Annotated in this window: 50 protein-coding genes and 1 pseudogene (1 of these 51 only partly in view); 35 read left to right on the top strand and 16 right to left on the bottom strand. The window is 71.3% G+C overall.

Annotation, left to right across the window (positions count from 1 at the left end):
* Nucleotides 1-2811, bottom strand: the 5' portion of a protein-coding gene (locus tag ACFYZE_RS32965; RefSeq protein ID WP_389002322.1) for a SpoIIE family protein phosphatase. 153 nt of this gene lie to the left of the window's left edge; the window shows 2811 of its 2964 coding nt (coding positions 1-2811); its start codon is at nt 2809-2811; the stop codon falls past the left edge of the window.
* A gap of 332 nt (nt 2812-3143) precedes the next feature.
* Here ACFYZE_RS32965 and ACFYZE_RS32960 point away from each other — a divergent pair, with 332 nt between their 5' ends.
* The 27 genes from ACFYZE_RS32960 to ACFYZE_RS32830 all read left to right on the top strand — a co-directional run bounded on the left by ACFYZE_RS32960 (nt 3144) and on the right by ACFYZE_RS32830 (nt 32179).
* Entirely contained in the window at nt 3144-3593 is a 450-nt protein-coding gene (locus ACFYZE_RS32960; RefSeq protein WP_389002319.1) for an MSMEG_3727 family PQQ-associated protein, read from the top strand.
* Nucleotides 3594-3647: 54 nt separating this feature from the next.
* Nucleotides 3648-5327, top strand: coding sequence for a PQQ-dependent dehydrogenase, methanol/ethanol family (locus ACFYZE_RS32955; RefSeq protein ID WP_389002316.1), 1680 nt, complete (start codon nt 3648-3650; stop codon nt 5325-5327).
* A 79-nt stretch (nt 5328-5406) separates the two neighbouring features.
* Nucleotides 5407-5532: a pyrroloquinoline quinone precursor peptide PqqA gene (gene pqqA, locus ACFYZE_RS32950; protein WP_389002313.1), complete on the top strand. Its 126-nt coding sequence runs from the start codon at nt 5407-5409 to the stop codon at nt 5530-5532.
* 43 nt (nt 5533-5575) lie between these two features.
* Complete coding sequence (gene pqqB / locus ACFYZE_RS32945) at nt 5576-6460, top strand: pyrroloquinoline quinone biosynthesis protein PqqB (protein ID WP_389002310.1); 885 nt, start codon at nt 5576-5578, stop codon at nt 6458-6460.
* Nucleotides 6461-6465: 5 nt separating this feature from the next.
* Entirely contained in the window at nt 6466-7161 is a 696-nt protein-coding gene (pqqC, locus tag ACFYZE_RS32940; protein WP_389002307.1) for a pyrroloquinoline-quinone synthase PqqC, read from the top strand.
* Entirely contained in the window at nt 7127-7423 is a 297-nt protein-coding gene (pqqD, locus tag ACFYZE_RS32935) for a pyrroloquinoline quinone biosynthesis peptide chaperone PqqD (RefSeq protein ID WP_389002304.1), read from the top strand. The genes pqqC and pqqD overlap by 35 nt, the downstream gene beginning before the upstream one ends.
* Nucleotides 7416-8507 carry a pyrroloquinoline quinone biosynthesis protein PqqE gene (gene pqqE / locus ACFYZE_RS32930; RefSeq protein WP_389002301.1) on the top strand — a complete coding sequence of 364 codons (1092 nt, stop codon included), beginning with the start codon at nt 7416-7418 and terminating at the stop codon, nt 8505-8507. The genes pqqD and pqqE overlap by 8 nt, the downstream gene beginning before the upstream one ends.
* A gap of 7 nt (nt 8508-8514) precedes the next feature.
* A complete protein-coding gene (locus ACFYZE_RS32925; RefSeq protein WP_389002298.1) occupies nt 8515-9591 on the top strand; it encodes a sodium:calcium antiporter in 1077 nt (358 codons plus the stop codon).
* A gap of 171 nt (nt 9592-9762) precedes the next feature.
* Nucleotides 9763-10815 carry a lytic murein transglycosylase gene (locus ACFYZE_RS32920; protein WP_389002464.1) on the top strand — a complete coding sequence of 351 codons (1053 nt, stop codon included), beginning with the start codon at nt 9763-9765 and terminating at the stop codon, nt 10813-10815.
* Between the two features lie 53 nt (nt 10816-10868).
* A complete protein-coding gene (locus tag ACFYZE_RS32915; protein WP_389002295.1) occupies nt 10869-11927 on the top strand; it encodes a sigma-70 family RNA polymerase sigma factor in 1059 nt (352 codons plus the stop codon).
* A gap of 133 nt (nt 11928-12060) precedes the next feature.
* Nucleotides 12061-12987 carry an ABC transporter ATP-binding protein gene (locus tag ACFYZE_RS32910; RefSeq protein WP_389002292.1) on the top strand — a complete coding sequence of 309 codons (927 nt, stop codon included), beginning with the start codon at nt 12061-12063 and terminating at the stop codon, nt 12985-12987.
* A complete protein-coding gene (locus tag ACFYZE_RS32905; protein WP_103842450.1) occupies nt 12984-13754 on the top strand; it encodes an ABC transporter permease in 771 nt (256 codons plus the stop codon). The genes ACFYZE_RS32910 and ACFYZE_RS32905 overlap by 4 nt, the downstream gene beginning before the upstream one ends.
* Before the next feature lie 3 nt (nt 13755-13757).
* Complete coding sequence (locus tag ACFYZE_RS32900; protein WP_103842448.1) at nt 13758-14591, top strand: ABC transporter permease; 834 nt, start codon at nt 13758-13760, stop codon at nt 14589-14591.
* Between the two features lie 4 nt (nt 14592-14595).
* Nucleotides 14596-15852, top strand: coding sequence for an MCE family protein (locus ACFYZE_RS32895; RefSeq protein WP_389002287.1), 1257 nt, complete (start codon nt 14596-14598; stop codon nt 15850-15852).
* A complete protein-coding gene (locus ACFYZE_RS32890; RefSeq protein ID WP_389002285.1) occupies nt 15849-16886 on the top strand; it encodes an MCE family protein in 1038 nt (345 codons plus the stop codon). Before ACFYZE_RS32895 ends, ACFYZE_RS32890 begins: the two co-directional genes overlap by 4 nt.
* 254 nt (nt 16887-17140) lie before the next feature.
* A complete protein-coding gene (locus tag ACFYZE_RS32885; RefSeq protein WP_389002461.1) occupies nt 17141-18121 on the top strand; it encodes an MCE family protein in 981 nt (326 codons plus the stop codon).
* Between the two features lie 20 nt (nt 18122-18141).
* Entirely contained in the window at nt 18142-19245 is a 1104-nt protein-coding gene (locus ACFYZE_RS32880) for an MCE family protein (RefSeq protein ID WP_389002458.1), read from the top strand.
* On the top strand, nt 19242-20537 hold the full coding sequence (locus ACFYZE_RS32875; RefSeq protein WP_389002282.1) for an MCE family protein: 1296 nt from the start codon (nt 19242-19244) through the stop codon (nt 20535-20537). Before ACFYZE_RS32880 ends, ACFYZE_RS32875 begins: the two co-directional genes overlap by 4 nt.
* Nucleotides 20534-21808: an MCE family protein gene (locus tag ACFYZE_RS32870; RefSeq protein ID WP_389002279.1), complete on the top strand. Its 1275-nt coding sequence runs from the start codon at nt 20534-20536 to the stop codon at nt 21806-21808. The genes ACFYZE_RS32875 and ACFYZE_RS32870 overlap by 4 nt, the downstream gene beginning before the upstream one ends.
* Nucleotides 21805-22293, top strand: coding sequence for a hypothetical protein (locus ACFYZE_RS32865; protein WP_103842437.1), 489 nt, complete (start codon nt 21805-21807; stop codon nt 22291-22293). The genes ACFYZE_RS32870 and ACFYZE_RS32865 overlap by 4 nt, the downstream gene beginning before the upstream one ends.
* 30 nt (nt 22294-22323) lie before the next feature.
* Entirely contained in the window at nt 22324-23037 is a 714-nt protein-coding gene (locus ACFYZE_RS32860) for a hypothetical protein (protein ID WP_389002275.1), read from the top strand.
* 167 nt (nt 23038-23204) lie between these two features.
* Nucleotides 23205-24044, top strand: coding sequence for a TIM barrel protein (locus tag ACFYZE_RS32855; protein ID WP_389002272.1), 840 nt, complete (start codon nt 23205-23207; stop codon nt 24042-24044).
* A gap of 45 nt (nt 24045-24089) precedes the next feature.
* Complete coding sequence (locus tag ACFYZE_RS32850; RefSeq protein ID WP_389002269.1) at nt 24090-24980, top strand: 2-hydroxy-3-oxopropionate reductase; 891 nt, start codon at nt 24090-24092, stop codon at nt 24978-24980.
* Between the two features lie 580 nt (nt 24981-25560).
* Nucleotides 25561-26568, top strand: a complete 1008-nt coding sequence (locus ACFYZE_RS32845; RefSeq protein ID WP_389002266.1) for an ABC transporter substrate-binding protein — start codon at nt 25561-25563, stop codon at nt 26566-26568.
* A 34-nt stretch (nt 26569-26602) separates the two neighbouring features.
* A complete protein-coding gene (locus ACFYZE_RS32840) occupies nt 26603-27631 on the top strand; it encodes a FecCD family ABC transporter permease (protein ID WP_389002263.1) in 1029 nt (342 codons plus the stop codon).
* Nucleotides 27628-28746, top strand: a complete 1119-nt coding sequence (locus tag ACFYZE_RS32835; RefSeq protein ID WP_389002260.1) for an ABC transporter ATP-binding protein — start codon at nt 27628-27630, stop codon at nt 28744-28746. Before ACFYZE_RS32840 ends, ACFYZE_RS32835 begins: the two co-directional genes overlap by 4 nt.
* Before the next feature lie 628 nt (nt 28747-29374).
* On the top strand, nt 29375-32179 hold the full coding sequence (locus ACFYZE_RS32830; RefSeq protein WP_389002257.1) for a hypothetical protein: 2805 nt from the start codon (nt 29375-29377) through the stop codon (nt 32177-32179).
* A gap of 74 nt (nt 32180-32253) precedes the next feature.
* Here ACFYZE_RS32830 and gcl read toward each other — a convergent pair whose 3' ends face one another.
* Entirely contained in the window at nt 32254-33993 is a 1740-nt protein-coding gene (gcl, locus tag ACFYZE_RS32825; RefSeq protein WP_389002254.1) for a glyoxylate carboligase, read from the bottom strand.
* A 213-nt stretch (nt 33994-34206) separates the two neighbouring features.
* Here gcl and ACFYZE_RS32820 point away from each other — a divergent pair, with 213 nt between their 5' ends.
* The gene (locus tag ACFYZE_RS32820) at nt 34207-34920 is read left to right on the top strand and encodes a hypothetical protein (RefSeq protein WP_389002251.1); all 714 of its coding nucleotides are present in this window, start codon (nt 34207-34209) and stop codon (nt 34918-34920) included.
* Between the two features lie 21 nt (nt 34921-34941).
* On the opposite strand, the gene ACFYZE_RS32815 is transcribed toward ACFYZE_RS32820, so the two are convergent.
* Nucleotides 34942-36555 (bottom strand): AMP-binding protein, encoded by a 1614-nt coding sequence (locus ACFYZE_RS32815; RefSeq protein WP_389002248.1) that lies wholly within the window; start codon nt 36553-36555, stop codon nt 34942-34944.
* Complete coding sequence (locus tag ACFYZE_RS32810) at nt 36552-38231, bottom strand: AMP-binding protein (protein WP_389002245.1); 1680 nt, start codon at nt 38229-38231, stop codon at nt 36552-36554. Before ACFYZE_RS32810 ends, ACFYZE_RS32815 begins: the two co-directional genes overlap by 4 nt.
* A 101-nt stretch (nt 38232-38332) precedes the next feature.
* Between ACFYZE_RS32810 and ACFYZE_RS32805 the strand changes: the two genes are divergently transcribed.
* From ACFYZE_RS32805 to ACFYZE_RS32795, 3 genes and pseudogenes are all read left to right on the top strand, one after another.
* Nucleotides 38333-39169 (top strand): response regulator transcription factor, encoded by an 837-nt coding sequence (locus ACFYZE_RS32805; protein WP_389002242.1) that lies wholly within the window; start codon nt 38333-38335, stop codon nt 39167-39169.
* A gap of 91 nt (nt 39170-39260) precedes the next feature.
* Nucleotides 39261-42140, top strand: coding sequence for an ATP-binding protein (locus tag ACFYZE_RS32800; RefSeq protein ID WP_389002239.1), 2880 nt, complete (start codon nt 39261-39263; stop codon nt 42138-42140).
* A 279-nt stretch (nt 42141-42419) separates the two neighbouring features.
* Nucleotides 42420-42521, top strand: a pseudogene (locus ACFYZE_RS32795) (trypsin-like serine protease); the annotation flags it as partial.
* A 318-nt stretch (nt 42522-42839) separates the two neighbouring features.
* On the opposite strand, the gene ACFYZE_RS32790 reads toward ACFYZE_RS32795, so the two are convergent.
* Together ACFYZE_RS32790 and ACFYZE_RS32785 are read right to left on the bottom strand one after the other, a co-directional pair.
* A complete protein-coding gene (locus ACFYZE_RS32790; RefSeq protein WP_389002236.1) occupies nt 42840-43982 on the bottom strand; it encodes a winged helix DNA-binding domain-containing protein in 1143 nt (380 codons plus the stop codon).
* 131 nt (nt 43983-44113) lie between these two features.
* Nucleotides 44114-44401, bottom strand: coding sequence for a hypothetical protein (locus ACFYZE_RS32785; RefSeq protein ID WP_389002233.1), 288 nt, complete (start codon nt 44399-44401; stop codon nt 44114-44116).
* A 256-nt stretch (nt 44402-44657) separates the two neighbouring features.
* Here ACFYZE_RS32785 and ACFYZE_RS32780 point away from each other — a divergent pair, with 256 nt between their 5' ends.
* Nucleotides 44658-45830, top strand: a complete 1173-nt coding sequence (locus tag ACFYZE_RS32780) for a magnesium and cobalt transport protein CorA (protein ID WP_389002230.1) — start codon at nt 44658-44660, stop codon at nt 45828-45830.
* Between the two features lie 32 nt (nt 45831-45862).
* Here ACFYZE_RS32780 and ACFYZE_RS32775 read toward each other — a convergent pair whose 3' ends face one another.
* The 4 genes from ACFYZE_RS32775 to ACFYZE_RS32760 are packed head-to-tail and all read right to left on the bottom strand — an operon-like array spanning nt 45863 to nt 49188.
* A complete protein-coding gene (locus ACFYZE_RS32775) occupies nt 45863-46795 on the bottom strand; it encodes an ABC transporter substrate-binding protein (RefSeq protein WP_389002227.1) in 933 nt (310 codons plus the stop codon).
* An 11-nt stretch (nt 46796-46806) separates the two neighbouring features.
* The gene (locus ACFYZE_RS32770) at nt 46807-47505 is read right to left on the bottom strand and encodes an ABC transporter permease (RefSeq protein ID WP_389002224.1); all 699 of its coding nucleotides are present in this window, start codon (nt 47503-47505) and stop codon (nt 46807-46809) included.
* Nucleotide 47506: 1 nt separating this feature from the next.
* On the bottom strand, nt 47507-48148 hold the full coding sequence (locus ACFYZE_RS32765; protein ID WP_389002221.1) for an ABC transporter permease: 642 nt from the start codon (nt 48146-48148) through the stop codon (nt 47507-47509).
* Nucleotides 48145-49188 carry an ABC transporter ATP-binding protein gene (locus tag ACFYZE_RS32760; RefSeq protein WP_389002218.1) on the bottom strand — a complete coding sequence of 348 codons (1044 nt, stop codon included), beginning with the start codon at nt 49186-49188 and terminating at the stop codon, nt 48145-48147. The genes ACFYZE_RS32765 and ACFYZE_RS32760 overlap by 4 nt, the downstream gene beginning before the upstream one ends.
* Nucleotides 49189-49329: 141 nt before the next feature.
* On the opposite strand from ACFYZE_RS32760, the gene ACFYZE_RS32755 reads away from it, so the two are divergent.
* Both ACFYZE_RS32755 and ACFYZE_RS32750 read left to right on the top strand, forming a co-directional pair.
* Nucleotides 49330-50877 carry an aromatic amino acid ammonia-lyase gene (locus ACFYZE_RS32755; RefSeq protein ID WP_389002215.1) on the top strand — a complete coding sequence of 516 codons (1548 nt, stop codon included), beginning with the start codon at nt 49330-49332 and terminating at the stop codon, nt 50875-50877.
* Nucleotides 50878-50967: 90 nt separating this feature from the next.
* Entirely contained in the window at nt 50968-51669 is a 702-nt protein-coding gene (locus tag ACFYZE_RS32750; protein ID WP_389002212.1) for a class I SAM-dependent methyltransferase, read from the top strand.
* 217 nt (nt 51670-51886) lie between these two features.
* Here the strand turns inward: ACFYZE_RS32750 and ACFYZE_RS32745 are convergent, their stop codons facing one another.
* Both ACFYZE_RS32745 and ACFYZE_RS32740 read right to left on the bottom strand, forming a co-directional pair.
* Nucleotides 51887-52081, bottom strand: coding sequence for a hypothetical protein (locus ACFYZE_RS32745; protein ID WP_389002209.1), 195 nt, complete (start codon nt 52079-52081; stop codon nt 51887-51889).
* Nucleotides 52082-52223: 142 nt separating this feature from the next.
* Entirely contained in the window at nt 52224-53243 is a 1020-nt protein-coding gene (locus tag ACFYZE_RS32740) for an aldo/keto reductase (RefSeq protein ID WP_389002206.1), read from the bottom strand.
* Nucleotides 53244-53396: 153 nt separating this feature from the next.
* Here ACFYZE_RS32740 and ACFYZE_RS32735 point away from each other — a divergent pair, with 153 nt between their 5' ends.
* Nucleotides 53397-54002 (top strand): TetR/AcrR family transcriptional regulator, encoded by a 606-nt coding sequence (locus ACFYZE_RS32735; RefSeq protein ID WP_389002204.1) that lies wholly within the window; start codon nt 53397-53399, stop codon nt 54000-54002.
* A 22-nt stretch (nt 54003-54024) separates the two neighbouring features.
* Here ACFYZE_RS32735 and ACFYZE_RS32730 read toward each other — a convergent pair whose 3' ends face one another.
* The 4 genes from ACFYZE_RS32730 to ACFYZE_RS32715 all read right to left on the bottom strand — a co-directional run.
* Nucleotides 54025-54429: a hypothetical protein gene (locus ACFYZE_RS32730; RefSeq protein WP_389002201.1), complete on the bottom strand. Its 405-nt coding sequence runs from the start codon at nt 54427-54429 to the stop codon at nt 54025-54027.
* Between the two features lie 377 nt (nt 54430-54806).
* Nucleotides 54807-56123, bottom strand: coding sequence for a chaplin (locus tag ACFYZE_RS32725; protein ID WP_389002198.1), 1317 nt, complete (start codon nt 56121-56123; stop codon nt 54807-54809).
* 53 nt (nt 56124-56176) lie between these two features.
* On the bottom strand, nt 56177-56308 hold the full coding sequence (locus ACFYZE_RS32720) for a hypothetical protein (protein WP_389002195.1): 132 nt from the start codon (nt 56306-56308) through the stop codon (nt 56177-56179).
* Nucleotides 56309-56669: 361 nt separating this feature from the next.
* A partial coding sequence (locus ACFYZE_RS32715) for a transposase (RefSeq protein WP_389002455.1) occupies nt 56670-56823 on the bottom strand: 154 nt, incomplete at its 5' end.

The following is a 56823-nucleotide window of genomic DNA, read 5'->3' as shown; positions in this document are numbered from 1 at the left end:
GCTGCTGCCGTCGGAGACCTCGCAGATCAGCGCCCGGTCCCGAAGGAGACGCAGCTGGACGGGGCCGGTGGCGTGCCGGATGGCGTTGGTGACCAGCTCGCTGGCGACCAGCTCGGCGGTGTAGCCGAGTTCGTCCAGGCCCCATGCGGACATCTGGCCGGTGACCGCCTCACGCGCGCGGGAGACGACCGCCGGATCACTGGGGAACTCCCACTCGGCGACCCGCTCCGGGCCGAGCGCGTGCGTCCGGGCCACGAGCAGGGCCACGTCGTCGCTCGGCCGGGACGGGAGCAGGGCGTCGAGGACGGCCTCGCAGGTGTCCTCCGGCGCCCGGCCGGGGCAGGCCAGGACGCTGCGGAGCTTGTCCAGGCCGGTGTCGATGTCCCGGACCCGGTCCTCGATCAGACCGTCGGTGTAGAGCACCAGTTGGCTGCCCTCGGCCAGCTCCAGCTCGACCGTCTCGAACGGGGTCCCGCCGAGCCCGAGCGGCGGGCCCGACGGCAGGTCGACGAAGTCCACGCTGCCGTCGGGGCCGACGACCGCGGGGACCGGGTGGCCGGCCCGGGTGAAGGTGCACCGCCGGGACACCGGGTCGTAGACGGCGTACAGACAGGTGGCTCCGACGATCCCGGCGTCCGGGTAGGTGGGCTCCACGGCCCAGCCCTCGCCGCGGTCCAGGCGTCCGACCAGGTCGTCGAGGTGGGTGAGGAGGTCGTCGGGCGGCAGGTCCAGGGAGCAGAAGTTGTGCACGGCGGTGCGCAGCCGGCCCATGGTGGCCGCGGCGTGCAGTCCGTGCCCGACGACGTCGCCGACCACCAGGGCCACCCGGGCGCCGGACAGCGGGATGACGTCGAACCAGTCGCCGCCGACCCCGGCCTGCGCGGGCAGGTAGCGGTAGGCGACCTCGACGGCGTTCTGCTCGGGCCGGCCCCGGGGCAGCAGGCTGCGCTGCAGGGCGAGGGCGGTGTTGTGCTCGCGCGTGTAGCGGCGGGCGTTGTCGATGGAGATCGCCGCGCGGCCGGCCAGTTCCTGGGCGAGGGAGAGGTCGTCGTCCTCGAAGGGGGTGGGCTTCTCGGAACGGTAGAAGCTCACCACGCCGAGGATCGTGCCGCGGGCCCGCAGGGGCACGGTGATCAGGGAGTGGATGCCCTCGGTCAGTGCACGTCCGAACCGCGCCGGATCCTGGGCGATCCACCCCTCGGCCTCGGACAGGACGGGTTCGAGCACGGACTGCCCGGTCTCCAGGCAGCGGACCTGCGGGGTGGACGGCACGTAGTGGACGAGGTCGCCGATGCCGTACACGGGCAGTTCCTCCCGCACGCTGCCGAGAGCGACCCGGCGCAGCGGGGTGTGACCGCCGAGCGGGCCCGGCTCCTCGCCGAGCAGCACGGTGTCGGGCAGGTCGACGACGGCGAGGTCGGCGAACCGGGGAACGGTCACCTCCGCCAGCTCCTCGGCGGTGCGGGTGACGTCCAGGGTCGTGCCGATGCGCACGCTGGCGTCGTGCAGCAGCTCCAGGCGCTTGCGGGCCAGGACCGCCAGGCGGCCGACGCCGGGCTCACCGACGAGCAGCAGCCAGCCCTCGGCGCCGGTACCGCCGTCGTCCGCGGTCGGCCCAGGCCGGGTGCGGGGCTGGGGGGCGGCGTCGGGCAGCGTGGGCGCGGTGGCCAGAGGCGGCGCCACGGCGCGCAGGACGACCGGAGGGGTTCCGTCCGGTCCGGCGGGGGCGCGGGGCGGTGCCGGTGCGGTGATCGGCGGTGCCTGCGGGGTGAGCAGGGCGGACGCGACGGTCTGCGGCGGCGCGAGCGGTTGCGGTGGTGGGAGCGACGGCGCCGGCGGGGCGAGTTCGACATGGCGCAGGTGCGGGCCCCCGGCGACACGGGCCTCCACGACCACACCGGTCTCACCGGCCGCTCCCCTGACCTGGCGGCGCAGCAACGTGGCGACGCGCCCACCGGACAGGGCCACTTCGTCGAGGGTGCGCTGGGACGAGGCGATCAGTTCCTCGGCCTTCTCCCGCAGCACGGCCAGGTCGATACGGGTGAGGGTGTCGCCGTCGAAGCCGGGCGCGTCGCCCATGTGCTGGGGCTGCCGCGGCAAGGCGGGTGCGTCGCCCGTGTCCCGGAAGGCCCGCTGGTACGCGGAGAGAAGCGCCCGCTCCCGCTCCGTGGCCTGTTCCAGCAGCCGCCCCTCGATGTCGCGGGCGGCCTGCCGCACCAGCCGCAACATGGCGGGGTCGCCGTCCTCGCGCAGGCAGGTGAGGTCGAGGACGGCCTCGATCCGCCCGCTGAGCGGGTCGCGGATGGGCGAGCCCGCACAGGCGAACGGCTGCAGGCAGTCGGCGAAGTGCTCGCGGCCGACGACGTAGATCGGGCTGCGTCCGGCCAGCGCCGTACCGACGCCGTTGGTGCCCGCGGCCCGCTCCGAGGCGTCGAAGCCGGGGGCGAAGTTCACCGAGTCCAGACGCCGGCGCAGCTGCCGGTCACCACCGTGCCGCTGGACCATGTGGGCCCGCGCGTCGCAGAACGCGACCGCCATGCTCACATGGGCCAGTGACGCGGTCAGGCCCTTCAGCACGGGATCTGCCGCGCGCAGCAACCGGTCGTCCAGCGCCGGGTCGGCGGCGTAGGGCACCAGGAGGCGGTGCGGCTGCACGCCTTCGGACCTGCACCGCTTCCAGGAGTCGAGGACCGAGAGCCGGACGTCTGTTTCGACTCGTGCGCCGGCCAGGAAACGTTCATGGGCATCGACGAGACCGCCGATGTCGTCCCAGGCGACGGACACCGCGATCACTTCCCTCACGGAGGGCATGCTTCCAGCCCTTCACCGTAGCCCCATTATGCCGCGAATCACAACATCGAAAACATGGCCGCAAAAGGAGACACCCAAGGGATATGGGCCCCGTGGCCAGGGGGGATCCACCGCCGGAAGTCCGTGATCGCCACTACCGGGGGCCGGCTCCGGACCACCACGAGCAGCGCCGCTCGACCCGGGAATTCGTGTTGCGTATTATGCGCCTTCGAGCGGGAATTCGCAATAATCTCGGGAAATTCCTCGAAATGGGCCCGCAGCGTTTTGCGTGAAGCGCCGACGGCTACCCGAAATATGAGATTTGAATCCGCCGCAAACAGGAGGTCGGGCCGATGACGACCGGAGCCGAGCAGGAACTGCCCGAGCTGTACGGGCAGAACAAGGCGACGCTGGGTCGGCTCCTCGCCCACGGGGGCCTCGGGCGGGCCGAGGAGGGTTCCGACGGCCGTCTGCACGCCCAAGTGCGGATTCCGCCCGACGAGCTGATGTGGGAGCCCTCCATCGTCGTCATGCCCCATGCGGGCGACCTGGAGATCGAACTCCTCAACGACGACACGAACACACACTGCGCGCTCCTGCCGAGCAACGGCGACAGCAAATGGATGTGGCTTCCGGTGTACTCACGGGGGAAGACCGTGCTCAACCTGGACGGCCCGGGTTATTACTGGTTCGGTTCGAACGTCGGCAACGACGAGGGGCGCGGCCTCGTCGGGGTGATCGCCGTGATGGGGGATGTTCCGCAGGATGCCCGGCTCGACCGCCCGGAGCAGCCACGGCCGTAGAAACCGCCCGGGAAAGGGCCGCCCGGTGACCGCCGGGCCGGCAAGGAGGATCCCATGGAGTACATTGACGCGCCGCCTGCCGTCAATTTCGCCGCATTGAGCACCATGGTCGGCACCGCGCCACCCGTGGCACAGGACGTGACCTACGAACGTATTCTCCGGGCGCGCTCGGAGCCGCAGAACTGGCTCACCTACTACGGTGCCTACGACGGGCAGCGGTTCAGTCCGCTGGACCAGATCAACACCGAGACCGTCCAGCGCCTCACTCCCGCCTGGGTGTTCCAGTTCGGCTCGTCCGGCTTCCACGCGGGCCAGTCGACCTACGCCTTCGAGGCCGCTCCGATCGTCGTGGACGGGGTCATGTACCTCTCCGGCTGGGACGGTTGGGTCTGGGCCGTCGACGCCCGGACGGGGCGGCAACTGTGGCAGTACAAGCACGCGATCCCCTTCGACGTCTCCCTCTGCTGCGGCAACGTCAACCGGGGGGTCGCGGTCGCGCACGGCAAGGTCTTCGTCACCACGCTGAACGCCCATGTGATCGCCCTCGACGCCGTCTCGGGCGAGCTCGTCTGGGACACGACGAACGGTGACGTACGGGCGGCCGAGAGCGCCACGGTCGCTCCCCTCGTCGTGAAGGACAAGATCATCGTGGGCAGCTCGGGCGGGGAGTTCGGGGTGCGCGGCCACCTCGACGCCTACTACCTGGAGACCGGGGAGCGTGCCTGGCGCACGTACACGGTGCCCAAGCCCGGCGAGCCGGGATCGGACACCTGGCCGGACGGCCCGGCCTGGGCGCGCGGCGGCGGCAACGCCTGGGTCACCGGGACCTACGACCCGGAGCTGAACCTCGTCTACTGGGGGACCGGCAATCCGGCGCCCGACTTCGACGGGGCCGCGCGTGAGGGCGACAACCTCTACACCGACAGCATCATCGCCCTGGATCCCGACAACGGCGAGATCCGCTGGCACTACCAGTGCACCCCGCACGACGTGTGGGACTACGACAGCAACATGGAGTGCATCCTCCACGACCTGGACGGGCAGAAACTGCTGGCCCACTTCGACAAGAACGGATACCTCTTCACGCTGGACCGCAGGAACGGTGAGCGGGTGCGGATCACGCCCTTCGGCGAACGCATCACCTGGGGCGAGATCGGCGGCGACGGCCGGGTGACACCCAAGGTGACCCCGGAGAAGGAGGGCGAGCCGGTCCACTTCTGGCCGGGTCCGGCCGGGGCCAAGGAGTGGACGCACGCGGCCTACAGCCCGCGCACGGAGATGTTCTACGTGCCGGTCCAGGACGTCGGCTCCGAAGTCACCCTGCGCCACAGGGAGTTCAAGGAGAGCATCCCCTACTGGGGCGCGAGCGTCACGGTGGACGCCGAGGACATGCAGGGGTTCGTGAAGGCCATCTCTGCCGCCACGGGCGAGGAGGTGTGGAGGTGGCGCAACGAGACGCCGATGAGCGCGTCGGCGCTGGCGACGGCTGGAGACCTGGTGTTCGTCGGCAGGCCGTCCGGGGAGTTCACCGCGTTCCACGCGCGCACCGGGGAGCCGCTGTGGGAGTTCCAGACGGGAAGCGGGCACCACAGCAGCCCGACGACCTACAGCGTCGACGGGAGGCAGTTCATCGCCGTGCCGGTCGGCTGGGGCAGCTGGATCGAGGGGATCGTTCCCGCGATGCTCGGCGCATCCCACGGCGACGCGGTGTTCGCCTTCGCACTTCCGCAGTAGCGCGACGGCCCCGCTGCGCCGCCTGCGCCTGCGACCGAAGACCTGAAGGAAGCGCGAGACACAGGAGGAGGTGACAGCCATGGACCGGGAGATCGTCATCGTCCAGGTCTGCCTGGACGAGTGGGAGACCCCCGTGTTCGAGGAGATCAGCGTGTCCGCCGAGGTGACCGCCTACATGGGCGTGTGGGAGCCCGAGGGGGGATGACGGCGGCGCGACGTGCCGGGCACCGGGAGGACGGCGGATCGACGTGTGGGTGCGCGTGCTGGGTTCGGCGGCCGGGGGCGGCTTCCCGCAGTGGAACTGCGCCTGCCCGCCGTGCCGTGCCGTACGGGACGGCTCCCGGCCGTGCCGTGCGCGCACGCAGTCGTCGATCGCCGTGAGCCCCGACGGGCGGGGCTGGTTCCTGTTCAACGCCTCTCCGGACATCCGCGCGCAGATCGAGGCGTTCCCCGCGCTGGGCACCACCAACCCACCGGTGGTCGTGCTCACCGACGCCGAGCTCGACCACACGCTCGGTCTGCTGCTGCTCCGGGAGGCGGACGGCATCGAACTGCACGCCACCAAATCCGTGCACGACACGCTGTACGACGGGAACTCCCTGCTGCGCACCCTCCTCGCCTACTGCCCGGTCACCTGGCACCCGGTCGAGCCGGAGACCGACGTGCGGCTCGCGGGCGGGCTGTCGTACCAGGCGTTCGACGTGCCCACGAGGAAGCGGGCGCGCTTCGGCTCCGACGACGGAGTCGGGCAGGGGCGGGTCGTCGGCTACCGCCTGACCGACGAGCGCAGCGGCCGGGTGCTGGTGTACCTGCCCTGCGTGCAGGAGCTCACCCCGGAGGTGCGCGACCGGCTCGCGGACTGCGCCTGCCTGCTGGTCGACGGCACCTGCTGGGACGACGACGAGGTGATCCGGCTCGGCAGGGGGCGACGGACCGCGCGCCAGATGGGCCACCTGCCCATCGCCGGCCCCGGCGGCAGCCTCCAGCATCTGTCCCCGCTCCCCGTCGAGCGCACGATCTACACCCATCTGAACAACACGAACCCCGTCCTGCTCGAGGACTCGCCCGAGCGGCGCGCCGTCGAGCGACACGGCATGGAGGTCGCCGTGGACGGGCTGGACCTGTGGATCTGAGAGCCATGGCGACGGCGACGGAAACCGACGAATTCGTGGCGGCGCTGCGCGCGCAGTCCCGCCGCTACCACGACCGGCATCCCTTCCACCGGGCGATGAACGAGGGGGCGCTGACCCGCCGGCAGCTCCGGGCGTGGGCGGCCAACCGCTTCTACTACCAGGAGAACCTGCCCCGCAAGGACGCCGCGATCCTCGCCAACTGCCCCCATCGCGAGGTGCGCCGCCGCTGGATCCTGCGCATCGTCGACCAGGACGGCACCGCGGACGGCCAGGGCGGTATCGAGGCCTGGCTGCGCCTGGGCGAGGCGCTGGGGCTGACCCGGGAGGAGATGGGGGACGAGCGGCACGTCGTCCCCGGGGTGCGGTTCGCCGTCGACGCCTACGTCGCCTTCGCCCGTACCCGGCCGTGGACCGAGGCGGTGGCGTCCTCGCTGACCGAGTTGTTCGCGCCGGACCTGATGGCCGAACGGCTCGCCGCGTTCGAACGCCACTATCCGTGGATCGACCGCGCGGGGCTCGCCTACTTCCGGTCCCGCCTGACCCAGGCACCCCGCGACGCCGGGCACGCCCTGGAGGTGGTGACGGCGTACTGCGGGAGCCCCGCGGAGCGGGCGGGTGCCCTGGCCGCCCTGTCCTTCAAGTGCGACGTCCTGTGGAGCATGCTCGATGCCATCGAACGGGCCTCGGCGGACGGTCGGTGACACGGACCGTCCCCGCCTCGCGCCGCACGTCCGGCTGGCCTACGACCCGGCGCGCGGGCGGCATGTGCTGCTCGCCCCGGAGGCGGTCTCCGTCCTGAACGGCACCGGTGCGGCGATCCTGGACCTGTGCGACGGCGAGCGGACCGTCACCCAGATCGTCGCCGAGCTCAGCGGGCGGTACGCCCATGTGGCCGGCGACGAGATCCGGCTGTTCCTGGCCCGGCTCGCCGCCCGGCGATGCGTGGAGGTCGGCGATGGATAGACCGCTCGGGCTGCTGGCCGAACTCACCTACGCGTGCCCGCTGCACTGCCCGTACTGCTCCAACCCGCTGAACCTCGGCGACTTCGGTGACGAGCTGGCAACTGAGGAGTGGCTGCGGGTGGTGACCGAGGCCGCCGGGCTGGGGGTGCTGCAGCTGCACCTGTCCGGTGGTGAGCCGCTGGTGCGCCGCGACCTCGTCGAGATCGTGCGGCACGCCGGTGACCTCGGGCTGTACACCAACCTCATCACCAGTGCGGCCGGCCTGACGCCCCGCCGAGCCGAGCAGCTGCGCGCCGCGGGCCTGGACCATGTGCAGATCAGCTTCCAGGCCGACGAGCCGGTGCTGTCCGACCGCATCGCCGGAACGCCGTCCTTCGCCCGCAAGACGGCGGCGGCCCGGCTGGTGAAGGACCTGGGCTGGCCCCTCACCGTCAACGTGGTGCTCCACCGGCACAACATCGACCGCGTCGACCGCATCCTCGCCCTCGCCGAGGAACTGGCCGCCGACCGCGTCGAGCTGGCCAACACCCAGTACTACGGCTGGGCCTGGCGCAACAAGGAAGCGCTGCTGCCCAGCACGGCACAGCTGGAGCGCGCCGAGCCGGTGGTGCGGGCGGCACGGATGCGCCTCAGGGACCGGATGGAGATCATCTACGTCGTCCCCGACTACCACGGCCGGTACCCGAAGCCCTGCATGGGCGGCTGGGGCCGGCGGCAGCTCACCGTGGTCCCGAACGGGGATGTGCTGCCCTGCCCGCCCGCACACGCGCTGCCGCTGCCCCGCGCAAATGTGCGCGAGCACGCCCTGGCATGGATCTGGGAGAGCTCACCGCTGTTCCAGAGCTTCCGCGGCACGGACTGGATGCCGGAGCCCTGCCGGAGCTGTCCGCGCCGCGAGGTCGACTTCGGCGGGTGCCGCTGCCAGGCGTTCCTCCTCACCGGCGACGCCGCCCGCACCGATCCGGTGTGCCACCTGTCCCCCGACCACGGGATCGTGGCCGCGGCGGTGCGAGCGGCCGACGAGGCGGCCGGGCGGCGGGAGCACGTCCTTGCGCCCCGGCCGCATCCGGGCCGTCCGGTGTGAGTCCGCCGTGGCCTCGATCCTGCTGTTCGTCGCCGGGGCGGCCCTGCTGGTGTTCAGCGCCGAGCAGCTGATCCGGCGGCTCGTCGGGATCGCGAGCGGCTTCCACATCTCCCTGTTCCTGATCTCCGTCGTCTTCACGGGCATCGAGTTCGACGACATCTTTCTCGGCGTCGCGCTCAACCTCGAGGGTCTCGGCGGGGTGGCACTGGGTGTGGTGATCGGGACCGCGCTGTCCATGACGGGAGTGGTGCTGGCCCTCGCGGCGATCCTCACACCCACGCGCGTCACCATTCCGCGCGACTACGTCCTCATCCTCGCCTGCGCGCCCCTCGTGATGGTCGTGTGCGCGCTGACCGCCCCGCTCACCGCTCTGGACGGCGTGGCGCTCCTGGGGCTGTTCGCCCTGTTCCTCGCCTATGTGGCGGTACGGGAGTCCCGGGACGACACGCCGGTGTTCCGGGACGCGGAACTGTACGAGGCGTACACCCTCGCCCGGGGCTCCGGGGACGCCGCACCGGTCCGCCGGGAGGCGGACGCCTGCGCGATCACGGCGGAACGGACCCGTGCGGGCGCACCGCCGGGTGGCGGGTTGCTCGCCCAGGTGCGCCAACGGTCCGGCTGGACGGGGCTCGGCCTCGCGGTGCTCGCCCTGGCCGGCCTGGTCACCGGCTCCGCGATCACGGGCATCGGCACCAAGGGCGTCCTGCAGACGTACGGGCTTCAGGGAACCGTGTTCGGCGCGACCATCGTGACGGTGGTGCTGACGGTCGAGGACATCTTCCTGACCGTGGAACCGGCTCGGAAGGGCGCACCGGAGATCGGGGTCGGCAACGTCATCGGCAGCGTCGTCTTCTCGGTCACGGGCAAGCTCGGCATCGTGCTGCTGGCGGGCAGCGTGGTCATCGACCGTAGCGTCCTGAGCTGGCACCTGCCCGCGCTGCTCGTGGTGAACGGGCTCGGGGCGTATGTCATCTCCACCGGGCGGCTCAGGCGCCGGCACGGTTTCGCGCTGCTCGCCCTGTACGTCGTGTACTGGGTCGTGAGTTTCACCGGGTTCGGAATGGTTCCTGCCGATACGTCCTGACGGTGCCGGGTGTCGGCCCCGCCTCCCGCGACGGACGCGCCTCCCTGCCGCGTAGAGCAGAGGAAGGGATCCGTACAGGGAGGGGAGTGCTCCGTGGCAGGGCGAGTGTTCAGGCATGCGTTCGGGGGTGCGTTCAGGGGAGTCAGGGGGACGGCGGTCGCGGCGGCGGCCATGGCGGCGCTCACCGCTTCGCAGGCGCCGGGCGCGATGGCGGCACGGGCCTCCGAACCCGCCCGGCCGGACGCCCCCGCCGAGCACGGGCCGAGCGTGTCCGGCGACACCCCGTACCGCACCGAGCTGCCACCGCTGCGTACGGGGAAGCCGGACCAGGGCGGGCGGTCGCAGGGCGGGCGGTCGGCGGCGGACGGCGCAGGAGCGTTGCCCGCGACGGTGTTCGCCGCGTACGAACACGCCGAGGCGGAGCTGGCGCGCACCGCGCCCGGGTGCCATCTGCGCTGGCAGCTGCTGGCCGCGATCGGTCAGGTGGAGTCCGGGCAGGCGTGGGGCGGCCGGGTACGGGCGGACGGTACGACGGTGACACCGATCCTCGGACCGCGGCTGACCGGGGGTCCCTACGCCGTCGTACGGGACACCGACGGCGGCGCCTACGACGGGGACCCGGCGTACGACCGCGCGGTCGGGCCGATGCAGTTCATCCCCTCCACCTGGGCCCGCTGGGGCGCGGACGGCAACGGTGACGGGAGGGACGACCCGAACAACGTCTTCGACGCGGCGCTCGCCGCGGGCCGCTACCTGTGCGCGGGCGGCCGGGACCTGTCGGATCCCGCGCAACTGGACCGGGCGATCCTGGGCTACAACGCCTCGCAGGAGTATCTGCGGACGGTCCGGGCCTGGTACGCGTACTTCCTGCAAGGGCACCGCGTGGTGCCGGACCTGCCCGGCGGCACCACGGCGCCGCGCGGACCGAAGCCGTCCCGGCAGGGCGGCACGGCGCACCCCTCACCGGCGCCGTCGGGCCACCGCCCGGGCGCGGCACCGTCCCCGGCCCCCTCGGCCACGGTCCTGGAGCCCTCCCCCGCCCCGTCCCCGTCCCGTACGGCCGGGGTGCCGCAGCAGACGGACGCGCCGCCGTCGCTGCCCGTGCCGACCCCGAGCATCGGGCTGCCCGGCACCGGGGTGCTGCCCAGCGGTGGCCCGCTGACCAGCAACAGTGCGGACACGATGGGCTCCGCCCCCTCCCCAACCGCGGATACTGGGCGGTAATGTCGCCACCCGCCGGGTGCACAGGACCGGCGGGTGAGCGCGAAGGGGCCCTCATGGCGACGGACATGCCTGCTGAGACAGGGGAGGCCAGGGACGCGGAGACACAGGCGGCCCAGGACCGCTGGAAGCGCATGTGGAGCCACCGGGAGCACCTGCTCAAGGTGGCCCGGCGCCGGTCGATGAGCCCGGAGGACGCCGAGGACGCGGTGCACGAGGCGATGCTGCGTGCGGCGGAGCGCCCGGATCTCGACGACGAGCGCCTCGCCGCCTGGCTGACCACGGTGACCATGCGGCTGTGCGTGGACCGGTACCGGCAGGTCAACCGGGAGGCCGAGGTGCGCACCAGCCCCACGCTCCTCACGCCCGGCCCGGTGCCCGTCGACGAGGCGGTGTGCGACCGGGCCGAGGCCCGGTGGCTCGCCGTGCGCAGCGGGGAGTTGCCGGCGCGCCAGGCGGAGGCCCTGCGGCTGAAGTCCGAGGACCTGGACGTGGGTCAGGTCGCCGTGCGGATGGGCCTGAGCTACCGGACCGTCGAGTCGCTGCTGGCCCGGGCCCGGCGGACGCTGCGCGCCTCGCTGGCCGGGACGCTCGGCGCCGTGCTGTTCCTGCTCGGGCGTGGGCGGCCGCGCGGGGCCGGCAAGGCGCAGACGGTGGCCGTCACCTCGACGGCGGCGACGCTGGTGGTGGCGGGGTTCGTCCTGCCGCAGACGCTGGGCGGAGGCGGGGGCGCCACTCAGGCGCCGGTTCCGCGTCCGGCGGTGACGCACACCCAGGCGCTCGACACGAACGGCACCGACAGCACCGGGAGGGTTCACCCGCCGCAGACGCGCACCGCCTCGCACGCGACGCGGACGCCGGCCGGCCGCAAGACGGCCCGCACACCGGGCATAGGCTCACCGCTGCCCCTGTCCGTGCCGTCCCTGCCGGAGGTCTCGTCGGCCCCGCTTCCGACGTTGTCGGCGCCCGGGGTCCCCGGCGTGCCCACGGTGCCGAAGCTGCCGGTCCCGTCCGCCGTCCCCTCGCTTCCGTCGGTACCGACGGGAACTCCCTCCCTGCCGTCCGCCTCGCTGCCCGTGCCCACCCCGAGCACGCCTTCCGTGAAGGTGCCGTAGGGCCCGTCGGCAACGCCGCCGCAGGTGCTGCCGACGTGTACGGAAAAATTTCCGCTTCCTCGCGACGGACCCCCCGGCCCTCCCCGTAGAGCAGATGTCGGAGCTGCTCACGCGGGCGAAGGGTGGAGCACGGATGGGTGTCGAGATCTGTGTGGAGGGGCTGACCAAGTCCTTCGGACACCAGGTCATCTGGCAGGACGTCTCCTTGACGCTGCCCGCCGGGGAGGTCTCCGTGATGCTCGGCCCCTCCGGGACGGGCAAGTCCGTGTTCCTCAAGACACTCGTCGGGCTGCTCAGACCCGAGCGCGGTTCGGTGAAGGTCGCCGGCCGGGACATCACCAGGCTGCGCGAGCACGAGCTGTACGAGGTGCGGAAGCTGTTCGGCGTGCTGTTCCAGGACGGCGCGCTGTTCGGCTCGATGAACCTGTACGACAACATCGCCTTCCCACTGCGTGAGCACACCCGCAAGTCGGAGTCCGAGATCCGGCGGATCGTGCTGGAGAAGATGGACATGGTCGGCCTGCTCGGCGCCGAGGGAAAGCTGCCCGGTGAGATCTCCGGCGGTATGCGCAAGCGGGCGGGGCTCGCCCGGGCGCTGGTGCTCGACCCGGAGATCGTCCTCTTCGACGAGCCGGACTCGGGCCTCGACCCGGTGCGCGTGGCCTACCTCAACCAGCTCATCGTCGATCTCAACGCACAGACCGGCGCCACCTTCCTGATCGTCACCCACGACATCGCCTCGGCCCGCCAGGTCCCCGACAACATCGGGCTGCTGTTCCGCCGCGAACTGGTGATGTTCGGGCCCCGGGAACAGCTGCTGACGAGCGACGAGCCGGTGGTGCGCCAGTTCCTGAACGGCCGGATGCAGGGGCCCATCGGCATGGCGGAGGAGAAGGACGCCGCCCAGGTCGAGCAGGAGCTGGCGCGTCTGGACGACAGCGCGCCCCAGGAGCTGACGCCCCGGCTGCTGCCGGGCCCGGGCATCACCCGCCCGCCCCGCTGGGAGGCCATCGCCAGGCGCGAGGCCGCATCGCACCGGAAGGAGGCCGCCGGCGCATGAGCCTGTCCCCCACCGCGCCGCTGCGCCACTCGGGCAACCTGTTCGCGCTGGCACTGGACGTCGTACGGACGCTGCCCCGACGGCCGTTCCAGGCGCGGGAGTTCATCCAGCAGGCGTGGTTCGTCGCGAGCGTCACCATCCTGCCCACGGCACTCGTCTCCATCCCCTTCGGGGCGGTCATCGCGCTGCAGATCGGCAGCCTGACACGGCAGCTGGGCGCGCAGTCCTTCTCCGGTGCCGCCTCCGTGCTGGCGGTGCTGCGCGAGGCCTCGCCGATCGTCACCGCGCTGCTGATCGCGGGCGCGGGCGGCACCGCGATCTGCGCGGACCTCGGGGCGCGCAAGATCCGTGAGGAGATCGACGCGATGCAGGTGCTCGGCATCGACCCGATCCACCGGCTCGTCGTCCCCCGCGTACTGGCGTCCATGGTGGTGGCCGTCCTGCTCAACGGGCTGGTGTCGGTCGTCGGCGTGGCCGGCGGTTATTTCTTCAACGTCGTCCTCCAGAACGGCACGCCGGGCGCGTACCTGGCGTCCTTCACCACCCTCGCCCAGCTCTCCGACCTGTGGGCGGCCGAGGTGAAGGCGCTGGTGTTCGGGGCGATCGCCGCGATCGTCGCCTCCTACAAGGGGCTCAACGCGAAAGGCGGCCCGAAGGGCGTCGGGGACGCCGTCAACCAGTCGGTGGTGATCACCTTCATGTTGCTGTTCGTGACGAACTTCGTGATGACCGCCGTGTACTTCCAGATCGTCCCGCAGAGGGGTTGAGCGATGCGGCCTCCACGACCCCTGCGGCTCCTCGAGCGGCCGCTGCGCTCCCTGGAAGACCTGGGCGCCCAACTCTCCTTCTACGGCCGTTCACTGGCGTGGACGGGCCGTACCCTGCGCCGCTACAAGAAGGAGATCCTGCGGCTGCTCGCCGAGGTCAGCTTCGGCCGGGGCGCGCTCGCCGTCGTCGGCGGCACTGTGGGCGTGATCGCCTTCATGTCGTTCTTCACCGGCACCGAGGTCGGCCTGCAGGGCTATGCCGCCCTCAACCAGCTCGGCACCTCCAACTTCGTGGCGTTCCTGTCGGCGTACTTCAACACCCGGGAGATCGCCCCGCTGGTGGCCGGGCTCGCCCTGTCCGCGACGGTCGGCGCCGGCTTCACGGCGCAGCTCGGCGCGATGCGGATCAGCGAGGAGACCGACGCACTGGAGGTGATGGGCGTCCCCTCGCTGCCGTTCCTGGTGACGACCCGGATGATCGCCGGGTTCGTCGCCGTGATCCCGCTGTACGTGATCGGGCTGCTGTCGTCGTACCTGGCCGCCCGCACCATCACGACCGGCTACTACGGGCAGTCGACGGGCACGTACGACCACTACTTCCACCAGTACCTGCCGCCCGTCGACGTGCTGTGGTCCTTCGGCAAGGTGATCGTGTTCGCGGTTCTGATCATCCTGGTGCACTGCTACTACGGCTACCACGCGAGCGGCGGCCCGGCGGGAGTCGGTGTCGCGGTGGGCCGGGCGGTCCGCACTTCCATCGTGGCGATCAACGTCCTGGACTTCTTCCTCAGCCTCGCGATCTGGGGCGCCAACACGACCGTACGGATCGCGGGGTGAACCGGTGCGAGCACTGAGACTGAGGTTGTACGGCATCGCGTTCATCGCCGTGCTGGCGCTGCTGCTGTCGCTCGCGGTGGCGGTCTACCAGCAGGCGTTCACCTCCGTGGTGCGCGTGACGCTCCAGGCCGACGGCCTCGGCAACCAGTTGGAGCCGCGCGCCGACGTCAAGCTGCGCGGGCTGCTGGTGGGCGAGGTGCGCGCGGTGCACGCGGACGGCACGAAGGCGACGCTCGACCTCGCCCTCAAGCCGCAGTACGTCACGTTCATCCCGTCGGACGTGCATGCCCGGCTGCTGCCGAAGACTCTGTTCGGTGAGAAGTACGTCGACCTCGTGCCGCCCGCCGGCTCTGCGCAGTCGTCGGCTCGGCCCATCCGCGCCGGCGACGTCATCACCCAGGACCGCACGAAGGCCGGTATCGAGCTGCAGCGGCTGATGAACGACCTGCTGCCGCTGCTGCGCACGGTCCAGCCCGGTGAACTCAACGCCACGCTCTCGGCGTTCGCCACCGCGCTGGAGGGCCGCGGCGACCGGATCGGCGACAACCTGACCCGGGTGGAGGCGTATCTGCGCCGCCTGAACCCGCATCTGCCGTCCCTGCGGGAGGACATCTCGCGCTTCGCCGACGTCGCCCAGGTGTACGGGGACGCGGCACCCGACCTGATGGCGATCCTGCGCAACACCGTCACCACCAGCCGCACCCTGGTCGAGAAGAAGGACGAGCTGGCCGCCGCGCTCCGCACCACCGCGACCGTCGCGGACACCGGGCGGGACTTCTTCGACCAGAACGGCGACCGGCTGATCACCCTCGGCCGGGTGTCCCGGCCCACGCTGGAGCTGTTCGCCCGCTACTCCCCCGAGTACCCGTGCCTGTTGCAGGGCCTGGTCCATCAGGAGCAGGTGTCCGAGGACGCGTTCCGGGGCGGCGAGATGCGGATCACCCTCGAGGTCGTGCGTCCGCAGGGCGCGTACAGGCCCGGTGAGGAGCCGCGCTACGCGGACCGGTCGGGGCCCGACTGCCGGGGACTGCCCCATCCGGCGGTGCCCGGGCCGAAACCCAAGCTCAACGACGGTACGTCGTCCGGTGGTTCGGGCGGCGGTCTTCCCGGAGGTGTCGACGTGTCCGCCACCCGGGCCGAACAGCGGGCCGTCGGCTCGCTCGTGGCTCCCGTCATGGGCGTGCCCGCCGACCAGGTGCCGCCCGTCGCGACCCTGCTGTTCGGGCCGCTGGCCCGTGGAACGGCGGTGAGCGTCGCATGAGGACCGCAGGCGCCCGGCAGACCGCGGCACCGCTGATCAAGTTCGGTCTGTTCGCGCTGGTGACGATCGCGGCGACGGCCCTGCTCGCGGCCACCATCGTCAATGTCTCCTTCACCCCCAAGGACACCTACCACGCGGTGTTCAGCGACGTCACGGGCCTGGAGAACGGCGACGACATCCGGGTGGCCGGGGTGCGGGTCGGCCAGGTCGAGGGCATCCGGATCAAGGACCGGACGCTGGCGGAGGTCACCTTCAGCGTGGAGGCGGACCGGCCGCTGCTCACCAGCACCCACGCGGTCCTCCGCTACCGGAACCTGGTCGGGCAGCGGTACGTCGCGCTGACCGAGGGCGCGGGCGACGGCACCCGGCTGCGGCCCGGCGGCACCATCCCGCTGTCCCGGACCCAGCCGGCGCTGGACCTGAACGCGCTGCTGAACGGCTTCAAGCCACTGTTCGCCGCGCTCAGCCCCGGCGACGTCAACCAGCTCGCCACCGAGATCATCCAGACCCTGCAGGGCGAGGGCTCCACCGTCAACAGCCTGCTCGCGCACACGGCGTCGCTCACCACGACACTCGCCGACCGGGACCAGCTGATCGGCTCGGTGATCGACAACCTCAACACCGTGCTGGAGGCGCTCGACCGGCGCGGCGCGCGCTTCTCCGAGCTGATCACCCAGCTACGGCGGGTGATCTCCGGGCTGTCCGCCGACCGCAAGCCCATCGGGGACTCCCTGGTGAGCATCGGCGACCTGACCGAGGCCACCTCGGGGCTGCTCCGTGACGCGCGACCGCCGCTGAAGGACGACATCGCCGGGCTGAACCGGCTCACCGGAACGCTGAACAGGAACGAGAAGACCGTGGAGGGTGTGCTGCAGCGGCTGCCGAACAAGCTGAACGCGCTGACGGGGACGGCGTCGTACGGCTCGTGGTTCAACTTCTACCTGTGCGACTTCGACGGCCGGATCGTGCTGCCGAGGACGAAGCAGGTCATCAGCCCCGACTTCCATGTGGCGCAGGCGAGGTGCGGCGCATGAGGACTCCCGTCACGCCCCGCAGGACCCGGCGTCCCGAGCCCCTTGTGAAGGTGCACGTCCTGCCCCCGAAGCTGCCGACGGTCCGCCTGCCCCGCAGGCCGAGCCGTCCGGAGCCTCTCGTGAAGGTGCGGGTTCTCCCGCCGAAACTGCCGACGGTCCGCCCTCTGCCACGCCGGACCCGGGGCCCGGAGCCCCTGGTGAAGGTGCACGTCCTGCCGCCGAAGCTGCCCGCGATCCGGCTGCGCCGGCCACGGCTGAAGCCGTTCCGCGAGCGCAATCCGGTCGTGGTCGGTGCCGTGGGCCTCCTGACTCTGGCCCTGCTGACCGTCGCCGCGTTCAACGCCGACAGCCTGCCGCTGATCGGCGACGGCGAGACGTACGACGCGGCCTTCTCCGAGGCGGGCGGACTCAAGCCGGGCGACGAGGTGCGGATCGCCGGGGTCAAGGTCGGCAAGGTCGAGGGCGTCGACCTCGACGGCGACCACGTGAAGGTGACGTTCAAGGTCAAGGGCGACCCGGCGATGGGCACCGCGACGAGCGCGGCGATCCGGGTGAAGACGATCCTCGGCGCGAAGTACCTGGCGCTGTACCCGAAGGGGCCCGGCCGGCTGAAGCCGGGCGGCCAGATCCCGATCGGGCGGACGGTGTCGGCGTACGACGTGGTGCAGGCGTTCAGCGATCTGACCACCACGACGGAGAAGGTGGACACCCAGCGGCTGGCGAAGGCCATGGACACCATCTCCACCACCTTCCAGGACTCGCCCGCCGAGGTGAAGGCCTCCATCCAGGGGCTGTCCCGGATCTCCCGGACGATCGCCTCGCGCGACCAGGCCCTGGGTGACCTGCTCAAGCACGCGAACGGGGTCACCGGGGTGCTGGCCGAGCACACGAAGGACTTCTCCGCCCTGGTGAAGGACGGCGACAAGCTCTTTCAGGAGATCAGCAAGCGGCGCGAGGCGATCCACACGCTGCTCAAGACTTCGGCTGCGCTGGGCATCGAGCTGTCGGGCCTGGTGGACGACAACCAGAAGGAGATCGGACCGGCGCTGCAGAACCTCAACACGTTCGTCCGGATGCTGGAGCGCAACCAGGCGAGCCTGGACCGCAGCGTCAGCCTGCTCGCGCCGTACGTCCGGCTGTTCACCAACACCCTCGGCAACGGCCGCTGGTTCGACTCCTACGTCCAGAACCTGGTCGCCGCCCCGGTGGTGCCGCGCACGGGAGGCTCCCAGTGAACAAACGTCTCCGGCAGGCCCTGGCCCTGCTCACCGTGCTCGCGGTGGTCGCCGTCGTCGCCGTCGTGCTGTGGCCGCACCCGCGTACGGTCCGCGTCACCGCGTACTTCCCCCGCACCGTCGGCATCTATCCCGGTTCCGACGTCCGCGTCCTCGGCGTCCGCATCGGCCAGGTCCGGAAGATCACGCCTCAGGGCGACCGGGTGCGGGTGGACCTGGAGTACGACGCGGGACGGAAGGTCCCCGCGGGCGCCCAGGCCGCGATCATCAACTCGTCGGTGGTCAGCGATCGTTATGTGCAGCTGCTGCCGGTGTACCGCAGGGGCCCGGTGCTGCAGGACGGCGCCGTCATCCCCGAGTCGCGCACGGCCGTGCCCGTCGAGCTGGACCGGATCTTCGACAGCCTGCACACCACGGCCGACGCGCTCGGCCCGAAGGGCGCCAACAAGGACGGCTCGCTGTCGCGGCTGCTCGGGGTGAGCGCGGACAACCTCAAGGGCCAGGGGACGAACCTCAACCAGTCCGTCGAGGACCTCTCCCAGGCGGTCACCACGTTGTCCGACGGCCGGGGCGACCTGTTCGGCACCGTGCGCAACCTCCAGGTGTTCACGGCGGCGCTGGCGGCCGACGACCAGAGCGTTCGCTCGTTCAACGACAGCCTCGCCGAGGTGGCAGGGCAGCTCGCCGGGGAGCGCACGGACCTGGCGGCCGCGCTCAAGTACCTGGGGACGGCGCTCGCCGACGTCGCCGACTTCGTGAAGCACAACAAGACGGCACTGACCGCGGACGTCGAGGGCCTCAGCAAGGTCACCCAGGTCCTGGTCACGCAACGGGCCGCACTGGAGGAGCTGTTGGACGTCGCCCCGACCGGTCTGTCGAACCTGCAGAACGCCTACAACCCGGCCGCCGGCACCCTCGACACCCGCAACAACGCCCAGGCTCCGCAGGACCCGGCGTCCCTGCTGTGCTCCGTGCTGAAGACCACCGGCGACGCGGGCGGCAAGAACCCCGACTGCGCACAGCTGCGGAAGCTCTTCGACTCGCTCCCCGAGCTTCCTGCCGCCCCCACGGGCACGGGCACGGTCGACCGGACCCTCGGCGGAATCCTCGGGGGCGCGACATGAGCGCGCGGCGCACGGGCCGGTGGGTCGCGTGGACGGCGGCCGGTTCGCTGCTGCTGTCCGGGTGCGGGTTCAACGGCTGGTACGACATCCCGTTGCCCGGCGGCGCCGCCTCAGACGGCCACGCCTACCACGTCACGGTGGAGTTCCGGGACGTCCTCGACCTGGTGCCGCAGTCGGCGGTCAAGGTCGACGACGTCACCGTGGGCGCCGTCGAGAAGGTGGAGCTGGACGGCTGGCACGCGCGGGTGCGGCTGCGGGTGGCCGACTCGGTGAAGCTGCCGGCCAACGCGGTCGCCGACCTCAGGCAGACCAGCATCCTCGGTGAGAAGTACGTCGCGCTGTCCCCGCCGTCCGGTACCGCCTCCGTGGGCCGGCTCCGCGACGGCGACGTGATCCCGCTGTCCCGCAGCGGCCGCAACCCGGAGATCGAGGAGGTGCTGTCCGCGCTGTCCGCGCTCCTCAACGGCGGTGGCGTGGCCCAGCTCAAGACCATCACCGTGGAGCTGAACAAGGCCCTGGACGGTCGCGAGACGAGGGTCCGGTCCCTGCTGAAGCAACTCGACACGTTCCTCGGCGGCCTGGACCGGCAGCGCTCGGAGATCGTCCGGGCGCTCCAGGGCATCGACCGGCTGGCCAAGCGGCTCGGGACGGAGAAGGAGACGATCGCCCAGGCCGTCGACACGATCCCGCCCGCTTTGAAGGTACTGGCCGACCAGCGGCGCGACCTGACGAAGATGCTCACCGCGCTGTCCGAGCTCGGCACGACCGGCACCCGGGTCGTCAACGCCTCGCGGGACGACACCGTCACCAACCTGAGGGAACTGCGGCCGATCCTGCAACAGCTGAACAAGGCGGGCGACGACCTGCCGAACTCCCTCGAGCTGCTGACGACCTACCCGTTCCCGCGCAACGTGGTCGACGCCGTGAAGGGCGACTACGTCAACCTCAAGATCACCGCCGACCTCGACCTGGCGGACCTGTACGGCAACCTCGCCAACGAGCCCGGCAAGGGCGGCAAGAGCGGCGGATCCGGGAAGCAGCCGGTTCCGACGCCCTCCCTTCCCGGCCTCCCCACCGTGCCGGTGCCGGTGCCCACCGCGCTGCCCAGCGCCCCGGGGCTGCCGAAGGTGCCGAAGCCGTCGGTCACCCCCTCCGCCCCCTCGGGCGGCGGCGGTCCGCTGTGCCCGCCGGTGTGCACCGCGAGCTACGGCACGTCCGACGGGACGGACCGCCTGCCGCCGGGCATCGACCTCGCGCTCGCCGAGCTGATGCTGAAGGGGATGCAGCCGTGATAACCCGTATGGTCAAGGCCCAGTTGCTCGCCTTCGCCGCGGTCACCGCCGTCGGGGTGTCGTACGTCGGCGCCGAGTACACCGGCCTGGCGGACGACGTGCTCGGCCGGGGCTACACCGTCACCGCCGACTTCGCCGAGTCGGGCGGCATCTTCACCGGCGCCGAGGTCACCTACCGCGGGGTGCCGGTGGGCCGTGTGGGCGCCCTGCGGCTGGACGGCTCGGGGGTGTCGGTGGCCCTGGACATCGAGGACGGCGCCCCGAGGATCCCGGCCGACACCCTGGCAGTGGTCGCGGACCGCTCGGCGGTGGGCGAGCAGTACGTCGATCTGCAGCCCCGCCGCTCCGGCGGCCCGTATCTGAGGGACGGCAGCCCGATCCCGCGCAGCCGCACCCGGACGCCGCTGCCGGTCACCGACCTCGTCCTCAGTCTGGACCGGCTGGTGAACTCCGTCGGCAAGGACGATCTGCGCACCACCGTCGACGAGTTGGGCAAGGCGTTCGCCGGCACCGGACCGAACCTGAGCCGCCTGGTGGACTCCGGCAACCAGCTCGTCGAGTCGGCGTCCGACTCGCTCCCGCAGACGGTGTCCCTGATCGAGGACTCGCGGAAAGTGCTCAAGACCCAGACCGACAAGGGATCGGCGATCAAGTCGTTCTCCCGCGATCTGGCCGCGCTCACCGCGCAGTTGAAGTCGAGCGACGGGGACCTGCGCCGGGTCGTCGGCAACGCGGCGCCCGCCGCTCAGGAGGTCGACTCCCTGCTGAGGTCGACCCGGCCGACCCTCCCGGTGCTGCTGTCCAACCTGATCAGCGGCGGTCAGGTCACCGTCGCCCGGCTGCCCGGGGTGGAACAGGCCCTCGTCACCCTCCCTGTCGTTGTCGCGGGCAGCTACACCGTCATCCCCGGCGACGGCACCACCCACTTCGGGCTCACCGTGAACGCGAACGACCCGCCCGCGTGCACCCAGGGTTATGGAACCCGGCGGCGCGACCCCTCGGACACCGGAACCCGCGCAGCGAACACCGGCGCCCACTGCACGGCGCCGCGCGGCAGCGCCACCTCGGTGCGCGGCGCGCAGAACGCACCCGGCGCGTCGTCCGGTTCGGGCGGCGCGAACCAGACCGCGTACGTCACCCCGTACGACCCGGAGACCGGCACCGCGACCGGCCCGGACGGGACGCCCGTCGAGATCGGCTCGGCGGGCGGCGAACAGACCGTCTTCGGAAAGGAGTCGTGGCAATGGCTGCTGGTCGGACCGATGTCATGAGATGGGGACGCCCCCGGGTGCTCTCCGCCGGGCTCGTCGCCGCCACCGTGCTGACGACCGTGCTGTCCGTCTGGCTGGGCCTGCGCCTCGCCGACCAGCGCGCGGCCGAGCAGCGCCGGCAGGACATCCTGGCGGCGGCCCGGCAGTCGGCGCTGAACTTCACCTCGCTCGACTACCGGCACTACGACCGCGACAGCGGGAACGTCCTGAAGGGCGCGACCGGCGAGTTCAAGAAGGAGTTCGCCGCGCAGACCGCTGAGTTGACGAAGCTCGTCGCCCAGAACAAGTCGGTGTCCGAGGGGCAGGTCCTCGAGGCGGGCATCGTCCGCTCCGACGCCGACTCGGCCCGGGTCCTGGTGGTCGCCGACAGCAAGGTGACCAACACCGCCGCGCCCCAGGGGCAGGCGCGCACCTACCGGCTCCAGCTCGACCTCGTGCGCGAGCACGGGCGCTGGCTGACCTCCGACGTCGAGTTCGTGGGCTGACCCACGCCACCACAGTTGAGGAGAGTGACCGTGGCGAACCAGACCACCAAGGTCCGCGGCACCGGGACCGCCACCCGACGCACCCTGACGGCTGCCGCACGAGCGGCGGCCAAGCGCTCCGCACGGTCGGAACGCGAGGTGGCCGAGGGCCGCGAGGAGCGGCACTCCTCGCGCACCCTGCTGATCGAACGCCCGGACGGCTGGGACGACCCGCCCGAGCCGAGCGCCGAGGAGGAGCCGGAGCAGCCCACACCGGGGCCCGTACGCGGACGCAGGCTGCTGACCGCGGCGCTGTGCGTCGTGCTCGTGGCGGGCCTGGTCGCGGTCGCCGTCCTCGGATGGCAGTACCGGGAGGGCAGGCGGACGGACCAGGCGCGGGGTCAGGTGCTGACGGCCGCCGAGAAGGCCGCGCCTGCCGTGCTGTCGTACGACTACCGGCACCTGGACCAGGACTTCGCCCGGGCCCGCGGCTATCTGACCGGCGGCTTCCGTGACCAGTACCTGAAGACCACGAAGACGGTGGTCGGTCCGACGGCGGCGAAGTACCACGGCGTGGTGAGGGCGACGGTGGCGGCGGCCTCGGTGGTGTCGGCCGCGCCCGACAAGGCGGTCGTCCTGCTGTTCGTCAACCAGACCACGCAGAGCACCCAGGTGCCGGGATCGCGTCTTGATCTGAACCGGGTGCGCATGACGCTCACCCGTACGTCCACGGGGTGGAAGGTGAGCGCTGTCGACGCCCTCTGACCCACGCCCTCCCTGTGCCCCCGCGCGATCCGCGCGGGGGCACTTTTCGTGCGCGCTCTTGACAGTGTCCACCACAGACAGGCAGGATTCCATTAAGCAGAAAGATTATTCCACTATACGGAATACAAGGTCGGTCGATGAGAGCGAGATCCGGGGAGCGCCGCACGATGGGATTCGCAGACCAGCGCTACACCGTCAACCTGTCGATCCTCTTCACGGAACTCCCGCTCCTGGAGCGCCCCGCGGCCGCAGCGGCGGCCGGCTTCACCGCGGTCGAGCTGTGGTGGCCCTGGGTCGACGCTCCCACGCCCGAGCGGCCGGAATCGGGCACCCTGAAGAAGGCGATCGAGGACGCGGGTGTGCGGCTCACGGGGCTGAACTTCTACGCCGGCCGGTTGCCGGGCCCGGACCGCGGCGCCCTGTCGGTCCCCGGCGAGGAGTCGGAGAAGTTCCGCGCCAACGTCGAGGTGGCGGCCGAGTTCGCCGAGTCGCTGGGCTGCAGGTCGCTCAACGCGCTGTACGGCAACCGCGTCGACGGCGTCGATCCGGCCGAGCAGGACGCGCTGGCGCTGGAGAACCTGGCCCTCGCGGCGCGGGCGGCGGACCGGATCGGCGCGACACTCCTCATCGAGGCCCTGAACAGGCCGGAGTCGCCGCTGTACCCGCTGGTGTCCGCGCCGGCCGCCGTCGAGGTGGTCGACAAGGTCAACCAGGCGACGGGACTGGGCAACGCGCGCTTCCTGATGGACCTCTACCACCTGTCCATGAACGGCGAGGACCTGCCGCAGGTGATCGAGCGGTACACGGACCGGACGGACCACGTCCAGATCGCCGACACCCCGGGCCGCGGCGCGCCGGGCACGGGGACGCTGCCGCTGGAGGACCTGCTCGACCGGCTGCGGAAGGCGGGCTACGAAGGCCACGTCGGACTGGAATACAAGCCGGGCGACCGCCCGAGCGCGGAGACCTTCGACTGGCTGCCGGTCCAGGCCCGCGCCGCCCGCTGAACGGCAACCCCCAGACGTACCGCAGCAGCGAGAAAGGCACCCTTGATGACCGCACTTCCCAAGATCGCCTGGATAGGCCTCGGCATCATGGGCTCCCCCATGTCCGAGAACCTGATCAAGGCGGGCTACGACGTCACCGGCTACACCCTGGAGCAGGAGAAGCTGGACCGCCTGGCCGCCGCCGGAGGCGCCGTGGCCGGCTCGGTCGCCGAGGCCGTGCGGGACGCCGACGTGATCATCACCATGGTGCCGGCGTCTCCGCAGGTCGAGGCGGTGGCGTACGGCCCGGACGGCATCCTCGGGAACGCCCGGCCCGGCGCCCTGCTGATCGACATGTCCTCGATCACTCCGCAGACCTCGATCGAGCTGGCCGCGGCCGGGCGGGAGAAGGGCATCCGGGTGCTCGACGCACCGGTGTCCGGCGGCGAGGCCGGGGCGATCGAGGCCGTACTGTCGATCATGGTCGGCGGCGACCAGGCCGACTTCGAGTACGCCGAGCCGATCTTCGAGACGCTGGGCCGGACCATCGTGCGGTGCGGCCCGCACGGCTCGGGCCAGACGGTGAAGGCCGCCAACCAGCTCATCGTCGCCGTGAACATCCAGGCGTGCGCCGAGGCCGTGGTCTTCCTGGAGAAGTCGGGCGTGGACCTGGGGGCGGCCCTCGACGTCCTGGGCGGCGGACTCGCCGGCTCCACCGTGCTGACGCGCAAGAAGGACAACTTCCTCCACCGCGACTTCAAGCCGGGCTTCCGTGTCGACCTGCACCACAAGGACATGGGCATCGTCACGGAAGCGGCCCGCGCGGTCGGCGCCGCCCTGCCGGTGGGTGCGGTGGTCGCCCAACTCGTCGCGAGCCTGCGCGCGCAGGGCGACGGCGGCCTGGACCACTCGGCCCTGCTGCGAGGCGTGGAGCGCCTGTCCGGCGCGCAGGTCTGACGCCGAGACCTCCGGGCCGCGTCGGCGCCGACACTTGTCCTGTCGCGCCCAGGCGCCGCCGCGGCCCGGAACCCCTCCAGCGGACCAGGGCGTTCCGCGAGGAGTGGGCCAAGGCTTCGTGCTGCCGGCGCCGAGCGGGTCAGCGTGACAGCGGCAGGACGATCGCATCGCTGTCGCTCACCGGGACGGCATCCCGCTCGCGACCACACGGTCCGACCACGCGGTCCGTCACCGAGAACACCGATCGAGCCCATGGCCGCCCAAGAGCCGTGCCGCGTCCGGGGCACGCCGGTCCGCGAAGTGACCGGCGTGCTAGTGTGCGGCTGCTGGAAATCTGCATGGTCATGCAGATTTCCGGCAGCGCGCCAGGCAGCGAAGCCGGTGACGCCCGCCTTCCGCGGGCCAGTCCGGCGCTGTCCCGCAACTGTGAGAGCCGCCTCAACCGCGGCCCGAGCCAGGTCGCCTCCTGCCGCGCTACGACATCGACCCTCGTGGAAGGGCGATCCGTCTCCGTCGGCGCGCGCTCGACGCGGCCCGTCGACGGATTGCTTCTTCCCGTCCTCACGGGAGGAAGTGCCGCATGGCACACCAACCTGTCCGGCTTCGGCCTCGTCGGCGCAAGCCGCTCGTCCGCGCTCTGTCGGCGGCGACCGCCGTGCTCGCGGCCGTGGCCGTCGTCGCCGGCTGCAGCTCCGAGAACTCCGGCGCCGCAGCGTCGTCCGCTTCGGCGTCCGGATCCTCCGCCGCCGCGGCGTTCCCCGTCACGGTGACTCCCGCCAACGGCAGGATCACCGTCAGGAGCCGACCGCAGCGCATCGTGTCGCTCTCACCGACCGCGACCGAGGACCTGTACGCGGTCGGCGCGGGCAAGCAGGTCGTCGCGGTGGACTCGAATTCCGACCACCCGGCCGGCGCGCCCGTCACCAGCCTCAGCGGACTGACCCCGAACATCGAGGCGATCGTGAAGTACGACCCGGACCTGGTCGTCGCCTCGCAGGATTCCGGAGGACTGGTCGCCGGACTGCGCAAGCTGGGCGTGCCGGTACTGATCGAGCCCGCGGCGGCGACGGTCGACGACGCCTACGACCAGATCGAGCAGATCGGCCGGGCCACCGGTCACAGCGCCCAGGCCGCACGGACCGTTGCCGGTATGAAGTCCGCGATAGCCTCCACGGTCAAGCAGGCCGGCACCGATCATGCGAACCTGACCTACTACTGGGAGCTGGGTGCCAACCCTTACTACTCGGCGACCTCCTCGACCTTCGTCGGGCAGATAGCGTCCCTGTTCGGCCTGAAGAACATCGCCGACAAGGCGGACAAGGCATCCGACGGCGGATATCCCCAGCTGGCCCAGGAGTACATCGTCTCGGCGCAACCGCAGCTGATATTCCTCTCGGACAACGAGTCGTCCGCCGGCGGGCAGACCCCTGCGATCGTCGCTGCCCGGCCCGGCTGGTCAGGGATTCCGGCGGTGCGGAACAAGGAGATCATCGGCCTGGACGATGACGTCGCCTCCCGCTGGGGCCCGCGTCTGCCCCAGCTGGTCGCGCAGATCGCGCAGGCTGTCGCGAAGGCCTCCGACCGGTGACGACGGGCGGGCTGCGGCTGTGAGCAGGGTCGGAATGCGCGCCGGAACGCGCTCTCGCACCGTGGGCGTCTACGCGATCGCGGTGGCGTTCCTGGCCGCCGCGCTGCTTGTCGGTGCGATGGCCGGGGCGGCGGCCGTCAATCCGCTCGCGACGGCCGCCGCGTTGCTGGACCGGTTGCCGTTGGTACGTCTGCAGTCCGAGCTCAGCCCGCTGCAGAATGCCGTGCTCTTCCAGATCCGGCTGCCGCGCGTGGTGCTCGGAGCGGTGGTCGGTGGGGCGCTCTCGCTCGCCGGCGCGGGGTACCAGGGCGTGTTCCGCAACCCCCTGGTCGACTCGTCGCTGCTGGGGGCGTCGGCGGGGGCCGGCCTGGGCGCGACAGCCGCCATCGTCTGTCTGGGCGGTTCGGTACCGGCGGCGGTGCCTGTGGCCGCGTTCATCGGTTCGCTGGCCGGGGTCACCGTCGCCTACCTGGCCGGTGTGGCGGGTGGGCCGGGTACCTCGACACTGCTGCTGGCCGGGCTGGCGGTATCGATGTTCCTGACCGCTGTTCAGACGTACGTCCTCCAGCGCTCCAGCCAGGACATCCAGCAGGTCTACTCCTGGCTGCTGGGCTCCCTGTCCGCGGCCACCTGGCACCAGACGAGGGAGATCCTGCCCTACACGGCGATCGCCGTCGTGGTCGTGCTGTTGCACGGCCGCCATCTCGACGTGCTGTCCGTCGGCGACGAGGAGAGCCGCTCCCTCGGCATGCACCCCGGCCGCATCAGGCTGGCCGTCGTGGCCGCCTGCGCGCTGGCCGCGGCGAGCGCCGTGGCGGTGAGCGGGCTGATCGGCTTCGTCGGGATCATCGTGCCGCATGCGGTGCGTCGGCTGGCCGGCGCCTCCTATCGGCTCGTCCTTCCGCTGTCGCTGCTGTTCGGGGCAGGATTCCTGGTCCTCGCCGACGCGCTGGCCCGCACCGTTGTGGCCCCGGCCGAACTGCCCATCGGGGTCGTCACCGCACTGATCGGCTCACCGGCATTCATATGGATCCTGCGCTCCACCCGGTCGGTGCGGACGTGAGCGCACCTGCCTCGGGCGGGCTCGACGTGGCCGGGGTCGAGGTCGACCTGGACCGCGCCCCGGTCGTGCGCGCGGTGTCCTTCTCCGTCCCGTCGGGCGGCTGGCTGGCACTGATCGGCCCCAACGGCGCGGGCAAGTCGACGCTGCTCCGCGCCATCGCCGGCCTGCTCCCCCATCGCGGCACGGTCGCCGTCGGCGGCACCGTCGTCGGGCGCCTGCGCGCCCGGGAGAGGGCCCGGCTGATCGCCTACGTGCCGCAGGCACCCGTGCTGCCGCCGGACATGACGGTCCAGGAGTACGTTCTGCTGGGGCGCACTCCACACCTCGGCTACCTCGCAAGCCCCGGCGAACGCGACCGCACGGCCACGGCGCGCACGCTGGCCGCCCTCGACCTCACCCACCATGCCGCTCGCCGCCTGTCCGAGCTCTCCGGCGGCGAGCGCCAACGCGCCGCGCTCGCCCGGGCCCTGACGCAGGAACCCCGGCTGCTGCTGCTCGACGAACCCACCTCCGCGCTCGACCTCGGACACCAGCAGCACGTTCTCGACCTTGTGGACGAACTACGCAGAACTCGGCGCTTGGCGGTGGTCACCACCCTGCACGACCTGACCACCGCGGCCCAGTACGCGGACCGGTTGGTCCTCCTCGACAGGGGACGCGTCGCGGCGGGCGGCACGCCTGCCGAGGTCATCACCGAGGACGTGATAGCCCGTGTGTACGCGGCACGGGTTTCGGTGACCACGGACACCGAGGGCCGTCCCGTGGTCACCCCGCTGCGCGGTCACGTCGGCGGAGCCGGGAGAGGAACGCCTGGCAGCCGTCGTGTCCGCCGTGGCCCCCGGCGTGCGGATCCGGCACGGCCGCAGGAGGCTGAACTCATGGAACAGTCACCGCAGCATCCGCACATAGTGGTGCACGCCCCGGCGCTGGACGGGTCCCGGCGGGTCACCGAGGGCGACGTGACCCTCGGGGTCGCCTCCCACCTGGACGACGTCATCGAGATCCTGCGCCTGGCCGATCTGGACCGGATCGAGGTGGAGGAGGGCGACATCGTCGAGTGGCAGGGCGGCGGACCCGAGGACTGGCCGGGGCTGTCGGAGCACGAGATCGAGTGAGGGCGTCTACACAAGCAGGCGTACCCCCTCTACGCAACCCTCAAATGAACCTCTGAACACGGCCCGGGGGGCTTCAACTGCCCCTGTTCATGGGGAGATTCTCGGCACACGGGGCCCGCCGGCACGGGGGCGGCGGGCCCCGCAGGGGGGTGTCGGCCGGGGGGACCGCGGCCCGTTGGGGGCGGGCTGCGGCGGTACCCCTCTCCGTACCGAGGGCGCCCGGGCAGGGGCGGGCCGGCGGGACGGGCCGCGTTGCACCAGGAGTTCCCTCACCGGGCGTCGCCCATCCGGTGTCGCGGGTGATGAGGTGGTCACCGGACCGGGAGCGTGCGTCTGCAGCTGGTCGGCCATGAGCTACGGGTGCTGCGACGGCGGGCCGACCTGGACGGTGGCGGATGACTCCGAGTACGCCCGCCACGCACACCTCTGGTGGAGCACGCACCGGGTGGGGCGCCTGTTCCCGAAGGAACCGAGTCCGTTAGCCTCGCCCTCGCATGGGGGGCGTGGTGACCGAGGACTCGGGCACCGTGGCGAACGGGGGGCTTCAACCACCAGAGCCGTCCTGGCCCTTGGGCGGTCGGCCGTCGGCTGCATGTCACCCGTGCCTTCCCACTTGAAGGAGGAATGGGTGGCCCAACACACCCTGAGGAGCGGATCCATCGCGGTCGCCGCGACGTTCGCCCTCGCTTCGGGGGTCCTGCCGCTGACCGCGGCGACGGCCTCGGCCGACACCCCCACCGAGACGGTCATACCGGCCGCTCTGCTGAACAACCCGCCCAAGGACACCGTGGTCTTCGCGGGCACCGGTGGCTTCCTGCACCAGACCGACAGCCGGTCCGGGTACGTCTGGACGCCGTACGCGGGCGGATCGGACACCCCGGTGCCCGGTGTCCAGAGCAATCTGCAGATGCCCGGGTACTCGGGAGCGGGTTCCGACATCGTGGCCACTCCGTCGGCCGCCGGGTACCGGCTGCAGGACATGGACTCCGGCACGACCACCACCATCACGCCGGGCGCCGGACAGACGTACCTGGGCACCTTCGGTTCCCGCGTGCTGACGGTCACCAAGGCCGCGGACGGATCCGTGACGGGCTTTCATGTCCTCGGCACGGCGGACGGGCAGCAGACCGACACACCGGTCACCGGCTGGCCCGCGGGCGCCACGCCCCAGGCTCTGGTGCTGGCCGGCGACGCCGACTCCGTGGTGATCCGCTACATACAGGACACCGACGGCACGACCGCGGCCCGGGCGGCCCTGGTGGATCTGACGACCGGCGCGGTCACCCCCGTCTCCGGACCACTGGTCAACGGCTCCCGCGTCGTCCTGTCCAGGAATCACATCGCCTGGTACACCTCGACGAGAGCCGCCGGAACCGGCTCGGCGGGACAGGTCCAGTTCGTGTCGCGCTCCGCTCCCGGCGGCACCGTGAGCACAGTGCAGGTCCCAGCCGCACCGCTGGGCACCGGGTACGGCAGCGCCCTGCGCTTCCTGGGGATCGCGGGCGACTCCCTGCTGATGACCTACTCGGTGTCGCACAACGGTGCCTCGACCACGGACGACACACTCGGTTACCCGCTCTACGCCATGCCGCTGTCCGGCTCCCGGACCGTCACCCCGGTCCTGGACCACGCCAGCTCGAACACCGTCAGGCAGGAGCCGGACGGTGCGGTCGTCGTGGGCGGCTCGTCCGTCACCGACTGGGCGGCCCGCCTGTTCACCGCCGGGCCGGACGGCACCCCGACAGGGACCGCCGTGGACTCCGACCCCCCGGTGCCCGCCCCTCTCGACGGCCTGGCCTTCGGCGGCGGGAGGCTGTACCCGGTCCGGCGCCTCGCGAACGGTGGAGACGTCGTCTACGAGCGGAGCGTCCAGCTCGGTTCCCCGCCGTCCTACGGTCCCGAGCAGGGCTTCGGCCAGCCCTTCGCACCCACCCACTGCGACACCGCGGCCACCTGCAACCCGCCCGTCGCCACCGGCGACGGGAACATCTCGCAGCTGTGGCCGAACGCCGACGCGCAAGGCGACGCCGTCACCGTGCAGACTCCTAACAACAGCGCGGTTCTCGTCACACCCGGTGCCACCGGCGGCACCCTCGTCGACGCCGAGGGCCGCTACGTGGTCTACAACGGCGGCTCCACCGACAAGCAGTACATCGGTGACGCGGACGCGGGCGGCAACAGCCACGTGCTCTTCAGCCGCCCGGTCTCCGCCGCCGCGCTGTCGGGCTCCACGGTGTGGGTCCCCGGAGCCACAGCGGGGACCCTGACCCAGATCGACCTCACCACCCGGCGCACCGTGCAGACCGTCGCGACCGGCGCGCCGTGCGTGCCCGGCGAGCTGCAGGCGGCCGCCCAGCACTGGGTGTACTGGTCGTGCGGACCGTCGGGTCCGGCGGGTGTGTGGGACCTGGCCACCGGCGAGGACGTCGCCGTGCCCGCCCATCTCGCCCAGCTGGGCGACGGGTTCGTCGTCGAGCACGACACGGCGGCGGGCAAGCTGACCCTCACCGACGTGCACACCGACGCGGCCACCACCAGCGACCTGGCCGACCTGCCCGGCGGACCGGTCGCCGACGACCGCAGGGTGTCCTGGGCCGTCGACAAGTACCAGGGCGGCGTCGCCTACGTGGACAGCGGGAAGGACATCCACCTCGTCGACCCGCACGTCCCCGCCTCGGCCCCCGCCCCGGCCGCGGGCACCTTCATGTACCCCGGACAGCGACTGTCCCCGGGGCACAGCCTGAACAGCGCCACGATGACGCTGACCATGCAGACCGACGGCAACCTCGTGGCATACCTGAAGACCGGCGAGGGCACCGGCCAGGCGGTCTGGTCCAGCCGGACCGGCGGCAACCCCGGTGCGTACGCGGTGATGCAGACGGACGGCAACCTCGTCGTCTACACGAGCGACGGCGGCCCCGGCACGGGCGGCGCCCTGTGGTCGAGCCGGACCTACGGCAACCCGGGTGCGTACGCCACCGTGCAGGACGACGGCAACGTCGTCGTCTACGCGAAGGCGAGCACCTACCCCCTGTGGTCGAGCGGCACCTACGCCCGGCCGCAGACCATCGCCTCGGGCACCACCCTCAAGCCCGGCTGGTGGACCCAGGGCACCTACACCCGACTGGTCATGCAGACGGACGGCAACCTGGTGATGTACCGCCGGCGTGACGGCGCCGCCATCTGGTCCAGCCGGACCTACGGCCACCCGGGCGCCTATGCGGTGATGCAGACGGACGGCAACCTCGTCGTCTACAAGAGCACCGGGGGCCCCGGCAAGGGGGGCGCCCTGTGGTCCACCGGCACCTACCACAACACCGGCGCGTACGCCGTCATGCAGAACGACGGCAACCTGGTCGTCTACAAGAGCACCGGCGGCACCGGCAAGGGCGGCGCCCTGTGGGCCACCGGCACCACGACCACGTCGCGGTGACCACGTCCTGATCCAGGTCGCATTCGGCACGGGGCCGCGGGCAACCGCGGCCCCGTCCGCGTTCACAGGCGCGACTACACGCTCTCCTCGAACTCCACCACCTGGCTGATGTCGTTGGTGGTCGACATCGAGATGTCGGTGACGCGCTCCAGGATCGCCTCGACGACCACGGGCACCCGGTACTCGGCGGCGAGCTTCTTGGCCTGCTCGAAGGCCTGGGCCAGGTCGTCGGGGTCCGTCACCCGGATCGCCTTGCAGCCGAGGCCCTCGGCGACCTTGACGTGGTCGACGCCGTAGACGCCCAGTTCGGGTGAGTTGACGTTCTCGAACTCCAGCTTGACCTGGAAGTCCATGTCGAAGGCCCGCTGTGCCTGACGGATCAGGCCGAGGTAGGAGTTGTTGACGAGGACGTGGATGTACGGGATCCGGTGCTGGGCGCCGACCGCCAACTCCTCGATCATGAACTGGAAGTCGTAGTCGCCGGACAGCGCGACCACGGACGCCTCCGGGTCGGCCTTCGCCACCCCGAGCGCGGCCGGGATCGTCCAGCCGAGGGGGCCCGCCTGGCCGCAGTTGATCCAGTGCCGCGGGCGGTACACGTGCAGCATCTGGGCGCCGGCGATCTGGGAGAGGCCGATCGCCGTGACATACCGCGTCTCGGGGCCGAAGGCCTTGTTCATCTCCTCGTAGACGCGCTGCGGTTTGATCGGGATGTCGTCGAAGTGCGTACGGCGCTTAAGGCGGGCCTTCTTCTCCCGCGCGGCGGCGGCCCAGGCGGAGCGGTCGGGGAGCCTGCCGGCCCGCTTCAGCTCCCCGGCCACCTCGATGAACAGGTCCAGGGCCGCCTTCGCGTCGGAGGCGATGCCGTAGTCGGGGGCGAAGATCCTGCCGATCTGGGTGGGTGCGACGTCGACGTGGACGAATGTCCGCCCGGCCGTGTAGACGTCGATGCGCCCGGTGTGGCGGTTGGCCCAGCGGTTGCCGATACCGAGGACGAAGTCGGACTCCAGGAAGGTGGCGTTGCCGTAGCGGTGCGAGGTCTGCAGGCCGACCATGCCGGCGTGCAGCCGGTGGTCGTCGGGGATGGCTCCCCAGCCCATGAGGGTCGGGACCACGGGAATGCCCGTCAGTTCGGCGAAACGCACGAGGAGTTCGGCTGCGTCTGCGTTGATGACGCCGCCGCCGGCGACGATCAGCGGACGTTCGGAGGCGTTCAGCAGTGCGAGGGCCTTCTCGATCTGGGCGCGGGTCGCGGCCGGCCTGTAGACCGGCAGGGGCTCGTACGTCTCCGGGTCGAACTCGATCTCGGTGAGCTGGACGTCGACCGGCAGGTCGATGAGGACGGGCCCGGGGCGACCCGAGCGCATCAGGTGGAACGCCTGCTGGAAGACACCCGGCACCTGCGCGGCCTCCAGCACGGTGACGGCCATCTTCGTCACCGGCGCGGCGATCGACGCGATGTCGACGGCCTGGAAGTCCTCCTTGTGGAGCACCGCGGTCGGGGCCTGGCCGGTGATGCAGAGGATCGGGATCGAGTCGCCGGTCGCCGAGTAGAGCCCGGTGATCATGTCGGTGCCGGCCGGCCCGGAGGTTCCGATGCACACGCCGATGTTGCCGGGGTGGGTACGGGTGTACCCCTCCGCCATGTGGGACGCGCCCTCGACATGGCGGGCCAGAGTGTGGTGGATGCCGCCGGACGCTTTCAGGGCGGCGTAGAAGGGGTTGATCGCCGCGCCCGGAACGCCGAACGCGTCCCGGACGCCCTCACGTTTGAGGATCTCGACTGCCGCGCGGGCAGCGGTCATACGAGCCATGGAGTACTCCTGCTTCGGCTGTCGGACTCGCGCTCCCGTCGCGCCCCGCGGCGAGCACCAATGCGCCTTTCGACTTCTTACTTCCGTATCGCGGAATATTCTTTCTGCTATCTGGAATCAATGTAGGCACGGCCTGGAGAGCCGTCAAGAGACGGCTCTCCAGGCCGACGCGATCGCCGAAGTCGGGGACAAGTGGGCGTCCACGGACGCACCATGGGAGCCATGCCCGAGAGCGTGCCGGTGTCCTGTCCGGTCTGCCGGCGCGAGCACGTCTACGCCGCGCCGTCGTATCCGTGCGTGTGCGGCGCGCCCGTCGCCCCGCCGCTGGACCGCCTCTCGCGACCCTCCGTGGTCACCCACCGCACCTGGGACGACGACTGGGTCGCGGTCCGCTGCGGGAGTTGCGGCCGTGAGGGCCAGTGGCCCTGCCCGGAGCTGGACTGCCCGTGCGGGACCATCCTGCGTGTCCCGGTGAGTGGGGCTCCGGTGAACGGGGCGCCACGCCCGGGTTTGGCCGGGGACGACGCGGGCGGTCCGCGTGCTCAGAGTCCCGTCTTCCAGCCCGTCACCATCCGCACGGCCACCGACGCCATCGGCGCAGCCGCGCTCTGTCTGCGCCGGCTCGGCCACCACGACGTCCGGCGGGCCCAGGAGCGTCCGCCCAGCGGGGTCATGCTCAGGGCGGAGGGGATGCGGGCGCTGGTGGAGCCGACCGTGCGCCCGGCGTCACTGCGGGACGTGGAGTGCCTGTGGCTCACCGCCCTGTCGGAGTCCGTGTGCTGCGTGTGCTTCTCACTGGCGGGATACACCGACGCCGCCCGTGCCGCCGCCGACCGCCTCGGCGTCCCGCTCTTCGTCCTCGATCTCAGCGGCACCCCCGAGCCGGTGAACAGGCCGGCCGACGATCTGGCCGCCGGCCTGGCCTGAACCGTCCCTCGCGCGGGAGCCCTACGCCGGTTCCGCGTACCTCTCCCGCAGCTCGACCTTGCGGACCTTCCCCGAGACCGTCATCGGGAAGGCCTCCAGGATCTGCAGCCGGCTCGGGATCTTGTAGTGGGCGAGCTGCCCCTCGCAGAAGGCCCGCACCTCCTCGATGGTCGGCGGGTCGGCCGGGTCGCGCGGGATCACGCATGCCAGGACCTCCTCGCCGTACCGCTCGTGCGGGACCCCGACCACCTGCACGTCGGCGACCTTCGGATGCGCGTACAGGAACTCCTCGATCTCACGCGGGTAGATGTTCTCGCCCCCGCGGATGATCATGTCCTTGATGCGGCCGACGATCTCGACGTAACCGTCCTCGCGCATCATCGCGAGGTCGCCGGTGTGCATCCAGCGGCCGGGGTCGACGGCCTCCGCGGTCTTCTCGGGCTCGTTCCAGTAACCGAGCATCACGCTGTAGCCGCGGGTGCACAGTTCGCCCGCCGCGCCGCGCGGCAGGGTCACCCCGGTCGCCGGATCGACGATCTTGACCTCGATGTGCGGGAGGACCCGGCCCACCGTGCCCGTGCGGTGCTCCAGGTCGTCGTCCATCCGGGTCTGCAGCGAGACCGGGGAGGTCTCCGTCATGCCGTAGCAGATGGACACCTGCTCCATGTGCATCTCGCCGACCACCCGCTTCATCACCTCCACCGGACACGGCGAGCCCGCCATGATGCCGGTCCTGAGGGACGACAGGTCGTACTCCGCGAAGCCGGGCAGGTTCAGCTCGGCGATGAACATCGTCGGCACGCCGTACAGGGAGGTGCAGCGCTCCTGCTGGACGGCCTCCAGGGTGGCCCGGGGTTCGAAGGACGGCGCCGGGATGACGATGCAGGCCCCGTGGGAAGTGGCGCCCAGGTTGCCCATGACCATGCCGAAGCAGTGGTAGAACGGCACCGGCAGACACACCCGGTCCTGCTCCGTGTAACCGATCGTGCGGCCCACCCAGTAGCCGTTGTTGAGGATGTTGTGGTGGGAGAGGGTGGCGCCCTTCGGGAAGCCGGTGGTGCCCGAGGTGTACTGGATGTTGACCGGGTCGTCGCAGCTCAACTCGTCCGCGACGGCGGCCAGTCGCTCCCGCGGGACCGACACCGCGCCGGCCCGGAGCACGTCCCACGTGGGGTCGCCGATGTAGACGGTCTCGCGCAACTCGGGGCAGCTGCCGCGCACCTGGTCGACCAGGGCCCGGTAGTCGCTCGTCCTGTGGGCCAGGGAGGCGACCAGCAGCGAGATCCCGGCCTGCCTCAGGACGTACTGAAGCTCGTGGGCGCGGTAGGCGGGGTTGATGTTCACCATGATCGCGCCGATCCGCGCGGTGGCGTACTGCACCAGCACCCACTCGGGGCAGTTGACCGCCCAGATGCCGACCCGGTCGCCCTTGCGCACACCCTTGGCGAGCAGCCCGAGCGCCACCTCGTCGACCGCGTCGCCGAACTCGGCGTAGGTCCAGCGCCGCCCGGACGGCACGTCGACCAGGGCCTCGCGGTCCGGGTACGCGGCGATGGCACGGTCGAGGTTGGCGCCGATGGTCTCACCGAGGAGCGGCGTCGTGCTCGTCCCGTGCGTGTACGACAGGGCGCTCACCGGAAGTCCTCCTCACGGTACTCGTTCTGCGAACCCGCGGCCGTGGCCTCGCGCAGCTCGATCCGCCGGATCTTGCCGGAGACGGTCTTGGGCAGGTCCCCGAACTCCAGGCGGCGGATGCGCTTGTAGGGGGCGAGCACCTCACGGGAGTGCTCGAAGATGACCTTGGCGGTGTCGGGGCCGGGCTCCCAGCCCGCGGCGAGCACCACGTACGCCTTCGGCACGGCGAGGCGCAGTTCGTCCGGCGCCGGTACGACGGCGGCCTCGGCCACCGCCTCGTGCTCCAGCAGCGCGCTCTCCAGCTCGAAGGGGGAGATCTTGTAGTCGGAGGCCTTGAAGACGTCGTCGGCCCGCCCGACGTAGGTGATGTACCCGTCCGCGTCCCGGGAGCCGATGTCGCCGGTGCGGTAGTAGCCGCCCGCCATGGCCTCGGCCGTACGGTCGGGGTCGCCGTGGTAGCCGGTCATCACGCCCACCGGCCGAACGGACAGGTCGAGCGCGATCTCACCCTCCTCCGCGCCCGGCGCGCCGCTCACCGGATCCAGCAGCTCCACGCGGAAGCCGGGACTCGGCCGCCCCATGGAGCCCGTCTTCAGCGGCTGGCCGGGGCTGTTGGAGACCTGCACGACCGTCTCGGTCTGCCCGAAGCCGTCCCGGATGGTCACCCCCCAGGCCCTGCGTACCTGTTCGATCACCTCGGGGTTCAGTGGCTCCCCGGCGGCGACCGCCTCGCGCGGCGGGGTGGCGAGCTGGGTGAGGTCGGCCTGGATCAGCATGCGCCACACGGTCGGCGGCGCGCAGAACGTCGTCACGCCCGCGCGGTCCATCTCCGCCATCAGCCGGGCCGCGTCGAAGCGTGTGTAGTTGTGGATGAAGACCGTCGCCTCCGCGTTCCACGGGGCGAACAGGTTCGACCAGGCATGCTTGGCCCAGCCGGGCGAGGAGATGTTCAGGTGGACGTCCCCGGGCTTGAGGCCGATCCAGTACATCGTCGCCAGATGACCGACCGGATACGACACATGGGTGTGCTCGACCAGCTTGGGCCGGGCGGTGGTGCCCGAGGTGAAGTACAGCATCAGCGGGTCGTCGGCGTGGGTCGGCCCGTCCGGCTCGAAGCCCGCGTCGGCCGCGTACGCGTCCTCGTACGCCCGCCAGCCCTCCGGCGCGCCGCCCACCGCGATCCGGGTGTAGTCACCCGGCACCTCGGCGAACTTGCCGGTGTCCTCCGCGCGCACGACCACATGCCGGACCCGTCCTCGGTCGACACGGTCGCGCAGGTCCGCAGGGCCGAGCAGCGGGGTGGCCGGGATGACGACCGCACGCAGCTTCATCGCCGCCAGCGCGGTCTCCCACAGTTCGGTCTGGTTGCCCAGCATGACCAGGACGCGGTCCTCCGCGCGCACGCCCTGCTCCCGGAGCCAGCCGGCGACCCGGTCGGAGTGTTCGGACATCTCGGCGAAGGTGCGGCGTTCCTCGGAGCCGTCCTCCTCCACGATGTGCAGTGCGGTGCGGTCGTTGCCTTCCGCGATGACGTCGAACCAGTCGAGCGCCCAGTTGAAGTACGCCGGGCGCGGCCAGCGGAAGCCCTCGTACGCCGTCGCGTAGTCCTCCCGGTGCGCCAGCAGGAAGTCCCGCGCGGTGCGGAACGCCTCCGTCGCGGCGGTGTTCGCCGTCATGTGTCCTCCTCATTGCCGGACAGCCGTCTCACATCGTGTAATCGGTGACGCAGGTCTCACCACCCCCGAACGGGGGTGCGCCGCGACGGAGGGGCGAGCACGTGGCAGTTGACGCAGCCGAGACGGTTCAGATGCGGAGCGCGCTGGTGCGGCTGCGGCGGGTCACGGGGCTGCCGGTCGCCTTCGGCGGACTGGTGGAGTCCGGGCGGCCGCAGATACGCATCAGCGAACTGAGCGGCACCGCGACGACGGCGCTCAGCTCGCTCGCCGTCGTCTGCGGCAGCGGCCTGGGCGGCAAGGTGACGGCTCTGGCCCGGCCGTGCGCGGTGACCGACTACTCGGCGTCCCGGCAGATCAGCCACGAGTACGACGCGGCGGTGGCGGCGGAGGGCCTGAGGTCCGTCCTCGCGGTGCCGGTCGTCGTACGGCGCCGGGTGCGGGGGGTGCTCTACGGCGCCCTGCGGACGGCGCAGCCGCTGGGCGACCGCACGCTGAGCGCGGCGGTGGAGGCGGCGCGGGACGTGGAGCAGGCGCTGGTCGCCCGGGACGAGGCGCGCACCCTGCTGACGGCGGTGCGGGAGCCCCCGGGCCCGGCCGGGGCGGCCTGGGAGCAGGTGCGGGAGGCGCACGGCGCGCTGCGGGCGCTCGCCCAGCGGGTGGAGGACACGGCGCTGCGGACGGAGCTCCTCGAGGTGTGCGGGCGGCTGGCAGGGGCGGCCTCCCCCGGGTCGGCGGCGGGGAACGTGGGGCTGTCCCCGCGGGAGGTGGACGTCCTGGCGTGTGTGGCGGTCGGGTCGACCAACGCGGCGGCCGCCGAGCGGCTGGGGCTGCGCCCGGAGACGGTGAAGGGGTATCTGCGCTCGGCGATGCGGAAGCTCGGCGCGCACAGCAGATGGGAGGCGGTGGTGGCGGCGCGGCGGGCCGGGCTGCTCCCGTAGATCTGTAGTTCACGATTCATTCGGTTCTCCGATGAATTCCCTCGTGTCACACCTTGTTGTTTCCCTCACCATGCCGCCGTCCGAATTTTCAATGACAGGACGCCTAATATTGGCCAGGACACGACACCCGGAGGGGAGCGGCACCGTGCGACGGGACTTCAAGGAGCCTGCGAGACCCCACCATGACCTGGTCATCGGCCGGGAGGAGCTGTGCACGGCAGCGCGCCGGCAGCTCACCGACGGGGGAAGTGTGCTGCTGCACGGCCCCGCCGGAATAGGAAAGTCGACGGTCCTGCGGACGCTGGCCGCGGAATACGGCGAAACGGTGCGCACCGTCTTGCGCTGCTCGGCGACCGAGTCCGAATCCCACCTCCCCTTCCTGGCCCTCGCCGACCTGCTCGGACTCGTCATGGACGAGGTCGCCGACCGGCTCCCCGCCCCCCAGCGCACCGCCCTGGAGTCCGCGCTCACCGGCCGCGGCGAGTCCACGCTGCAACGGGACGGACTGGCGCTGCGGCTCGCCGTCCTCTCCACCCTCCGTGTGCTCGCCGCCCGCGGTCCCGTGCTGATCGTCGCCGACGACCTGCAGTGGCTGGATCCGGCCAGCACCGAACTCCTCGGCTTCGCCGCCCGGCGCCTCGGCGGCACACCGGTGCAGATGCTGTGCGCGGTGCGCACCCGCGCCGAGCAGGGACAGGAGTACGACCGCTATCTGAGCGCGTCCCCGCCGGACACCCTCGCCCTTCAGGTGGGCCCGCTCTCGCGCGCGCGGATCGCCACGCTCCTCGACCACCGCGGCTACACGGGACTGCCCCGCTCCACCGTGCGGGACATCCACCGCACCAGCGGCGGCAACCCGCTGTTCGCTCTGGAGCTCGGCCGCGCCCTCGCCGAGAGCCCGACTCCGCCGAGGCCCGGTGAGCCACTGCCGGTGCCGACCTCGCTCAGGACGCTGGTGCTCAACCGGCTGGAGGCGCTGTCCGACGAGGCCCGCCGCACCCTGCTCGTGGCGAGCGCGGGGGCCCGGCCCACACTGGCCCTGCTGCGCGCCGCGGGCCGGGACAACGCGGAGGCGGAGACCGCGCAGGCCGCCGCGCTCGGGCTGCTGGTGACGGAGCGGGACGCACCCTTCGTACGGTTCGCACATCCGCTGATATCGGCCGCGCTGTACGCGCAGGCGAGCGCCCAGGAGCGGCGGGCCGTGCACACGGCGCTGTCCACGGCGGCCTCGGACCCGATCGAGCGGGCCCGGCACCTGGCGCTGGCGACCACCGGCACGGATCCGCGGGTGGCGCAGCGGCTCGCCGAGGCCGCGTCCGCCGCCCGGGACCGGGGCGCGCCCTCGGTGGCGGCGGGGCTCGGGCTGCTCGCCGCCCGGCACACCCCCGCGGACGCGGTGCCGGGCCCGGACGAGCGGCGGCTGCAGGCCGCCGAGGACGCGCTGACCGCCGGGGAGACCGACCTCGCCCGGGACATCGCCCGCGAGGTGCTGGCCCAGGCGACGGAACCGGCGGACAGGGTGCGGGCCTGGATGGTGGTGATCGACGCCGCCGGGCACGCGATGGCCGAGGTCGACGCGGTTTTCCCCCAGGCGCTTGCGGACGCGGGCGACGACCCCCGGCTGCTCACCCTGGTGCACTACCAGCTCGCCTGGCGGGCGCTGCTGGTGGAGGGCGACTTCGACCGGGCCCGGCAGGAGGGCGCCCTCGCCGCGGAGCTGGCGGCGCGGGCCGGCGACCGGCGCAACGAGCTGCTGGCCCTGGCCTTCCAGGCGCAGGCCGAGACCCTGATGGGGCACCCGGACGCACCGCGCACCATCAAGCGGGCGATGAGGGAACCGCAGGACGCGCGGGTGGCGTGCGACCACAACGGCGTCGGTGCCGTGCGGTTCCGCTGGCTGATCATGAGCGACCAGCTCGCCGAGGCGCGCAAGACGGTCAGCGCGCTGCTGCGTGAGGTGCGGCGGCGCGGCATGGTCGAGGCCGAGGTGCACTTCCTGCGCGGGCTCGCCGAGACCGAACTGCGGGCCGGACACTGCGGGCGGGCCCTCGACCTCGCGCGGGAGAGCCTCAGGCTGGCGCGGGACACCGGGATCGGGGAGGCCGCCAGCGCCATGCTCACCTCTCTCGCGGAGGCGGCGGGCGGCGAGGCCGACCGGGCGCTGACGCTGGCCCAGGAAGCTGTGGCGCGGGCCGAGGAGGACGGCGACGTGATCTACCTGTCGCGGGCGCTGGCCGCACTGGGGCACGCCCAGCTGGTGGCCGGGGACGCGGCGGGGAGCGTCCGGTCCCTGCGGCGGGTGAGGGAGCTGGAGGAGGGGCTCGGGGTCACCGATCCGGCCCGGGGCCGCTGGCACGGCGACCTGGCGGAGGCGCTCGTACGCGTCGGGGAGCCGGCCGAGGCGCAGGACGTCATCGACGCAGCCCGCGCCCACGCGCTCAGACTCCGGCGGGAGAGCGTGCTGGCGGTGCTGGACCGGGCGGAGGCCCTGGCCCGGGCGGCACGCGGCGAAGTGGACGCGGCGGAACGTCAGTTGACGGCGGCGCGGGACCGGCTCGCGACGCTCGGCTACGGCCTCGAGGAGGCCCGGGCGGCCTATGCGCTCGCGGGACTGCGCGCCGGGCGGCCGGGACCGGCGTCGTACGACGAGGCGACCCGTCTCTTCCGCCGTTGCCGGGCGATGCCGTGGCTGCGCCTGGTGGGGACGGCCGCCGTCACGGACCCGGCGAAGCCGGAGCCTCACCCGGCGGGGCCGGCGCCGGTCGCGACGGCCGCCCTCGACAGCCTGGCCGCGACGGAACGGCAGGTCGCCGCGCTGGTCATGGAGGGCGCGACGAACCGGGAGATCGCCGCCCGGCTGTTCATCAGCGTCAAGACCGTGGAGGCCACGCTGACCCGGGTCTACCGCAAGCTGGGCATCCGGTCACGGGTGGACATCGTGCGTCTGGCGGCCGGGCACCGCGCGAGCTGAACCAGCGTACGCGGCAGGCCCGTTGACCGGTTCACGCGCGTGGACCGAGGGTTTTCCCTGCCCAACTCGCCTAGGGCGTTCCCTCATTGGGAGGGGACGCCTCCGGCTTCTAGCGTAAAGGCGTGCCGCTCGCCGGGGCACACCGGGGCCGGTCCCCACTCGCGCGAACCCCCCACCGGCAACCCCACGAGGAGACCCATGTCCGGGCCGAAACGCGTCAGAAGGGCCGCCGCTGCCGCCGTGGCGACCGCTGCCGCCGCCACGGGCATGCTCACTCCCTCCGGCGACATGGACACCTGCCAGGGCGACAGCGGCGGTCCCCCGCTCACCGGGGGCGTCCTGGCAGGGATGACTTCCCGGGCCGACGGCTGCGCGGAGAGCTCGGTGACCACGCAGTTCGACACGTAAGTCCCGGAAGGCTCCTGGGGTACACCCCAGGTTGATACCAGGGGGGGGGGGGGGGGGGGGGGGGCGCCGCGCCCCCGCCGCCCCCCCCCCCCCCCCCCCCCCCCCTCTCCACATCACTTCCATGGCCCGGCTCCCACCCGCCCGTCGGATGGGCGAGGTTGGGAGGGCCGCACATGGTGTGCCGTGGCAGATTCTCCTGCTGGGGCTGAGGTTGGGCTGGCGGTGGCGGTGGCGGTGCGGTGACCGGGCGGCCGGATCGAGGCGCCGCGGGACCGCGTCGCGGACCGGGCGTCAGGGGCGTGGGGGGACGACGGTACCGAACCGGATGTCGTACGGCGTACCCTCGTGCATCACCTTCAGCATCCGCGCCCCCTCCTCGGCCACCTCGTCCCGCTCGGCCCTGGTCAGAGCGCGGAACGGCTCGATGACGAGCGAGTCCTCCTCCAGCTTCCACACGCCCGCGAGGAAGCCGTCCACGAGCAGGGTGCGGTAGGCCTGGTTGCCCACCGCGTTGCGGCCCTTGTGGCCGGGGGGCACGACGCGGGAGCGGTCGGCGTGGGAGAGGAGCAGGTTGTCGTACTCGGGCAGGAAGCGCGGCGGGGCCGGGGCGTCCCGGTCGGGGCGGGGGGCGTCGGGGAGGTCGAAGAGTTCGACGCCGTGTTCGTCGCGGAAGGTGACGAGCCGCGGGCGCAGCCGCTCGAAGGCGTCCCGCAGCCGCGTCAGGCCCGCCCAGGTCTGCATGTCCTTCACGGAGGCCGGGCCGAAGGCGGCGAGGTAGCGCAGGACGACGGCGTCGGGCTCCGGGGCGGGCTCGGCGGGGCGCCCGAGCCAGTGCTCGGCGGTGGTGAGAGCGACCTGGCCGCTCATGCCCCACAGGCCGCGCGGGGTGACCTGGACGAGGGGCAGCCGGCAGCGGGCGGCGAGTGCGAGGGCATGCGGGTCGGCGTCCGGCCACTCGGCGAGCAGCGCGTCCCGCAGTTGGGCCATGGTGCGCGGCGCGGCCTCCACCAGGTCGCGGGCGAGGGCGGCGAGCCGGTCGAGGTCGACGCCGGCGAGACCCTTGCGGAAGGCGGTGAGTTCCCGGTCGCGGGCGGGCTGGACGAACGGCCGCAGGGTGAGGCAGTCGTCGGCGGTGTGGGTGTGGATGGTGGACCGCAGGGTGACGATCCGGACGACCCCGCGGTCGGCCATGAGCCGCGACAGGTGCTCGGGCGCCAAGCTTTCCAGTCGTGCCGCGAGCGCGTAGTACGGCGGCCTGACGTTCTGCGCCTGGAGGCCGGCCAGGTGCGCAACGGCCGCCTTCGCGGACAGCGGCGAGGGGCGGAGCAGCAGCTGACGGGCGAGGGTGGCGCGGTTGAGGGCGCGGTGAGAGAGGACGGCAGAAGTGGGTGTGGACCGGTCGGCCTTCCGTGCCGCGGGGCTCGTCTTCGTCATGCCGGGACGGTAGCGGGGCTTGCGGACATCCGCTGTCCGCAACAGCTCGGCGGCGCCCCGCCGGAAGCCCGTCGGGGCCGCTCCCCGCCGCTACGACCGACGACGTACGCCGAGACGTCGCCGATCCGCTTCTACGGCGCGCCGCCTCCTTGCTTCTTCGCGTCCTCGATCGCCTTGAGGTAGTCGTCCGGCGACAGTTTCGCGCACTGGGGCAGGCCGTTGTCCGCGGTGTCGTTCTTCGCGGCGACGATCGCCTTCGTGCACGCGGCGATCCGCTCCGCGCGGGCGGCGTCGTCGGCCGCTCCGGCCGTCGCGGAGGGGCTCGGCGCCGAGGATCCGTCGCTGCCCGAGCCCAAGTTGGAGCATCCGGTCAGCATGAGAACGGCTGCGGCGAGTAGGGAGATGGTGTGGCGGCGCATGGGTCTCCTTGGAGGCCGGGTGATGGCCGAAATCATGCACCCGAACGCGCACTTTGAGTGATCTTCGAGTGACGCTGTGTCCGTGTTGTGATCTGCGGGCGGCGCTCCGCACCAGGCAGATGGCTCCGTGAGGCCCGACCGCCGGCTGGTCGGCCGATCCGGCTTCCGACCCGGCCCTGTACAACGGCGCACCGTTTGCCCCGTATATCCTGCCCCGTGATCACACAGACGTACGTTCGAGACGGGAGCAACCGCGATGTCCGAACGCCGTGCCCGCCCAGCCCCGGAGAACAACAGCCCCAAGAGCGGCAGGAAGTCCGTCTGGCGCCGCGCCCTGCCCCAGACGGCGCCGCCCGCAAACCCCCTGGTGCCCCGTCCCGCCCCGGCGCCCGCGCAGGCGGTGGAGCCGGCGAGCATCGTCGAGGCGGCCCTGTACCGGGACGGCGTCCGCGTCTCCTCCCCCGCCACCCTCGCCGACACCTACCGGGAGCTGCGTGACACCCCGGACGGCATGGCGTGGATCGGCCTCGCCCGCCCGACGGAGTCCGAACTCCACTCCCTGGCCGCCGAGTTCGACCTGCACCCGCTCGCGGTCGAGGACGCGACGGAGGCCCACCAGCGGCCGAAACTGGAACGGTACGGCGACACCCTCTTCGTCGTCCTGCGCGCCGCCCGCTATCTGGACGCCCCGGAAGAGGTCGACTTCGGGGAACTGCACGTGTTCGTCGGCCCGGACTTCGTGATCACGGTCCGCCATGGCGCGGCCCCGGACCTGTCGGCCGTACGCCGCCGCATGGAGGAGTCGCCGGAACTGCTGGCGCTGGGCCCGGAGGCGGTGCTGTACGCGATTCTGGACGCGGTGGTCGACGGGTACGCACCCGTGGTCGCGGGCGTGCAGAACGACATTGACGAGATCGAGACGGAGGTCTTCCGCGGGGACCCCGAGGTCTCGCGCCGCATCTACGAACTCTCCCGCGAGATGGTCGAGTTCCAGCGCGCCACGCGGCCGCTGGTGGGCATGCTGCACGGCCTGATGGCCGGCTTCACCAAGTACGGCACGGACGAGGAACTCCAGCGCTACCTGCGCGACGTCGCCGACCACGTCACCCACATCAGCGAACGCGTGGACGGCTTCCGCCAGGCCCTGACGGAGATCCTGGCGGTGAACGCGACGCTGGTCACCCAGCAGCAGAACGCGGAGATGCGGGCGTTGGCGGAGGCGGGGTTCGAGCAGAACGAGGAGATCAAGAAGATCTCGAGCTGGGCGGCGATCCTGTTCGCTCCGACGCTGGTCGGGACGATCTACGGCATGAACTTCACGCACATGCCCGAGCTGAGCTGGAGCTTCGGATACCCCTTCGCGATCGGCCTGATGGGGGTGGTCTGCGTCAGCTTGTACGTGATTTTCAAGCGGCGGGACTGGCTCTAGGGTCAGGAGCGATCCGGCAAGCCGCCGACGGGCTACTTCACCAGTCCGTGCCGCTTCGCGTAGGCGTTCGCCACGTCCTCGGGGTCCTTCTTGTCGTTGTCGACCAGGCTGTTGAGTTCGGTGAGGTCGGCGGTGGTCAGCACGTTGCCGAGCCGGGCGAGGGCCTTGCGGACGGTGGCGTCGGCCTTGCGGTCGGCGATGAGCGGGACGATGTGCTGGCTGGGGATCAGGTGCTGGGGGTCGGACAGCACCACCCAGTCGTTGGCCTTGATGTCGGTGTCGGTGGTGAAGAGGTTCGCCACGTCCACGTCGCCCTTCTTCAGGGCGCCCTTGACCAGCGGGCCGTCGGAGTCGAGCGACTTGAACTCCTTGAACTCCACGCCGTACACGTTCTTCAGGCCGACCGCGCCGACCTGGCGCTTCTTCACCTCGGGGGCGGCGCCGATGACCAGTTTGCCGTTCTGCTTCTTCAGGTCGGCGAGGGAGGTCAGGCCGTACTTGTCCGCGGTCTCGCGGGTGACGACGAAGGCGTCGGAGTCCTCCGCCATGCCGTACGGCAGGACCTGGAGGCCGGCCGGCAGCGCGAGGGTCAGGGCGTTCTGCATCGCGCCCTCCTCGGTGGGCGTGGCCTTCGGGTCGAGGTAGTTGAGCAGAGCGCCCTGGTACTCGGGGAGCAGGTCGATGTCGCCGGCCTTCAGGGCGGGGATGACGATCTCGCGCGTGCCGAGGTTGGGGCGGACCTTGGTCGTGACGCCGGCCGCGTCCAGGACGGCCGCGTAGAGGTAGCCGAGGACCTGGTTCTCGGTGAAGTTGGCGGTGCCGATGGTGACTCCGCCCTTGCTGGAGCCTCCGCCGGCGGTGGACGTGCCCTGGCCGTTGAGGGAGGTGATGCCGCTCGCGCACGCGGAGAGCGCCGGGACGGAGGCGGCTGCGAAGAGGCCGCCGAGGAGAGCGCGACGATTCATGGTTCGGATCCCTAGGCAGTGCGGTTGGGGGTCCCCCCGCTCGAGCGAAGTCGAGAGTGGGGGTGGAAGAGGAAGCGCTGGAGGCCGGCGAGGGCGATGTCCAGGACGACGGCGACCACGGCGACCAGCACCGCGCCGCCGAGCACCTGCACGAGGTCGCGCTGGGCGAGTCCGTCGAAGACGTAGCGGCCCAGGCCGCCGAAGGAGACGTAGGCGGCGATGGTCGCCGTGGCGACGACCTGGATCAGGGCCAGGCGCAGGCCGGTCGTGATCAGCGGGAGCGCGAGCGGCAACTCCACCTGGAACAGGACCTGGTGGCCGCGCATGCCCTGCCCGCGCGCCGCGTCCTTCACGTCCGGGTCGACGGCCGTCATGCCGGCGTAGGTGTTGGTGACGATGGCCGGGACGGCGAGGGCGACCAGCGCCACGTACACCGGCAGCATCGACAGGCCGCCGGCCAGGAAGACCAGGACGACCAGGCCGACGGTCGGGAGCGCCCGGCCGAAGGACGCCAGATTGATGGCGATGAACGCACCCTTGCCGGTGTGGCCGATGAGCAGGCCGAGCGGGAGGCCGATGGCGGCCGCGATGAGTGTGGCCAGCAGGGAGTACTGGAGGTGCTCGGCGAGGCGGTGGGCGATGCCGTCGGGGCCGGACCACTGGGAGGCGCTGGTCAGCCAGGTGCCGAGGTTCTTGAAGAGTTCGTACATGTCAGGCTCGCCGCCTCCGCCACGGGGTCAGGACGTACTGGAGGGCGACCAGCAGGGCGTCCGCGACGACGGCGAGCAGGAGGGTGAGGACCACTCCGACGATCACCGGGGTCGGGAAGTTGCGCTGGAAGCCGTCGGTGAACAACTGGCCGAGACCGCCGTCGCCGATGTAGGTCGCGACGGACACCAGGGAGATCGACATCACCGTCGCGATGCGGACGCCCGCCATGATCACGGGCAGGGCGAGCGGGAACTCGACCGTGAGCAGCGTCCGCAGCGGGCGCGTCCCCATCGCCTTCGCGGCCTCCTTCGTTCTCGCGGGCACGGAGTCGAGGCCCTCGACCGTGTTCCGCAGCAGCACGACCAGCGTGTAGACCGTCAGGCCGATCACGGTCGTGGTGCGGGTCAGTCCGCTCACCGGGAGCAGCAGGACGAAGATCGCGATCGACGGGATCGTGAACAGCACGTTGGAGACGCCGAGGAGGAAACCGCGCAGGGGGCGGATCCGGTGGGCGACCACCGCGAGCGGCAGCGAGATCAGCAGGCCGAGGAAGACGGCGGTCAGTGCGGCCTGGAGGTGGGAGAGGGTGAGACTCATGAGGTCGCCGGTGTGGCCGGAAATCCAGGACCAGTCGGTCGTCATGCGGCCACGCTCACTTCGGCGTGCGCACGGCTCGCGTGCGCGTGGATGTCGTCCCGTGACGAGACGCCGGTGAGGACGCCGTCCGCGTCGACGCGGACGACCAGGCCGGTGGGGGAGGCGACCGACTCGTTGAGGGCCGACAGCAGGGAGTCGGTGTCCTTGAGCGGGCGGACGGGGAGTACGGCTTCCCCGGCGTCCTTGGAGGCCCAGTGCAGGGGCCTGCGGGCCGCGTCGAGGGCCAGGGTCCAGGTGCCGCCCTCCGGGGCGGGGCTCTGCGGGACGTCCGCCAGGGTCTTCAGCGAGAGCAGCTTCAGCCCTCGCTCGGCGCCCAGGAAGTCGGCGACGAAGTCGTCGGCGGGGCGCGCGAGCAGTTCCGCGGGGGACGCGCACTGGACGAGGTGGCCGCCGGTGCGAAAGACCGCTATCTGGTCGCCGAGGCGGACGGCTTCGTCGATGTCGTGGGTGACGAAGACGATGGTCTTGCTCAACTCCTTCTGCAGTCGCAGCAGTTCGTCCTGGAGCTGGGTGCGCACGACGGGGTCGACCGCACCGAACGGCTCGTCCATCAGCAGCACCGGCGGATCGGCGGCCAGCGCGCGGGCGACACCGACCCGCTGCTGCTGGCCACCGGAGAGCTGGTGCGGGTAGCGCTTGCCGGCGTCGGCGGCGAGACCGACCGTCTCCAGGAGTTCGGCGGCGCGGGCCCGTGCCTTCCGCCGGTTCCAGCCGAGCAGCAGCGGGACGGTGGCGATGTTGTCGAGCACTGTGCGGTGCGGGAAGAGACCGGCCTGCTGGATGACGTAGCCGATGGACCGGCGCAGCTCGGCGGCGTCCTGGCGGGTGACGTCCTTGCCCCCTACCCGGATGGTGCCGGATGTCGGCTCGACCATCCGGTTGATCATCCGCAGGGTGGTCGTCTTGCCGCAACCGGAAGAGCCGACGAGAACGGTGACGCCGCCCTCCGGCATCTCCAGGGAGAGATCATGGACTGCTGTCGTGCCGTTGGGGAAGCGCTTGTGGACCGCGTCGAACTGGATCATGAGATGTCCCTTGCCCGGCTGCATAACGTCATGCAGAGTTCTCGGTATGTGAATAGCTTGTCAACAGGTCGGCGTTAATCCCAAGTAACGAATGACCGATGGGCAAGATCGAAAGTCCGGTTTGAGGGGAGTTTGGGCTTCATGTCGTCTCACATGGTGGACGCATCCGGATTCGTGTACTCCGGATCCGTGATCCTCGACGGAACCGCTCTCGAGGTGTCGGACGTCGTGCGCCTGGCCGACGGGGCTGCGCGGCCGGTCCCCGGTGCCGAGGCGATGAAACGTGTGACCGAGTCCTGGGACGCTGCCCGGCAGATCGCGGCGACCGGACGCGTCTACGGCCGCTCCACCGGTGTCGGCGCCAACCGGAACGAGGACGTGCCCACCGAGGCCGCCGCCGGACACGGCCTGCGCCTGCTGCGCAGCCACGCCGGCGCCATCGGCGAGGAACTTCCGGCCCGCCAGGTGCGCGCCATGCTCGCCATACGCGCCAACCAGCTGTTGGCCGGAGGCGCCGGCCTGAGGCCCGGCGTGATCACCGCGCTGTGCGAGGCACTGGAGGCCGGAGTGCACCCGGTCGTCAACGAGTTCGGCTCGGTCGGAACGGGCGACATAGCCGCGCTGGCACAGGTGGGCCTGGCGCTGGCCGGGGAGCGGCCTTGGCGGGAGCCGGGAACGTCCTGGGCGGGTTCGTCCCAGACGGCCGTGGTCCGCGCCCCCGAGCCGCAACCCCTCGACAACAACGACGCGCTCGCGCTCATCAGCAGCAACGCTCTCACCCTCGCTCAGGCCGCCCTGGCCCTGCACGAACTGCGCGGCCTCATCGGCGCCACCCAGGTCGTCGCCGCGCTGTCACTGCTCGCGGTCGACGGGTCGCACGAGCCCTTCGCCGCCCCCGTGCACGCGGCCCGCCCGCACCGGGGCAGCGCCGAGGTCGCCCGGCGGATGCGGGCGCTGATCGGCGCGGCGGAACGGCCGTCCCCGCCGCTCGGCCGGATCCAGGACCCGTACGGCTTCCGCTGCCTGCCCCAGATCCACGGCCCCGCGCAGGACGCGGCGGACGCCCTGGAACAGGTCCTCGCCGTCGAGATCAACGCGGCCGCCGAGAACCCGCTCATCTCTCCCGAGGACATGGCCGCCTACCACCACGGCGGTTTCTACCTGACCCAACTAGCCCTGGCACTGGACCACTTCCGGCTGGCGGTGACCCAGGTGGCGCGCCTGTCCACGTCCCGCCTGTCGACCCTCAACGAGCCCGCCTACACCCGCCTGCGGCCTTTCCTCGCCGACCAGGAGCCCGCCTCCTCCGGAGTGATGATCCTCGAGTACGCCGCGGGGGCCGCCCTCGGCGACGTGCGGGCCTTCTCGGCGCCGGCCTCGCTCGGGCACGCGGTGCTCTCCCGGGGCGTCGAGGAACAGGCCAGCTTCGCCTCGCTCGCCGCACGTCAGACCCTGCGGGCGTGCGGCGCGTACCGTCTCGTCGTCGGCTGCGAACTCGTCGCGGCCGTCCGCGCGTTGCGGCTGCGCGACCTCAGGCCCGACCCGGATCTTCCGGTGGGCCGGGCCCTGGCGCTCGCCGAGTCGGTACTCGACGAGGACCCGGCCGACCGACCGCTCACGGACGATGTGACGGCGGCGGCCGCACTGCTCGACAAGTTCACGGAAATCTGGGCCCGAAGCACGTCGTGAACGTCGCCGGCGGGATCGGCCCTGAGCGATCCACGGCAAGCGGCTAGGCTGCGAAGCCGGAGCATCGGCGTCGGGGGGAGGGACGGTTCGATGCGTGAACGCAGGACGCGGGTCCGCGAGGTACGCCGTCGGCTCGCACAGGAGGGGCCTGCGTGGACGCGGGACCGCGAGGCGGACTTCGAGACGGTCACCGTGCCCGAGCGCGAGTGTGATCAACTGCGCGACCTGCTGGTCCGCGAAGGCGCGCAGACGGTCGTCGAGATCGGTCTCGCGTACGCCAGTTCCGCTCTCGCGATCGGTGAGGCGCTGATCACTGTGAATCCGCCGCAGCCCCGGCACATCATCATCGACCCGTTCCAAGAACGTGACTGGTCCAACGCAGGCTGGGATCTGCTGCGCTCTGCCGGGCTGGATTCGATCGCCTCGCTCATGCCCACCCCTTCATCGATCGCGCTCCCCCGACTGCTCACCGAGGGTCTCCGCGCCGACGCGGCGTTCGTGGACGGCAGTCACCGGTTCCATGAAGTCTTCGTCGATCTCTACTTCCTGCGAAAGATCGTTCGGCCCGGCGGGCTGATCGTGGTCGACGACTCCTGGGCGCCGTCCGTGCGAACCGCCGTGCGCTACTACGAGCGGAACCTGGGGTGGACGGTGATTCCGGACGCCTTCCCCGGCGAAACCGTGACGACGGGCGCCGCCGACTCCCGGTCCGAACCGAGGACTCGCTGCAGGGCTCTTCGCCTGCCCGACCCCTCGTTCGAGCCGCCCTTCGAGGAGTTCCACGCCTTCTGAGGCACCCGCCCACCACTGATCAGCCGTACACCCCAGGCACGGCACGAGCCCCGCCCTGCGGCGATCCGCCACCACCTCCCCCGATCTCACGAAGCAGCGGACCGAATCCGGCATCTCCGCCTGAGCCGCACCGTCGCCGGCCGCCCCCCTTCGCGAGGGCGACCGGCGACGCTCTGTGAACTCAGCCGCCGAGCAAGGCACTCGGCCAAGAACCGGCTCAGAGGCCCAGGTCGGCGGCCAGACAGGAGAAGGACATCCACGTTCCTTCGGGGTTGTAGGCGTCCCTCGCCGGGTCGTTCGACGTCGCCTGCTCTTCTTCGACCATGTCCTCGAAGGAAATGCGCTCCGGCAACTTGCCGAACCGTGCCTGACGTGCCGCAGCAGCACTGTCCACGGCGCTCTGGCTTTCCATGGCCATCCTCCGCTCAGTCGGTGGCTTCCCACCTTGCGGATGCCAGACTCACATCCCGCATCGTCACCTGTCAAGGCGGTGACGCGTTGCGTACAGCGAGGCCCGTCACACCTCCTCCCCGGACGCCCGCGACTTCGAGCGATCAGCGGCGCCGCAGTGACGGGTCGAGGAGCGCGGGCGGAGTGTCGTGCTTCTCGTGCGGGGCCAGGTCGGTGCCGGGGGCGACGATCCCGTCGATCGCGTCGAGCACGTCGGCGGAGAGCACGGTGTCCGCGGCGGCGAGCTGCGCGTGCAGGTGTTCCGGCGTGCGGGGGCCGACGAGCGCACTGGTCACGGCGGGGTGCGCGGTCACGAAGCCGAGTGCGAGCTGGATCATCGTCAGTCCGGCCTCGTCGGCGACCTCGGCCAGCCGCTCTACGGCGTCGAGCCTGGCACGGTTGGCGGGGAGAGTGGTGTCGAAGCGTTCCGGCATGAACGCCGAGCGGTGGGTGGCGACGTCCCGGCCCGCGCGGACCGCACCCGACAGCCAGCCCGAGGCCAGCGGGCTCCACACGAGCACGCCGAGCCCGTACTCCTCGGTCACGGGCAGGACGTGGCTCTCGATGCCGCGCTGCAGGATCGAGTAGCTGGGCTGCTCGGTGACGTAACGGCTCAGGCGGTACTCCCGGGCGGCCCACTGCGCCTGCACGATGCGGTACGCGGGGAAGGTGGAAGAGCCGAAGTACCGGATCTTTCCCGCGTGTTGCAGATCGGTCAGGGCCGACAGCGTCTCCTCGTCGCTGGTGTTCGGGTCCCACCGGTGGATCTGGTAGAGATCGACATGGTCGACACCGAGGCGGCGCAGACTGTCGTCCAGCGCAGTGACCAGCCAGCGGCGCGAACTGCCCCGGTGGTTGCGCTCGTCACCCATGGGCATGGTGGCCTTCGTGGCCAGCACGATGTCGTCGCGGCGGCCGGCGACGGCCTTGCCGACCATCTCCTCCGACTCGCCGTCGCCGTACATGTCGGCGGTGTCGATGACGTTGATCCCGGCCTCGAGGGCGGCGTCGACGATGGCAGTGGCCTCGTCCTGGGTGGTGCGCCCGATCCGGCCGAAGTTCATCGCGCCCAGCGCGAGGGAGCTGACCTGCACTCCGGTACGGCCCAAGGTGCGGTACTGCATGACTGTGGTCCTCCGTCGAGGGTGGTGCAGGGCGACAGGGCATGACTTGGTGCCGGGCCCCCGCTCTGACATGATGAGTAAACGGAACCTCGTTCCGGAACAATACGGAACAGCGTTCCGCTTTTGCAAGGGCGGCTGGGAAGGAGCGGCACGGTGAGCGACAGCGACGAGGGGGCGGGACGGGCGGCCCCGTCCAAGCGGAAGGACGCCCGGCGCAACAAGGAGGCGCTGCTCGAGGCGGCCGCCGCCGTATTCGTCCGGTCGGGCGTGGATGCGCCGGTACGCGACATCGCGGCCGAGGCCGGGGTCGGGCTCGGCACCATCTACCGCCACTTCCCGACCCGGGCGGACCTCATCATCGCCGTCTACCGGCACCAGGTCGACGCCTGCGCCGACGCGGGCCCGGCCCTGCTGGCGAGCAGCGCAACCCCGTACGCGGCACTGAGGGAATGGATCACCCTCTTCGTCGACTTCCTGGTCACCAAGCACGGACTGGCCGCCGTACTGCAGTCCGACAACGCCGGCTTCGACACGCTGCACGCCTACTTCCTCGACCGCCTCGTGCCCGTCTGCACCGAACTGCTCGAAGCCGCGGCGGCCGCGGGCGAGATCGACTCCGACATCGAGGCCTACGAACTCATGCGCGGCGTCGGCAACCTCTGCGTCGGCGCGGACAACGACCCCCGCTACGACGCCCGCCGACTGGTCGAACTCCTCATCGAAGGACTACGCCGGCCGCACCGGGCCCTGGCCTCCTAGTACTCCAGTGCGGTTTCGTGATCTATCGGGTCGGTTCGTCGCCGGAGCGTCGTCGGTAGTGGCTGCGGCGGGCTGCCGCTAGGTGTTGGCGCCGCCAGTTGGACCAGTGCAGCAGCTTGGCCGCTGACACGGCTGGTGCGTTGAAGACGGCGGCGAGTAGGTGTCGGATCTCCGGGACGGTCAGCTTGATCGGAGGGTGAGCGCGGGTGAGATGGGCCATCTGTGCGGGTCGCTCGGGCGCCGCGCTGGCGGAGACGGCGGTCAGGAACGCCAGGGCGAGCATGGCGAGTGTGATGTGCCGGTGCCACGAGGTCCAGTTGCGGACCTGGTAGTGATCGAGTCCGACCTGGCCCTTGGCGGCCTGGAAGCACTCCGCGACGCTCCAGCGGACACCGGCGACGCGGACCAGCTCCGCAAGGGTGACCATGGGTGACTCAGCACAGGTAGAAGGTCGAGTTCGCCGGTGGTGCGGTTGCGGCGGATGAGCAGGTGGCGGTGGCTGCCGGTGCCGATGTGGATCCAGGCCCAGTCGTAGTAGCGCGGGCCCTTCGCACCGTGGCCCGCGCTGCGCGGCAGCCCGACCAGGTAGGCGCGGGCACTCGCCCTCGGCTCAACTCGGCCGAGCCGGCACGCGATCCGGGACATGGCCTGGCCGAACATCGCCCGCCAGCGGGCGCGTTCTACGCTATGGCCAGCGGCCACCGCACGATCTTCGCTTGTCCACACACCAACCGATGATCACGCGGTGGCCGTGCCCGTTCTCGGCCGGGTAGGGTCACAAGATCGGAAAACCAGACTGGAGTACTAACCGTTGACGCAGGCGTTTCCCGCCGTCGGGTTGAGCAGTCCGATGACATTCACCGTGTTTCCGCAGGCGTTGACAGGGATGTCCACCGGTACCTGTACGACATTGCCGGACAGCAAACCGCCCGAGCCCGTCGCGGTGCCCACGGCTGCGGCCTTCCTCCTGACGGTGAGGGTCGCGGGGTCCGGGAGGTCGAGGCCGACCGCGGTGATCGCTGCGGGGCGGTTGACGTAGGTACCCGCCTTGCCGGCGGTGACATCCACCGTGACCGTGCAGGACTTCTGCCCGGCGGCCAGGTCGCCACCGACCAGACCGACGGACGAACCCCCCGCCGCCGCGGAGACCGTTCCGTTGCCACAGGTCGTCGATGTCTTCGCGTTCGAGGCCACCCTCACCCCGGCAGGCAGGCGGTCGGTGAAGCCGAAGTCGTCCTTCGCCGCCAGTTCACTGGTGTTCGTCACCGTCATGGTGAGCGTCGAGATGCCCCGCTGATCGATCGTGGCGGGGCTGAACGCCTTGTCCAGCCGGGGAGTCGCATCCAGGATCCGGATGTTGTCGAAGGCATGGTCGTTACCGAACGAGGCGCCCTGCCCGTTGAGCAGCTTGATGCCCAACTCGGTGCCGCTGAACAGTACAGCCCTGTCGCCGGCGAACGACCCGGCCTTGAGCCCTCTCATTCCTCCGGGATAGGACTTGGCTTTGGGGTCGGTACAGGGATTGATGGGCGTGGTGAAGGTCGGGATGTCCGGGCCGCTGCCGGTCAGGTAGAACTTCAGCAGCGGATTCGCGAGTTGGCAATTGTCCGCAGCCACGTCCACCGCGAAGGTGATGTAGCGATTCGGCTTGGCGATCGGGATCGGCTGCTCGGTCCGGAACTCCACGCGGTCAGCGCCAGGGCTCACGGTGTCGCTGTACGCCGACACCGCGTGGTTGGTCGGCGGATTCGTCCCGCCTACCTGCCCCAGTGCGTTGGCCATGTCCTTCAGATACCGCACCCACCGGCAGGCAGGCTGGTCGGCACCGGCCTGGTCCAGGATGATGCCGTTGCACTGTCCGTGGTCAAGCCACGGCGGGTCGGCCGTGTACCTCTCGTCGAGCGGCGGAGCCCCGACGTAGTCCTCCAGGAAAGTCGGGGTGGCGCCCGTGTTGTGTTCGAAGTCCTCGACGAACACCGTGACCGGGGCCTGCGGGATGCCCGGATTGCCCAGGTCCTGGGCTTGAGCGGTCGGTGGAGCGCTCGTGATGGCAAGCGCCACCAGGGACAATGATGCAGTGCGCGTACACCGAGAGAGCTTCACTGCGGAAATCGCCGCCACGTATTCTCCAGTCGCTGATTTTCTATGCACTCCGAAAGGCGGTTCGCCCACATTCAAGCACGCACGCCAAAGGAAAGGTGGCCGGCGAGCTTGTCGATTTCATCTTTCACCGCGCTGGTCGAACCAGAATTAAATTCACGAATGTTTATCGAGAAATACGTGTTGCTATTGCGTTCGGGCCCCATCGGCTCCTCCAGCCAGGCGGCGCATCACGCGTGAAATCGAGCCTGCACGACACCGGCCGTGCACAGGGGCGTTCACCTGTGTTCATGGGCGTCAGGCAACCGATGCGGGGACGGCTGAGCACCTCGCCTCAACGCCCGCGAACGGGGCTGCATGGACCGGAAATTGAGATGCCGGCGATGGAATTCGCGGCACCTGATTGCGGGCGGAGCCAAAAGAGCACCGACTCGCGGTCAGCGGGCATCGCGGCAATGGCTACGGTCGGTCCATGCAGTGGATTTCCTTGATCAGCACCCTAAGGACTGTCCCGCAATTGATCTCTGAGGGGCCGGTGATGCCGCGATTCGAGGCGGCGTGGATCGGCTACGCGGCTTGGAGCAGGTTGTGCAGGCGGGCGATGCCGAGCATCGCTGTGTGAACCGCGTCGCCCTTCAGGCGGCAGTCGCGAAGGATCTTCCAGGTCTTCAAGCGCGCGAAGACGTGCTCGACGCGGGCGCGGACCTGCTTGTGAGAATGG

This window comes from Streptomyces sp. NPDC001796 (assembly GCF_042892355.1).
GTDB lineage: Bacteria > Actinomycetota > Actinomycetes > Streptomycetales > Streptomycetaceae > Streptomyces.
This window is presented reverse-complemented; position numbering and strand designations above follow the sequence as displayed.

Excerpts from the sequence above, each read along its gene's own strand:
- ACFYZE_RS32865 (WP_103842437.1), top strand. The coding sequence starts at position 21,805 with ATGAGATGGGGACGCCCCCGGGTGCTCTCCGCCGGGCTCGTCGCCGCC.
- gcl (WP_389002254.1), bottom strand. The coding sequence starts at position 33,993 with ATGGCTCGTATGACCGCTGCCCGCGCGGCAGTCGAGATCCTCAAACGT.
- ACFYZE_RS32910 (WP_389002292.1), top strand. The coding sequence starts at position 12,061 with ATGGGTGTCGAGATCTGTGTGGAGGGGCTGACCAAGTCCTTCGGACAC.
- ACFYZE_RS32760 (WP_389002218.1), bottom strand. The coding sequence starts at position 49,188 with ATGATCCAGTTCGACGCGGTCCACAAGCGCTTCCCCAACGGCACGACA.
- ACFYZE_RS32785 (WP_389002233.1), bottom strand. The coding sequence starts at position 44,401 with ATGCGCCGCCACACCATCTCCCTACTCGCCGCAGCCGTTCTCATGCTG.
- ACFYZE_RS32850 (WP_389002269.1), top strand. The coding sequence starts at position 24,090 with ATGACCGCACTTCCCAAGATCGCCTGGATAGGCCTCGGCATCATGGGC.
- ACFYZE_RS32750 (WP_389002212.1), top strand. The coding sequence starts at position 50,968 with ATGCGTGAACGCAGGACGCGGGTCCGCGAGGTACGCCGTCGGCTCGCA.
- pqqE (WP_389002301.1), top strand. The coding sequence starts at position 7,416 with ATGGATAGACCGCTCGGGCTGCTGGCCGAACTCACCTACGCGTGCCCG.
- ACFYZE_RS32790 (WP_389002236.1), bottom strand. The coding sequence starts at position 43,982 with ATGACGAAGACGAGCCCCGCGGCACGGAAGGCCGACCGGTCCACACCC.
- ACFYZE_RS32875 (WP_389002282.1), top strand. The coding sequence starts at position 19,242 with ATGAGCGCGCGGCGCACGGGCCGGTGGGTCGCGTGGACGGCGGCCGGT.
- ACFYZE_RS32800 (WP_389002239.1), top strand. The coding sequence starts at position 39,261 with ATGACAGGACGCCTAATATTGGCCAGGACACGACACCCGGAGGGGAGC.
- ACFYZE_RS32920 (WP_389002464.1), top strand. The coding sequence starts at position 9,763 with ATGGCGGCGCTCACCGCTTCGCAGGCGCCGGGCGCGATGGCGGCACGG.
- ACFYZE_RS32960 (WP_389002319.1), top strand. The coding sequence starts at position 3,144 with ATGACGACCGGAGCCGAGCAGGAACTGCCCGAGCTGTACGGGCAGAAC.
- ACFYZE_RS32840 (WP_389002263.1), top strand. The coding sequence starts at position 26,603 with ATGCGCGCCGGAACGCGCTCTCGCACCGTGGGCGTCTACGCGATCGCG.
- ACFYZE_RS32820 (WP_389002251.1), top strand. The coding sequence starts at position 34,207 with ATGGGAGCCATGCCCGAGAGCGTGCCGGTGTCCTGTCCGGTCTGCCGG.
- ACFYZE_RS32745 (WP_389002209.1), bottom strand. The coding sequence starts at position 52,081 with ATGGAAAGCCAGAGCGCCGTGGACAGTGCTGCTGCGGCACGTCAGGCA.
- ACFYZE_RS32845 (WP_389002266.1), top strand. The coding sequence starts at position 25,561 with ATGGCACACCAACCTGTCCGGCTTCGGCCTCGTCGGCGCAAGCCGCTC.
- pqqC (WP_389002307.1), top strand. The coding sequence starts at position 6,466 with ATGGCGACGGCGACGGAAACCGACGAATTCGTGGCGGCGCTGCGCGCG.
- ACFYZE_RS32810 (WP_389002245.1), bottom strand. The coding sequence starts at position 38,231 with ATGACGGCGAACACCGCCGCGACGGAGGCGTTCCGCACCGCGCGGGAC.
- ACFYZE_RS32780 (WP_389002230.1), top strand. The coding sequence starts at position 44,658 with ATGTCCGAACGCCGTGCCCGCCCAGCCCCGGAGAACAACAGCCCCAAG.
- ACFYZE_RS32905 (WP_103842450.1), top strand. The coding sequence starts at position 12,984 with ATGAGCCTGTCCCCCACCGCGCCGCTGCGCCACTCGGGCAACCTGTTC.
- ACFYZE_RS32900 (WP_103842448.1), top strand. The coding sequence starts at position 13,758 with ATGCGGCCTCCACGACCCCTGCGGCTCCTCGAGCGGCCGCTGCGCTCC.
- ACFYZE_RS32740 (WP_389002206.1), bottom strand. The coding sequence starts at position 53,243 with ATGCAGTACCGCACCTTGGGCCGTACCGGAGTGCAGGTCAGCTCCCTC.
- ACFYZE_RS32955 (WP_389002316.1), top strand. The coding sequence starts at position 3,648 with ATGGAGTACATTGACGCGCCGCCTGCCGTCAATTTCGCCGCATTGAGC.
- ACFYZE_RS32855 (WP_389002272.1), top strand. The coding sequence starts at position 23,205 with ATGGGATTCGCAGACCAGCGCTACACCGTCAACCTGTCGATCCTCTTC.
- ACFYZE_RS32730 (WP_389002201.1), bottom strand. The coding sequence starts at position 54,429 with ATGGTCACCCTTGCGGAGCTGGTCCGCGTCGCCGGTGTCCGCTGGAGC.
- ACFYZE_RS32890 (WP_389002285.1), top strand. The coding sequence starts at position 15,849 with ATGAGGACCGCAGGCGCCCGGCAGACCGCGGCACCGCTGATCAAGTTC.
- ACFYZE_RS32720 (WP_389002195.1), bottom strand. The coding sequence starts at position 56,308 with ATGGGGCCCGAACGCAATAGCAACACGTATTTCTCGATAAACATTCGT.
- pqqA (WP_389002313.1), top strand. The coding sequence starts at position 5,407 with ATGGACCGGGAGATCGTCATCGTCCAGGTCTGCCTGGACGAGTGGGAG.
- ACFYZE_RS32775 (WP_389002227.1), bottom strand. The coding sequence starts at position 46,795 with ATGAATCGTCGCGCTCTCCTCGGCGGCCTCTTCGCAGCCGCCTCCGTC.
- ACFYZE_RS32755 (WP_389002215.1), top strand. The coding sequence starts at position 49,330 with ATGTCGTCTCACATGGTGGACGCATCCGGATTCGTGTACTCCGGATCC.
- ACFYZE_RS32765 (WP_389002221.1), bottom strand. The coding sequence starts at position 48,148 with ATGACGACCGACTGGTCCTGGATTTCCGGCCACACCGGCGACCTCATG.
- pqqD (WP_389002304.1), top strand. The coding sequence starts at position 7,127 with ATGCCATCGAACGGGCCTCGGCGGACGGTCGGTGACACGGACCGTCCC.
- ACFYZE_RS32915 (WP_389002295.1), top strand. The coding sequence starts at position 10,869 with ATGGCGACGGACATGCCTGCTGAGACAGGGGAGGCCAGGGACGCGGAG.
- ACFYZE_RS32770 (WP_389002224.1), bottom strand. The coding sequence starts at position 47,505 with ATGTACGAACTCTTCAAGAACCTCGGCACCTGGCTGACCAGCGCCTCC.